Consider the following 57671-nt stretch of genomic DNA (forward strand, 5'->3'; position numbering starts at 1 on the left):
AGCGAATTTGGAGCTGAGAGATCCAAATTGGCACTCTCAGCGCGCAAATCGAGCGTTTCGGCAGCTGAGAGAGCGTATACGAGTCTCTCGCGAAGCACGCGAGGCCGAACGCTCGCGAAACCGTTCCGGCTCCGCGAGCCGCCCTGCGCCTCGCGCCTAGCCATAAAGGAAAGGGAGAGCCCCTAACTAAACAAGGCTCTCCCTTTCCTTATGCGCCTATGCTTACAGCCGCGCCGCCTTGCTGCAGCTGGTACATGGCGAAGTACTTGCCGCCATGCGCCATCAGCTCGTCGTGGTTGCCGCGTTCCACGATGCGGCCGCGGTCGAGCACGAGGATTTGGTCCGCCGCGCGGATCGTCGACAGCCGGTGCGCGATGACGAATGTCGTGCGTCCGCGCTTGAGCACGTCAAGCGCTTGCTGGATGATCGCTTCGGTCTCGGTATCGATGCTGGCCGTCGCTTCGTCCAGAATGAGAATCGCCGGATCGAAGGCGAGCGCCCTTGCAAAAGAAATCAGCTGCCGCTGCCCCGCGGACAGCGTGCTGCCTTTCTCGATCACCGGCTCATCGAGCCCGTGCGGCAGCTGCATGAACATGTCGTACGCGCCGACATCGCGGAGCGCCTGCTCGATCTTCTCCCGCGTAATCGCCGGATCGTCCAAGCTAATGTTCGAGGCGATTGTGCCGGTGAAGAGGAACGGCTCCTGCAGCACGATGCCCATATGCTGGCGAAGCTGCTGCTTCGACCAGTCGCGTACATTGACGCCGTCGATCGAGATGGCGCCGCGGTCAATGTCGTAGAAGCGGAAGAGCAGGTTCAGAATCGAGCTTTTGCCTGAACCGGTGTGGCCGACAAGCGCGACGGTCTCGCCCTGCTTCGCGCTGAAGCTGATGTTCTTCAGCACATCTTCGCCTTCCTTGTAGCCGAACGAGACATCCTCGAAGGCAACATTGCCTTTGTAACGCGGCAGCCGCTCGGAAGACACCGGTGTACCCACCTCATCCAGGAGCGCGAACATGCGCTCCGCCGATACCCGTGCCACTTCCAGATTGGACAGTTGGTTCACCATCCCGGTAATCGGAGTCATCATGCGGTTCATGTAATCGATGAATGCGTACAGGACGCCGACCGATACCGCTGTTCCGAACCAGCCGCCCGCGAACATCCAGACAACCGACAGGAAGATGACATTCCGAATCACATTCAGCAAATTGTGGCTCGTCACCGAATTCAGGCGAAGCATTTTGTTCTGGAATTTGAAATACTCGTCGTTCATGACGCCGAACTCGGACATCGTTTCCTTTTGCCGGCGGAACACTTGGATGATCGGCATCCCTTGAATCGATTCATTGATCATGCCGTTAATGTCGCTCAGCCGCGAGCGAATGACATGGTTGAAGCTGGATGCGTATTTGCGGTAAATGACGATCCAGAAATACAGAATCGGCGCAAGCGGCAGAGCAATCAGCGCAAGCCGCGCATCGAGCACGAACAAGGCGCCCATGATCGCAGTCATGTAGATGATGCCGGAGAAGAAGTTCGCCAGTACCGATACATAGAGCTCGCGAATCGCTTCCGTGTCATTCGTGACCCGGGAGACGACCTTTCCCGCCGGGAGGTTATCAAAATATTGCACCGGCAGCTCCTGAATATGCCGGAACACGTCGTTGCGCATCTTGCGCACGATTCGGTTCGCCGACACTTGGAGCAGAAACTTCTGCCCGTATGCGAGTACGGCTCCGATCAGCAGCATGACGACGTAGCCTGCCGCGAGGGTAATCATGCTCTTCAGCTCTGGCTGGTAGAAGCGGTACGTCGCGTCTCGGCTCAGCAGCGCAGCAGGGAACTGCTGTTTGCTGCCATCCTCTGAAGTAACCGTCAGCTTGTCGCCCGAGAAGGAACGCTGCCCCGTATTCGGTACGCCAGCCGCATCGACAAAATAATACGTAAGCCCCGTCTGCAGCACGCGCACCTCGCGGCCTTTCTGTTCGCCGTCTTCCCAGTGATCGGCGCGTTTATAGAACTTTCCGTTGTACGGGACATCGAAGCGCCCATCCTGCTTGCTCTCGTACCACGGCTTCTCAATGCCCATAATATTCGTATCGATCATTCGCTTGGCGAGGAATGGTCCGACCAGCTCTGCGGAGATCGCGAATGCGAGCAGCAGCAGCGCCAGCAGAATCGGCTTCTTGTAATGCCATGCATATTGGAATAATCGTTTTCCGTTATTGCCCATTGGAGGTTTCACCTTCATTTCCTTTTATCTCATCGAAATTCATCTTAATCATCGTTGTTTTTATCATAATCATCGACTTCAGCCTTATTCTTCCGCTAGGGAAGCGAGCTGCTGCCGGTCGTATTGCTCTTTATACCAGCCTTCATTCAGAAGAAGCTGCTCATGCGTGCCTTCTTCGGCAATGCGTCCTTCGTCCAGCACGATGATCCAATCGGCGTGCTGCACAGCCGACAACCGGTGCGTCGTGATGAGCGTCGTTTTGCCTGCCCGTTCTTTGCGAAGCCGTTCCAAAATCTCCGTCTCCGTCTTGGCATCCACTGCCGAGAGGGCATCGTCCAGCATCAGAATTTCCGGGTTCGCGATAACTGCGCGCGCAATGCTGACCCGCTGCTTCTGTCCGCCGGAGAGGGCAACGCCTTTCTCCCCAACGAGCGTTTCCAACCCGTCAGGCAGGAAATGGACATCCTTGCGGAACGCCGCCAGCTCCAGCGCTTGGTTCAGCAGCTCGTCGTCCATTGTGCCGCCGGATACGCCGTACGCAATATTTTCACGAATCGTCTTGCTGAACAGAACGGGCTGCTGCGGTACATAGCCGACCCAGCTGCGAATCTGATCGAGCTCGATGCTGGCAATGGAGACATCGCCGGCTTTCAAGCTGCCTTGACCCATCGGGTATTCACGGAGCAGCTGGCGAAGGAGCGTCGTTTTGCCGCTGCCCGTTCTGCCGACGATACCGAGCGTCTGGCCGCGCTTCAGCTCGAAGGAGATATCGACCAAGTTATCGATTGATGAAGACGGATAACGGAAGGTGAGCCCTTGAGCTGCAATCGAATCCGGTACAGGCACTGCCACTGGCGCGTCTGCGTCCGTTACGTTCGGCTTCACGCCGAGCGTTTCATTGATCCGGTCGAGCGATGCATTGCCGCGCTGCATAATGTTGATCAGCTCGCCGATCGCGAACATCGGCCAGATGAGCATACCGAGGAACATGTTGAACGAAACCATATCCCCGAGGGAAATTTCACCCCGGAACACGAGCCAGCCGCCGAAGCAGAGGCCGATCAGATAACTGATGCCGACGAGGATCTTAAGCGATGGCTCGAACAGCGCATCGATCTTGGTCACTTCGATATTTTTGCGGAATACCTCATCCGTCATATCGCTGAAGCGTTTGCGGTCCGCCTCTTCCTGCACGAACGCGCGAATGACCCGAACGCCGGAGACGGACTCCAGCACCTGGTCATTCAGCTTGCCGAAGGCATCCTGCTGAATCGTGAACCGTTCATGAATTTTCTTGCCAAAATGCTGCATGACTAGCGCGAGTATCGGCAGTGGCAGCATCGCCGCAAGCGTCAGCTTCCAGCTGATGAAGCCGGCCATCATCACGAGAATGGTTGCCATCCAGATGGTGGAATCCATCATCGTCAGAATGCCGAAGCCTGCCGTCTGCGACACGGAGCCGATATCGTTCGTCGCCCGGGCCATCAGGTCGCCGGTGCGGTTGCGTTCGTAGAAGGTCGGGGTCATCTTCAGCAGATGCTTCATCAGCCGCTTGCGAAGCGTACGCTCCAGCATGAAGGAGGAGCCGAACAGCTGCGACCACCAGACATAAGTAATGAGATACACGACGACTGTGAGGCCTGCCCAGGAGAGCAGCAGCTCCGTCAGCTTCTGATGCGTCATCGTGCCTTGGCCGATGCTGTCGATGGCATAGCCGATCAGCTTCGGAGGAATAACCTCGAATATGCCGCAGATGGTAAGCAGCACGAGCGCAAGCGTGTACCGCTTCCATTGCATTTTGAAAAACCAGCTTAATTTACGTAAAACGTCAAACACGTTGATCAACAACCTTTCTTGAATTGAACAGATAAAAAAGAAAAGAGGCCTACCGCCGTAAGCGATACGCCTCATCCCGTGTGCCCCTTGTGTCAGCATGAGAGCTGCACCAGTCAGGCCGGATGTAATAAAAAAGGCGCACGATTACGTTGCCGCAACCATGCACCTACTGTCGTTATCAAGCGGAACTGCTCCGCCTAATCCCGCCCGTTTGCGCGAGGGTTACGTCCAATTGCGATGCTTGCATGGCTTGCATTGCGAGCAAAATGAGTCATTTGTGCTGTCCGTCGATCCATGAGCTTCATCATTGCCGTAACCCTCCTTTCCGTTCATCAAAGTATATGTGCCAATGTATCATTAGCCCCCAAACATTGTCAACGGGGGAAATTTTAAATATTTAGCTTCCTGACGGGATTCCCTCTAACTTCCTCTATTTCCGTAAATAGTTGTAAATGTGTCTATAATATGTCTTTTGTCATTATTTTAGCAACTAATGGGGCAGTTACTGCGTCAAAGGATCTGTATCGGTTGTAAATATCCGGAAGACGAGGCGTTACACGCATTCGGATATGATTAGCGAGCAGAGGAGACGGAGCATGAAATCTTTGAAATGGATATTGATCTTATCCACCTTAATATTGCCTTTATCGACGGCAGTACCGAAGGATACTTTTGCAGCGGGCACAGCAAGCACGACGACAACCACGGGCACGACGCTTAATCCGTGCACACCGACAGACCCTGGCACAACTACGCCGGACCCAGGCACAACGACAGACCCTGGCACAACTACGCCGGACCCAGGCACAACGCCGGTCGTTCCGTGCACACCAACGACGGGCACTGACGTGCCAGTGCAGACAGACCGATTGGATTTGACGATCGGAAGCGCGGCGATGCTGCACAACGGCAGCACATATCAATCCGCGCAGCCGGTAGCGAGCGTGAACGGCAGAACGTTCCTGCCCTTCAGCTCGATCGCAGCCCGCTACGGATACAAAATCTCGTACAATGCCAAGACGAAGGAGTCCATCGCAGCAGGCAAGCAGCACACGCTCGTGTTCAAGGTTGGCAGTGACGTAGCGGTTCGGGATGGCGTTACGACGAAGCTCGCCGGTGCGACTTTTGCATCGAATGGTTATTTGATGGTCCCGCTTCGCTCTTGGGGCGAAATGTCGGACAGCACAATTGCGGTTGTAGGCAAGCAAATTACGCTGAAATGGTCGTCTATCGTCATTCCGCCGAAGCCGACGGCGGATTTCGAAGTGCAGCCAACGGAGATTTACGCCGGGCAAACGCAAGTTACTTATATTGATCACGCGACCAATGCAACAGGTCAGCCTTTCGTGAACGAGCTGTGGGATGGCCGGATGGATGTCTTCCCTCAAGCTGGCACATACACGATCACCAGACAAGTTGAAGACAGCAACGGCACCTGGAGCGATCCGTACAGCGTCACCATTACGGTTAAGGCACCGAACATGCCGCCAGTTGCGGACTTCACAACAGATCAGACATCGTACCGCATCGGCGAAAATATTACGTATACCGATATCAGCTCCGACGATGAGAATGCGATTGTTCGCAGAACCTTCGCAGGCAATGATAAAGTATTTTTCGAGCCGGGAGACAAGAGCGTTACGCTGGAAGTTGAAGACAGCCATGGCTTGAAATCGACGATTACGAAGACCGTTACCGTTACGAACGAAGTGCTGTACACGAAGGATGAATACGGACGTCTGTTCACGGCGCCAGGAGATATCTATTCCATCGATGGTGCATCCGTTCTGAATTTCGCTACGAACAAGTACACGATTCAATCGGAGCCTTCCCAGCTGGTACGGGCGAACAGTCCCGAGACTCTTGTTCAAGAAGGCATTGAGTACCACGCTCAAATGACGGGCAAGACACGGTTCATGTTCCATAATGTGAACAAAATCGGCTACCCGGTTACGATTCATCTGCTCGCTACGAACATGGGAAGCAGCACGGTGAAATGGAATAAATCGACAATCGGGATGGGCGGACCGACAGCGTCTCCGGAATTGGCTGGCAAGCTGTCCACATCGCGTTATCTGGCATCGCTCGCGAGCAATCCTCAGCCTGTATGGTCGACGATTGCGCCAGGCGAGACGAAGGAGATTTTGCCGGAGATTGCGAAGGTGCCGCTGAAACCGAGTGAAGCTTTCAGCTCGTACGCCGACGTCTACTCCGACAAAGAGCTGCAATTTACGGTAGTCGTAACTGCAGTGGGCAAGGACCCTGTCGCAGAGCTGCCGAATCTGCCGGTTATGCCGCGGGACGGCGTTCACGTTAGAGGTACCTTCTTCAACTCGGACCGTTACATTGAAATTTCCAGCGTGCTTGGAAATGCGCCGGAAATGATCAAGATCGGCGATGCGGTCATCGATCCGAACCTCGATGGCATCGACGAGACAACGGGGAACCTCGAGTATAACAAAGGCAATTACGGGGTGCTGTACCAAATGCATCTCTCGCATGTCGCGCCGAATACGCTCATTTCGTTGAATCCGCGTGCGGGCTTGTACACGGGCGCGTTCCTGATCAACGGCGAGCTCGTAACGGTGTCATCGCTGAGATATAACAACCAGGCTACCGTTCTATACCGGACTGGCAATCAAGAAGAAGCGGTCGATATTACGTTCACCGTCGCTTCGGGCGGCTACTTGCCGGTCGCGATGATATTCACGCAGCTGCCGCCGCTTCGCTCATAGCGCAATACCGCAAAAGAAAAGAGAGTCGCCTATTTTGGCGACTCTCTTTTTGCGCTTACGAGCGCGAGCGCTTAGTTCTTCAGCCCGTTCGCTTCGCGAATCAGCGAGAAGTACTGGTCTGCACGCACGACCTGATACTCAGGGCCGAGCGCTGCCGTCATGTTAACCACATCCGTAGGCGTCATGCTCCATGCCAGCAGGCCGAGCGAGACGAAGAGCGGCGACTTGCCGTCCCATTTCGCTTTTGCATCTGCGAGAATGTTCTTGCCGTCTTGCGCCGTGCTGATGCCTTGGATCGTCGAGACAGGCAGCTTGCCCTGCTCAATCTCGACGCCATAATGGCCTTCCCAGCTTTGGAACACGCCCGGTACATGCAGGTCGTTCACATAGGAATTGGCTTTCGATTCGCTAAGCGGCACGTTCTGGCCGTCGATCCGGTTCAGAACGTAAGGAATCGTCATGCCGGTCTTCTTCAAATACGAATACGATTGCTTCATGAACGAAGAGAACGTGCTCTCCGGCCATGCATTCGGGTAGAAGTAGCCTGCGCCGGATGGGCCTGCAATGATCTGATCGTTCGCCGTTGCCGTGCGCTTGTAATAGTCCAGCATCGCAGGCGCGCCGTCGACCAGAAGCGGGCTTGATGTCCAGTTGATCGGCACTTTGCCGCGGTTCGGGTCATCCCAGAGAATGCGCAGACGGTGCTGGTTGTACTGGAAGTTGTCGCCTTCGCTGAACGTATAGGTGACATAGATCTTGTTCTCGAGATTCGGTGTTGGAGCCGGTTTCGCGTTACCAGCGACACTCTTCGCGCCGGAGAAGACGGTCATGTTGCTGAACCAGTCCGCGGCAAGAACGTAAACACTGTGATTCGAGGTCACTTCAGTGCCGTTGAACTCGCCGTCAACGTCGTTGCTGAACCAGCCGAGGTAAGGCGAGCCTGGCTCAACATCGGACAGATAGCGCTCGAACAGTTCTTTCTGCGCAGGCACGTTAGAATCGAGCCAAACGACCATCGCTTTGTTTGCGACCGCGTAATCGCGCAGGTAGCCGTACGGCTCACGCTGCTGCGAGGATGCCGGCTGCTCGCTGCCTGCAGTCACTTTGTATTGGTTCCACATATCGACCGATGCAGTCAGCTGCTTCGTGCCGGCAGGAGGCGTGAACTTGTAGACAAAATAGCGGCCGTTGTCCGCGAAGCGATGGCCGCCGCTGCCGGAGGAGAGCTGCGAGCTTTGCGGATCGTACAGGAACGGTGTCTCGTCGTCCGTACCCGGAATGAAGTGCGCGATCGTCTGGCCATCAGCCTGAACCGTCACTTCATGGACAGCCGTGCCCCAGCCATCCTGCGGGAAAGCATCGTCGAAGCGCAGGTACACATCGGATCCGCCAAGGAAGCTTGTCAGATCGAGATCGTACACCTTGCGGTTCTTCGCGTCACGCTCCTGCGTCGTTTCTTGCGCAATCGTCTTGAACGAAGGCGGCAGCGTATCCGGCAGCTTCACGGAAGTGTCCGGGCTTAGGCCGACCAGCATCCGGTGAGAAGTCTGGCTCCACAGATTCTCGTACGCCCAAGTGTAGGCGTCGACGCGGTCCTTGAATTTGCCTTGAAGGTCATCCAGCACCGTCAAGTTGTAAGGAGCAGCGGTCAATTTTGCCGCGAGCTCAGGGCTTGCCACAACCGCGCCTTTGATCCCGGCCAGCGTTGTTGCGACGTTGATGGAATCGGATACTTTCGGATCGTAGACGATGATGCCTTTTGCTTCATTCGCAAATTTCTTGACGATATCCCAGTAGTTGTCGCGCACCTTGTATGGGACGTCGAGGTCGTTCAGCCATGTGAACTTGCCCTCTTCTTTATTTTCGAGCAAATAAATCCGAGGCTCCGTGCGGTTTACAATCCCCTGCAGCGTAGCCAGCAAGAGCTTGATATCTCCAGGCGCATCGTATACATCAGCCACTTCCAGCTGCTTCACCTTGGCGAAGGTAGGCAGCTCTTGCTGCTGCGGCCATGAGATCGTGGAATTAATCGGCTTTGCGCTAGTTGCCTGCTCCTGCGCATTGTCGGGAGCGGCGGCTGAAATGCCGACCGATAAGGATACCGTACAAAGTAATGCGAGACTGATAGAAGCGATTCTTCGGATCAAAGTGCACACCTCGTCTTAGCAAAATTTTAGCGCTTCATCGCTCTGGCCTCGTTCGTTCACCTCCTATACGGCGGAGCGTTAGTGCCATAGTGCATATTTAATATAATCTATATAATTCGCACAATAGATTCGACAAAGGTTATCAAGAAACTACAGCGAATGAGCAAGCAGAACTAGGTGGGATAAAATAAAACATGTGCAAATCTGTTCATTTTAGTGATTTTAATATATATTGAATATATACTAACTAGATGAACGGAAATGGAGCCAATACGACGATGATCTAGGGAGGAATGAGGCAATTGAAGAAGGCAAGAAGCGAATGGACCGGCTTTCAGGAGTCGCGTCCATATGGGCCGAAGTACGATCTGCGGACAGATTTTGTAATGGTGTACGGCATCTCGAAGGATCTGGAAGGCCGTATTGAAGGCTGGAAGAAAGCCGGCTATACGATTCATCTGATGACTGGCGTTTCATGGGGCGAATATCAGGACTATCTGTACGGCAAATTCGACGGGCGCGACCATTGGGACGAAGCGCAGAAGGACCGCGCCGGCAACCATCTGCTTCATGGCAAAGACGTGCCTTACATGGTGCCGACGATTTCTTTTGCCGAATATCTGGCGACGTTCATCAAGAAGGCGATTGACGCTGGCGTAGAAGCGATCCATATGGAAGAGCCGGAGTTCTGGGCGGCAGCAGGCTATTCGGACGCGTTCAAGCGCGAGTGGCTGAACTTCTACGGCGAAGAGTGGATCGCGCCGCATTCCTCCCCTGACGCGCAATATCGCGCATCGAAGCTGAAAGCGCAAATGTACTACCGGGCGCTGGACCGGCTGTGCAGCCAGATGAAGGAGTACGCGCTCGTGACGTATGGCCGCACTGTTCGTTTCTATGTGCCGACGCACAGCTTGATCAACTATACGCAGTGGCGGATTATTAGCCCGGAGGCGCTGCTCGTTTCGATGCCGTCGTGCGATGGTTTCATTGCACAGATTTGGACCGGCACGTCGCGGACGCCGAACGTGTATCAAGGCGTTCGCCGCGAGCGGACTTTTGAGACCGCTTACTTGGAATACGGCAATATGCAGGAGCTTACCCGCGGAACGGGGCGGGAAATGTGGTACCTGCACGATCCGATCGAGGATAACCCGCGCTACTCCTGGGGCGATTACCGCAAAAACTATTTCTCCACCGTCGTCGCCTCCCTGCTGCACCCTGAGGTGAAGCAGTATGAGGTTTGTCCGTGGCCATGGCGCGTGTTCTCGTTGGAATACCCGCGGGGAGCTGCAGACAGAGAGACGATCCCTGGCGATTATGCGACGACGCTCCTGACAATCATGGAAGTGCTGCGGGATATGCATAATCATGAAGAGGAGAAGGCTGGCGAGCACTATACGTCCGGCATCGGACTTTGCTTCGCGAACTCCGCCATGTATCAGCGGGGCGATGTAATTCCTGAAGGGGAGAAGGATACGGCGGAGTACAAATACGACGGCACGACGACGTCCGATCTGCTCTCGCCTCCGCAGAGGGAGCTGCTCGACTTCTCGGCTTTCTACGGCATTGCGCTGCCGCTCGTGAAGACCGGCATTCCGCTTCGCACGGTGCAGCTCGATAATATCCTTACTTTCCCGGGCTATCTGGATGGATACCGCGTTCTGCTGCTGACTTATGAGTTCATGAAGCCGGAGCATCCGGGCATTCATCAGTCGATCAGCCAGTGGGTACGGGAAGGCGGCGTGCTCATCTACATCGGCGACGGATCGGATCCGTTCCATACGGTGAACGAGTGGTGGAACCGCAGCGGGGCGCGCCGGACGTATGAGCGGCCGGAAGAGCATCTGTTCGAATCGCTCGGACTCGGACGCAATCCGGTAGAGGGCGAGCACGCGGTTGGCGATGGTTCTGTGCTGTTCTTGCGCAAGCATCCGGCCGAGCTGTCCCGTTCTGCTGATGGTGCGAAGGTGGTGCAGGAGCATGTGCGCCGTGCGCTTGCAATCCGCGGCGAGGAGAGCGACTACAAGGAGCAGCAGGTGCTGCAAATTAAACGCGGTCCTTATCTGATTACGCACGTGCTGGATGAAGCCCGGGCGAACGCTAAGAGTGAGAATGTTGTGCTGCAAGGCTCGTTCATCAATCTGTTCGAGGCTGAGCTTCCGGTTATTAAGACGGTGGAGCTGGCACCGGGCGACGACAGCTTGCTGTATGACCTCAGCGATTTGAAGACGACGGCAGGTACTCCGCAAATCTTAATCAGCTCCTCGAAGATTCGCGACGAGCAGCTGGAGGGTGCGCGCTTCTCCTTCGTGTCCGAGTCCCCGTCGGATATGACGATCAGCACGCGGATCGCAGTAGCGAGCGAGCCGGTTCGTGCAGGTGCAGGAGGCGCGGCAATAGAGTGCAAGTATGACGCGGAATCGGGTACAGTGCTGCTTCGTTACCCAGGCGTGCCGGAGGGCATTGCGGTCAGCTTGGAATGGTAAGCTTATTAGCTTGGTAGTTGCTCGATACTCGAGATTAGCCGTCTTCTGGCCATTTGGTCAGGGGGCGGCTTTTTCATTTTATTTGGGGATCGCAGGCAGGGAGGAGTTCAGCTGTTCTTTCGCGAAAATGGTTGTAAGTATATATGAGGAGGAGCAGCAGATGTGGAATCCAGACGAGTATTTGGAGTCTTTCTATAATCGGGTTCAGCTAAGTGAAAGCTTTGCGGCAGAGACGCAGGAAGAATGGCAGGCATGGAGGGAGCGGCTTCGCGGCCGGTTCGTGGAGCTGCTCGGCGGTTTCCCTTCGGAAGCAGCGGAGCTTCAGCCGGAGCTGCTGGAATCCGTCGATTGCGGGAGCTATACGCGGCAGCGGATTCAGATCCAAACGTACAGCGGGCTGTTCATGCCGGTGTACGTGTTAATTCCGAAGTCGTACCGGGCAGACGACGGTGCGGTAATTGCGCTGCATGGCCATGGCTACGGCAGCAAAGATATCGTTGGGTTGAATGAGGATGGCACGACGCGGACGGGCGACCCGGGGTATGAGAAGGATTTTGCCGTGCAGCTGGTTGAGCGGGGGTTCCTGACGGTTGCTCCCGAGCTGTTCGGCTTCGGTGACCGCAGGCTTGCCGAGGACTCGGACAAAGGGAACTCCTGCCACCGCCTGTCGACGTTTCTGCTCGCGATGGGGCAGACGATGTCCGGTTACCGGGTGTATGAGACGCTGCGGTGCGTCGATTATTTGCTGACGCGCGATGATGTCGACGCGGAGCGGATCGGCGCGATGGGCATCTCGGGCGGCGGTCTCGTCGCTTCCTTCGCGGCAGCGGTCGATGATCGTATCTCCGCCGTCGTTGTGAGCGGCTATGCGAATACGTTTCAGGCGAGCATTCTCACGATTCCGCACTGCGTGGACAACTTCGTCCCGGGGCTGTCGCTCGTGGCGGAGATGCCGGATTTGCTCGCTTTGATCGCGCCGAAGCCGATGCTGCTGGAGTCGGGCACTCGCGATCCGATTTTCCCGGAGCATGCCGTTCGAGCAGCATATGAGAAGCTTCGTGGTGTGTACGGGCTGCTCGGCGTGGAGGAACGTATCGTGCTCGACCTGTTCGAGGGCGAACATGAAATATCGGGTAAACAGGCATTGGCGTGGCTGCAGCAGGTATGGGGAACATTTTCGGGAGAGGAGTCTGTGCGATGAAAGCCGTAAAGTTAAGACCTTTCATTCCGTCGGGCAAGGATTATGAGCTGGCGATTCGATTCTTCGAGGAGCTGGGCTTTGAGAAAAGGTACTCGGACAGCGGGCTGACCGTCTTCCGAAGCGGTGAGCAGGAGTTTTACCTGCAAAATTACCACAACCAGGAGATGCAGGACAATTTGATGGTGGAGCTGGAAGTGGAGGATTTGGATAGCTGCTGGCAGCTGATTGAGGGTATTGTGCGGTCCGAGGCTTATCCGATTCGGGCAAAAGAGCCGATGGATTACCCATGGGGGAAGCGGGAAGTTCATCTCGTTGATCCTTCCGGCGTGTGCTGGCATTTATCGCAGACGAAATAGCATCTAGAGAGAGGAATGGACGGGATGGTAATGGACGTAAAACCTGTTGTACTAACTGGCCGACGCGTGGAGCTTGTGCCAATGGGGCGCGAGCATGTGGAAGGTTTATATGAAGCCGGGCGTTACCCGGAAATTTGGGAGATTACGCAGGGAACGATCGCTACGCTAGATGATGCAAAATCGTACGTGGAGAAAGCGCTCAGCCAGCAGGGAGATATGCGGTTTGTGATCAAGGACCGGGAATCCGGGATTATTCTCGGCAGCACGCGGCTGTTCGATATCTCCGTCGCCAACCGAGGGCTCGAGATCGGCTCGACATGGCTGACCCCTTCGGTATGGCGTACGAGCGTGAATACGGAGTGCAAGTATTTGCTGCTGCGGCACTGCTTCGAGACGCTCGGTACGATCCGCGTCCAGCTGAAGACCGACATGCGCAACACAAGATCGCAGCGGGCGATCGAACGGCTCGGCGCGGTGAAGGAAGGCGTGCTGCGCAATCATATGATTTTGCCGAACGGGATGATTCGCGATTCGGTCTACTTCAGCATCCTCGACCGCGAATGGCCGTCGGTCAAGGAGCGGCTGGAGAGTTTGATGAACCCGCAGTAGGGCTGCGGGTGCGCGAACGTCGCGCTGCAGTGATGAGCTGAGAGTCGGAATTTCCGACTCTCATGCTCGAGTTGACGGGCTTTTTCTGCTGAGAGTCGGGTTTTCCGACTCTCAGCTCTCCAAACGCGCCGAAAGACGGCTGAGAGAACGGATATGTGCTCTCAGCACGCCCTCGCACCACACTAACCCATTCTCTACAGCTGAGAGAACGCATATGTGCTCTCAACTCCACTGCCCAAGTATCATGATAGTTTAAGCCCAGAGAGATCCCATGCGAGCTTTCCCTCTACGTCCGCACTGATGGCACAATTGGAGCCGAACTTGCGGGCGAGAGAGGGAAAAAGCCTCTCTCGCGGTGGCAATGCGACCGATTCTCTGCTTGAGAGAGGGAAAAGCCTCACTCAGCTGGCGATTTGCCGCACAATTCATCACCGTCGCGCTGCCGTGATGAGCCGAGAGTCGGATTTTCCGACTCTCGGCTTTAAAGCAGCTAATTTTGCCGCTGAGAGCTGGAATTTCCGACTCTCAGCTCCATCTATGGTGCGTTTGCCCGCCATTCTCGCATTGAGAGTCGGATTTTCCTACTCTCATGCTCGAGCTGGCGGGCTTTTTCTGCTGAGAGTCGGTTTTTCCGACTCTCAGCTCTCCAAACGCGCCGAAATTCTGCTGAGGGAACGCATGCGTGCTCTCAGCTCTTAGCCCCACACCCACCCGAAATTTTGCGCCACGATGTAAAAAATGAGACCTTATATTGTCCTCCCCCGCCAGCTTACAATGAACACACAGCAATGAAAGTGCTTACATGCATCTGCGTCTCTGTTTTGCTTTCTAGATTAAGGTTTGGAGGTTTGCCAGCATGAGTGCCGATATGAGCTATGAACTGTCTGCCAAGACTGAGCAGCAGCTGCCCGTACGCCGGAAGGACAAGGCGCTGAAGCTGGCCCGCAAGCTAGCCGGCCAGAAATATCTACAGATTATGGCGCTGCTCGGCGTCGCGTGGATGATTATTTTCAACTACATCCCGATGTATAGCGTCATTATCGCGTTCAAGGAATTTAACATTATCCACTCGGTGCACGATGCGCCGTGGGTCGGGCTCGAGCATTTCCGCGAGTTCCTCGACGACGATGAACTGCCCGGCGTCATCTGGAACACGGTCGGCATGAGCGTGCTCAAGTTGATCATCGCGTTCCCGCTGCCGATCATTTTCGCGCTGTTCCTCAACGAATTGCGATCGCTCAAGCTCAAGAAGTTCGTGCAAACCATTTCGTACCTGCCGCACTTCCTGTCCTGGGTTATCCTCGGCGGCATCCTGACGACTTGGCTCGCCGATGTCGGCTTTGTCAACCACCTGCTCATGGCGCTCGGCATCATCGATGAGCCGATCAGCTATTTAGCAGAACCGAGCTACTTCTGGTCGATCGTCATTACCTCGGATATATGGAAAGAGCTTGGCTGGTCCGCGATCATCTACCTCGCCGCTATCGCGGGCGTATCGCCGGAGATGTACGAGGCTGCGACGATTGACGGTGCAGGACGCTTTCAGAAAATGTGGTTCGTCACCCTGCCGAGCATCAGAAGCACAATCGCGATTCTGTTCATCCTCGCGGTGAGCGGCATCCTGAACTCGAATTTCGATCAAATTCTCGTGCTGCGCAACTCGCTCAATGAAAGTGCCAGCAACGTTATCGACGTCTACGTTTACCAGACCGGTATCATAAGCAGCCGCTACTCCTACTCCGCGGCAGTCGGGCTGTTCAAATCCATAATCGCGCTCATCCTGCTGCTCGGCGCGAACCAAGTGTCGAAGAAGCTGAACGACACGTCGCTATTTTAACTTTCGCACGTCGCCATTCTAACTCTCACACATCGCTATTTTAAAGGAGGCCTTGCGAACTAACGATGCTCCTACTCAAAAGAAGAACTCCCGGCGAAGCGATCTTCGATGCCGGCAACGTCCTCGGCATGCTGATTGTATGCTTCATTACGATCTATCCGATCTGGTACGTGCTCGTCAACGCCTTCAATGAAGGGCAGGATGCGATGCGCGGCGGCATCTACTGGTGGCCTCGCGTGTTCAGTCTCGACAGCTTCCAGGCGGTATTCAATAACCCTGGCATTATGAAGGCGATGGGCGTTACAGTGGCCAAAACCGTCTTCGGCACGGCGCTGCACGTCTTCTTCACCGCAATGGTCGCCTACGCTTTCTCGAGACAGGAGCTCGCGTTCCGCAAGCTGTACATGCTGATCGGCATCATCACGATGATCTTCAGCGGCGGCCTCATTCCGTACTACCTGCTCATTCGCGATCTGCATCTGCTGGACAGTTTTCTCGTCTATATCATTCCGGCGATGTTCAATTTCTTCGATCTGATTATCTTCCTGGCGTTCTTTCGGGAGATTCCGCATGGCCTGGTGGAAGCGGCGAAGATTGACGGTGCCAACGATTTCTCCATCTTCGTGCGAGTCATCATCCCAGTCTCGATGCCGGTTATTGCAACGATCGCGCTATTCCACGGCGTGTGGCAGTGGAACGATTATTTTACAGGGATGATCTACATCAACAACATGGACCTGCAGCCGATTCAGACGTTCCTGTACCGCGTTATTGCCCAATCCAGCTCCAACCTGATGATGGCGGCGATGCCAGGGGGCATCACGAAGAGCGTTACCTCGCAGTCAATTAAGCTTGCAACGATGGTTATAACGACGCTGCCGATCGTGCTCGTGTACCCGTTCTTGCAGAAGTATTTTGTCAAAGGACTCATGATCGGGTCTATTAAGGGCTAAGCATCTGCTCCAAAAGTCGGTTTTTCGTCGGAACTGGTGGCGCTACACCGGGGATGACCTTATAATAAGCGAAGCAAAGGGGAAGAGCACATGAGAAAAGGTAAGTTTCATCGCGTCATCGCCATCATGTCAGTACTTGCTTTAGTCTTCACGATGGCCGCATGTGGAGGCAATAATAACGGCAACAATGCGAGCAGCGGCGGCAATAGCAGCAGCGGCAACAGCGGCAAAGAAGCCAACGCGTCGACAGACGGAGGCAATGCAACGGCAACGAACGATGCCGAGCCGGAGAACACGGCAGCTGCGGCGAACCCAGACGAGCCGGGCTGGAAATCCGACACGTCGCCGATTACGTTCGACTGGTATCTCAACTTCTCCTGGTTCCCGAACAAATGGGGCGTAGACCCGACTTCCCAATACATTACGAAGAAAACAGGCGTTAACATCAACTTCATCGTGCCGGCAGGCAACGAGAACGAGAAGCTGAACACGATGATCGCTTCCGGCTCGCTGCCAGATTTCATCACGCTTGGCTGGTACGAGGACGGCGTGAAGAAAATGATCGAAGGCGGAATGGTCGAGCCGCTGAACAAGCTGGCGGATCAGTACGATCCGTACTTCTTCAAAGTAGCTGACCCAGCGAAGACATCGTGGTACACGCAGCCGGACGGCAATTTCTACGGTTATCCGAACGCATCGTCGTCTCCGAAGGATTTTGAGAAGTTCTCCGGCGATTACACGTCGAACCAAACCTTCCTCGTTCGCAAAGATATGTACGAAGCGCTCGGCAAGCCTGACATGCGCACGAAGGATGGCTTCCTGAACGCACTCAAGATGGCCAAAGAGAAGTTCCCGGAAGTAAACGGCCAGCCGCTCATTCCGCTCGGCTTGCATGAATTTACCGAGACAGGCAACTACTCGCTGCAAGACTATCTGCAGAACTTCCTTGCTGTTCCGTATGAGAAGGATGGCAAGCTGTATGACCGCCGGACCGATGCGGAATACATCAGCTGGCTGAAGACGTTCCGCAAAGCGAACGAAATGGGCTTGCTGGCGAAGGACATCTTCATTGATAAACGTCCGCAAATGGAAGAGAAGATCGCACAAGGCCGTTATTTCGCGATGCTGTATCAACGCAGTGATTTTGCCGCTCAAGAGAACGCGCTGTTTGCCAAAGATCCGAACTCGGTTTATATCGCGGTTGACGGACCGGCCGATGAAGCGCAAGACCCGCCTACATTGGCAGGGCCTGGTATCTCCGGCTGGACGGTAACGCTCATCTCGAAGAACGTGAAGGACAAAGCAAGAGCGATCAAGTTCCTGAGCTACCTCATCAGTGAAGAAGGCAACAAAGACCTGTACATGGGTATTCCTGGCGAGACGTACGATGAAGTTGACGGCAAGGCTACATTCAAGCCTGAAGTGCTTGATCTCATGAACAAAGACCGTTCCGCGTTCGATAAGAAATACGGCGCATCGTTCACATTCTGGATGCTGATGGATACGAACATGAACCTGCAATGGGCGCCTCCGAGCGTTGAGCCATCGAAGCAAATGGAAGATTGGACGAAGGGCAAGACGAAGAGCTTCTCGCAATTCGACCAGATCGACCCGACGGGCAACTCCGAGGAAGGCATTGCGCATACGAAGATCGACCAGACTTGGGGCAAAACGCTGCCGAAGCTCATCCTGAGCAAATCCGATGCGGACTTCGACAAGCTGTGGAACGAATTCCTCGACAAGCGCAAAGATGCTGGCGACGAGAAGGTTCAAGCATACCGTCAGCAGAAGTATGAGGAAAATGTAGCGAAGCTGAAAGAGTTTCTGAAATAATTAATAGCATTCAAGGGTTCCCTCATAGAAACAGCCGGTGGTCTATCCGCCGGCTGTTTATGCCCGTTTCAAGCGTTCATAAGCGTTCATAAGCGTTCATTTCTTCTGAAGGTGGTTGCGATTGCATGATAAGCCGGTTGCGAACGACAAGTCGAGAAATGCTATTCAAACTGGAGCAGCTGTCCCTTCAGAAGAGACTGTTCTTCTCGTATATTTTGATCCTCCTTCTGCCGAGTCTGTTCATCTCGTTCTTCATCTTCAAGGAGCTGAAGGACAACTATATGAAAGACATCGTCAAGAAGTACGAGAATACGCTCGAGATCGAACGCGTTAACATGAACAACAACGTCGAGACGATGGAACGCGCTGCGCAGCTGTCGATCTCGGATAAAGAGGTGCTCTACTACTTGGAGCGGACGAACGAGCCGAATGCGTCGGAGCTCATTCAGTTCGACACGACAGCCGTCTCGAATATCCTGCGCTTGCAGTTCAACAATCCGAATATCGAGCATATTCGTCTGTTCTCGAACAATCAGCGGATTAACGAGATTTGGCCGGTCATTCTGCTGGAGAAACGCATGTCGGCAGAGCCGTGGTATAAGAAAGTGAACGAGCTGAACGGCACGGAGCTGTGGTACTTCGACCGAATGGACCGGGAGCCGATTCGACCGGTTGTCGCGAGTGCAACGGAGTCGAGACCTAAGATATCGCTGCTGCGCGAGATTGAATATCCGGCAGGCAAGCATGTCGGCATTATGCAGGTCGATATGCTGCTGACCAACTTCTTCACCAATGTGTACCATAGCCCGGGCGAAGGCCAGTCACAGATGTTCGTTATTGACCGCGAGGGCAAAATGTTCCGTAATGCCAGCAATCCCTTCCTCAGCAGCGTCGGCTTAACCGAGAGCGACATTATGACGGAGCTGAATGCGCATCGATCAGGTGTAGGCAGCGGCCATTTCTTGTTTGAGCAGAAGGGCACGCCTTTCCTCGGCAACTATATTCATGTCGAGAAGCTGGACGCTTACGTGCTTAACGTCGTGTCGTTGAAGAACGCTTTTGCAGATATTAACAAATCGCGGAACAAAATCATTTTCGTCAACATGCTGCTCCTTGTCATTCTGGCGATTTCGACGTACTTCATGAACGCGATCATTCTGAAGAAGCTGCATACGCTGTCGGACTTCATGAAGCGGGTGCGCCAAGGCGACTTTAACTTTGACTTCACGATCCGCGGAGGCGGCGAGGTCGGAGAGCTGGCCCATCATTTTCGCAAAATGCTGAAGAAGATCAATGAGCTCATCGCCGATGCGGTCACGAAGCAGGCGGCTTCCAAGGAGGCGGAGCTGCGGACGCTGAAGAATCAGATCGATTCCCATTTCCTCTACAACACGCTCGAGAACATTAAGATGCTTGCGGAGATCGAGAATCAGCCGGTCATCTCGGATGCGCTCACTTCGCTTGGCGGCATGATGCGCTACAACCTCAAATGGACGAGTGAGTATGTGCGGCTGAAGGATGAGCTTGGCCATATTACCAACTACATCGCCATTATGAATGTGCGGTTCGATCATACGGTGGATCTGCAAATTGATGTTTCATCGGATTACCTAGAGCAGGAGTTGCTCAAAATGTCGCTGCAGCCCATCGTCGAAAACTCCGTCAAGCACGGCATGAAGTGGAAAGCTTCGGAGGAGCGGAACCTCGTCATTACGATCACGGCGGTCGTGACGGATACGCATATGGTCATTGAAATTGCCGACAATGGCATCGGGATGACGCCGGAGCAGACGGCGGAGCTGAATGCGAAGATCAGCCGGGAGGAAGCCGGGCTAGCCGGCGGTGCAGGCCGGGGCGTTCGCGCGGAGGTGGCTGCGGCGTCCGAGAATCAGACCGAGGGCAGCGGCATCGGGCTGCGCAATGTGCATCAGCGGATTCAGCTGTTCTATGGCAAGGAGTACGGCTTGCGGGTGGAAAGCAGCGAGGGCGCGTATACGCGCGTGGTGATGCGAATTCCTTATTTTATATGGAACGGGGGCTTGAGCTAGACATGCGGAGCTTATTAATTGTCGACGATGAGAAGAACATTCGGCTAGGGCTGCGGGCGATTATCGAACGCGGACTTCCAGGCAGCTACCAGGTGCAGCTTGCGGCTGAGGGCGAGGAAGCTCTAACGCTCATTCGCGAGGGCGGGATTGAGCTCGTCATTACCGATATTCGGATGCCGGGCATGGACGGACTGGCGCTTATCCGCGAAGTGCAGTCCCTCTCGCTTGAGACGAAGCCGGTGATGATGATTCTGAGCGGCCACGATGACTTTCAGTATGCAAAAGAAGCGATGCTGTACGATGTGAAGGAGTATCTGCTCAAGCCAATCGTGAGGGATGAGCTGTTTGCGTCGCTTGCGCGGGTGGAGCAGGAGCTCGCGCGGCGAGCGGCGCTGACGGAGCGGCTCGAAGAGGTCCATCACTACCGGGATGAGCTGCTGGCGAGCCAGCTGAATTATATCTTCCTGCATCCGGATATGGCGGAGGCGGAGATTGCGGAGCGGTGCGAGAAGGCGGGCTGGGGCGCGGTTGTGGCAGAAAATTATTACGTCGCCCTGCTGAAGCTGGCGGGCGGAGCGGCTGGCGGGAGCAGGGCCGCGCAGCTGGAAGCGCTGGTCGCGGGGGAGCTTGGCAAGGGCATCCGGTTTTATTTCAAGGACAAGGATGAACGGTTCGTGCTGCTGTGCGAGTCGCCGGAGCCGCTCGCGCGACTGGTTGCTTTTATGCAAAAGCATAAGATGGCGGGGCAGATAGGCATCAGCGGGCAGGTGTCTGGAGCTGGCCGAGTGAAAGAGGCATACGCCGAGGCGCGCGAAGCGCTGGGGTATGGGTTCCTGCAGACATGTGGGGAGCCGCTGCTGCTTCATTACGACCGGACGAAAGGGCATTTAGATGAGGGAGGTCAGGTGCCGGTTGAAGAGATCCGCAAGCTTGCGAACATGCTCGGCACCGACCGCGATAGAGAGATGAAGGCAATATTGACCGAGCTGCTCGATGCGAAGAAGCTGGCGGCCTTCGATATGGCGTATATGGAGGAGATCAGCAAGCAGCTGAATGAGCTTGTGATCGACAGCGTCTTTAACCGGTACGGCGAGGAGTCGGTGGAGATTCTGCGTATCTACAAGAAGGTCGGCAGCATCTACAATTTCGAGACGATCCATGATTATTTTCACGGCGTGGAGGATCTGCTGATGCGGCTTAGCGACTACGTGCGCAGCCTGCGCTCGGTGCATGCGGAGCACAAAGAGATGAAGAAGGCGGTCAGCTACATTCACGAGAACTATCACCGCGACCTGAACATGGCGATGGTGTCCAATCACGTCTCGCTGAACTACTCGTATTTCAGCCAGTCGTTCAAGGAGTTCACGGGCGAAAGCTTCGTCACGTACTTGAAGAAGGTGCGGATCGAGAAGGCGAAGGCGCTGCTGCTGGAAGAAGCCGACTGCAAAATCTACGAAGTCAGCGAGCGCGTCGGCTTCGAGAACGCGAAGCAGTTCAACCGCGTCTTCCGCGAGATGGAAGGCATCTCGGCGATGGAGTATCGGACGAAGGCTGCGGTGGAGCGGGTTTGAACGAAGTGCGCCCGTCCGAAACGGGACCTCGAACGCTATGATGGATTTTTCCCACTCATTTTGCTCCAAAATGCGTCTTTCCGGCATCTATATTGGATATATCCACTCATTATTAGCCAAGTTAGGCCCAAACGGGCTATTTCTAACAAAATGGATGGAAAAATCCAATATAGGTGGCAGAAATGGCGAAAATGAGCTTTGTATGTTGGGAAAATCCAATATAGGAGAGCGCCGCTTATGAGCTTCTATAATCAAAGAATCCTCTCGCAATAGGAAGCGTTCCGGCACGAATCCATTCAATAGCTTGGATAACCAGGGGAGAAGAATTGGCAGAAGTTACTTCATCAAACGATAGCCAAATCGCCCCGTTAGAATCCTGTCCCTCGAACGATTCAACGATGCTAACAACCTCTTCGATGTCAATTGCTGCGTCATACAAAATGGCAATATGGTGCAAATGTTCAACTGTTTCATCGTGCAGCGACCACATTACGGAAAAATCACAGACGCCAATATTCCGAAGGCTTCGAACGGTATGCCCGGTTTCTTCCCGGATTTCTCTTGTTATTCCTTGCTCTAAGGCTTCCAGCGGTTCCAAACGTCCGCCGGGCAAATCATATCTGCCGGTGTATGGACCTAGAATCTTTCGAATAACGAGTAGGCGGCTATCGGTGGTTACACAAACCCCGTAAACGCCCATATGTCGATGAAACTTGCCGCTATCGTCAGCCATTTAACGTCTCCCCTAACTTTTATTGAGAATGAAGTAAACATTTTATAGTGAAAAAAGGAAGGCATCTCTATATGATTAATTTTATTTCGATCTAAAGGAGGGATTCCTGTGATTGCCTACAAAGTGAATGAGCCGCTGCAAGCGGAAGAAGTGTCTGCTGTGTTCAAGAGCTCCGGAATAAAGCGTCCTGCTGACGATCTCGAACGCATTCAAACGATGATCGATAACGCGGATGTGAATATTTCGGCTTGGAATGGAACGAAGTTGGTGGCGATAGCCAGAGCGCTAACGGACTTCTCCTACTGCTGTTACTTGTCCGATCTGGCCGTGTGCAAGGAATATCAGAAGCAGGGGATTGGCACAGAGCTTATCCGGATACTGCAGGAGCATCTGGGAGAGCAGGTTTCTCTTGTTCTGCTATCCGCCCCGAGTGCGATGGAGTACTATCCGCGAATCGGCTTTGAGAAGAATGAGCGAGCTTTTGTCGTACCGAGAGTCAGATAGAGTGAAGCTGTACTTCCCCGTGAGAATCAGTTCTCGCGGGGATTTTTTGTCCTTCCGGCGATGTTGCTGACGATTAATGCATCCCGTGCAGCGGAGTAGCTGCTTGCGACAACGGCTGCGGCGTCGGCTGTTCAGACTACCCCTGCCGCCCCGACTTCCGGAACCCGAGCGGCGTCATCCCGCTCACCTTCTTGAATATCCGGTCGAAGTGCCCGGTATTCTCGAAGCCGGTCAGCTCCGCGATCGCGATTACCTTGAGCTCGGTCTCCCTGAGCAGACGCTGCGCCTCGCGCACCCGCGTCAGATGGATGTATTCCACCAACGTAAAGCCGGTGATCACCTTGAAGCTGCGGCTGAGATAATACGGGCTCATGAAGAACCGCTTCGCCAGGTCGGCGAGCACGAGCTTGGTGTCGTAGTGCTCGTTGATGTGCTGGACGACCTCGGAGATTTTGTGTTGGAGCGGACTCCCTGCCGCAACCGCAGACTGCAGCTCCGAGCTGCCGTCTCGCTCCTCCTGCATGACCGGCTGCCTCGCCGCAAACAGCAGCAGCTCCGTGAGCAGCACGCGCAGATAGGTCTCGAAGCCGAGGCGGCACTCCACGGTTTCTTTGACCATTTTGCCGAGAAGCTCCCCTATGAACTGCTGCTCCTGAGCGCCGAGCCGCAGCAAGCGAGCATTCCCCTCGAACAGCCCGAAGAGCGCCGGATGGTGCAGCGGATGGCCCTCGCCCAGAAAAGCGTCGCTGAAGTTGATGACGATGCGCTCATGCTCCAGCGGCCCGAACGGGGCGGAGTTGTGCACGACATGCTTGCTCACGAACACGAGGTCGCCGGCTTCAATCGTATAGGAGCGGTCGTCGATGAAGTGATACCGCTGTCCCGACATCTGATAGTAAATTTCATACGTGCGGTGAAAATGGTTCTCCCGTTCGAACGGTTTCGTCCGGTGAACCTGCTGGATAAAGAAATCGCCTTCCTCATCCCCATAGGAAAGCGGTTCATCTGCTATAAGCCTCACTGTACACACCTCTTCTGCATCGCCTGCTGATTCCTTCTATTTTAGCGCAAGATTAGTTAATTTTGAAAGAGATATAGCAAGATCGGTTATGAAACTTCGCAAATATTGCGCTATGCTGGAGAGAAGATGGACTCTATTAAAGGGAAGGTGCATGCCGCAATGAAAGCTTTTATGGACGATGATTTTCTATTAAATAGCGAGACCGCACAGAAGTTATACCATGAGTACGCGAAGTCGATGCCGATCATTGACTACCACTGCCATCTAAGCCAGCAGGACATCTACGAGAACAAGTCGTACAACAACCTGACCGAGGTATGGCTGTACGGCGATCACTATAAATGGCGCGCGATGCGTGCGAATGGCATAGAGGAACGCTATATTACAGGCGGCGAAGGAGTCAGCGATTACGACAGATTCCTGGCTTACGCCCGCACGGTGCCGATGACGCTCGGCAATCCGCTCTATCATTGGTCGCATCTGGAGCTGCGCCGTTTGTTCGGCATCGAAGAGATCATAAATGAGAAGAACGCGCCGATCATTTGGGAGAAAGCGAATGCCAAGCTTCAAGGCGGCGGCTTCGCGGTGCGCGACTTCATTCGGGACGCAGGCGTAGAGGTGGTCTGCACAACGGACGATCCTGCCGACTCGCTCGAGCATCACGCACTGCTGGCGCAGGAGAAGGATCTCGGCTTCCAAGTGCTGCCTTCATTCCGCCCGGACAAAGCGCTCGAAATTAACCGCGCGACGTTCGTCCCATACATCGACAAATTAAGTGCTGCCGCCGGCATCGAGATTGCCAGCTATGACGACTTGCTGCAAGCGCTGGAGAAGCGGGTTCGTTACTTCCACGAAGTCGGCAGCCGCGTGTCCGATCACGGGCTCGACTATATGCCTTGGGCGGAGACGACGCGCGAAGAAACGGCGGAGATTTTTGCACGGGGGCTTCGGGGCGAGGGCGTAACGCTGGAGGAAGAGCGGAAGTACAAGGCGAGCACGCTCGTATTCCTGGGCGAGCTGTATGCGGAGCTGGGCTGGTCGATGCAGCTGCATATGAACGCGCACCGCAACAACAATGCGCGCAAGTTCGCGCAGCTCGGTCCGGACACGGGCTTCGATTCAATCAGTGACAGCCCGGTCGCGGTGCCGGTTGTTCGTTTCCTCAGCCGCTTGGATGAGAACGACAAGCTGCCGCGCACGATCGTCTACTCGCTTAATCCGTCGGATAACAATGTGCTCGCTTCGCTCATCGGCAGCTTCCAAGGCGGGGGCATTCCGGGCAAAATCCAGCTCGGCTCCGCATGGTGGTTCAACGATACGAAGGACGGCATGCTGGAGCAGCTGAAGTCGCTCGCGAACATGGGATTGCTGAGCCGTTTTGTCGGCATGCTGACGGACTCGCGCAGCTTCCTCTCCTATACGCGGCACGAGTATTTCCGCCGGATCTTCTGCAACCTGATTGGTGAATGGGTGGAGAACGGCGAGGCGCCGAACGACATCCAGACGCTCGGCGAAATGGTGCAGGCGGTGTGCTATAACAATGCGAAAGCTTACTTCCGTTTCTAGTTCGGCGGAGTGGAGAAGAGGAGAATACTCGTATGAATGCGAATGAAGTAGGGGCACTTAGCCGTTCTTCTTTGACACGCGAGCAGCAGGAGCAGTACGACTTGATGATGGATTCGCCTGTCACGATCGTGCAAATTGGCGAAGGGAATTTCCTGCGCGGGTTCTTCGATTGGATGGTTCACGTGATGCGGCAGCAAGGCTTGTACAGCGGCAGCATCGCGCTCTGCCAGCCGCGGCCGAGCGGTCGTGCGAAGCTGGAGAGGCTGCGGGGTCAGCATGGCATCTATAATCTGGTCACGCGCGGCTTCGAATCTGGTGAACAGGTCGAGCGCCGAGACACGATTTCTGTGTTCTCGAAGCTGATCGATCCCTACACGGAGTGGGCGGAGTTTCTGGCGCTTGGCGAGGAGCCGCAGCTGCAGGTTGTTGTATCGAACACGACCGAAGCGGGGCTCGTGTACACGCCGGAAGCGGTTGAGGAAGGGAAGCCGGTGCTGTCGTATCCGGGCAAGCTGACGTTGCTGCTTTATCGGCGGTTTGTGAAGTTCAAAGGCGAGCCGGAAAAAGGTCTTCTGCTCCTTCCATGCGAGCTGCTCGAAGGCAACGGGGATCTGCTGCGCGAGTGCGTGCTGCGTTATGCGCGGGACTGGGGACTGCCGGAGGAATTCCTGGCATGGGTGTCCTCGCATAACCGATTCCTGAACACGCTGGTCGACCGGATCGTTACCGGTTATCCGGAGCGCGAAGCAGACGGCTGGTTCGCCGAGTGGGGCTATTCGGATACAGCGCTCGTGACGGCTGAGCCCTATCATCTCTTCGCCATCGAAGGCGAGCCGGAGCTGGACCATTTGCTGCCGCTCGTCAAAGCGGGGCTTGAAGTGAAGTGGACCCCGGACTTGGCGGCGTACCGAATTCGCAAGGTGCGTCTTCTGAACGGGGCGCACACGCTGATGACGCCGCTGTCCATTCTGCGCGGGCTCACGCATGTGCGCGAAGTGATGGAGCATGAAGAGCTTGGCGCATTCGTGCGGAGCACGGTGATGAATGAGATCATCCCGGCCGTGGCGCTGCCTGCGAAGGAGGAGCTGACCAGCTATGCGGAGTCTGTGCTGGAGCGGTTCCTCAATCCGTTTATCGAGCACAAGCTCGAAGCGATCGCGATGAACAGCGTCAGCAAGTTCAAGGCGCGGCTGCTGCCTTCGCTGCTGCATGATCCGTCGCAACAGGGGTTGGTGTGCGGTTTCGCAGCGCTGCTGCGTTATTACCAATCGTCTGCGGATGCGGACGGCCGCTACTGGGGCCGGACATTCGAAGGCAAGCGGTACGAGCTGAAGGATGACCAGGCTGTTCTTGAAGCACTCGCAGCATGCTGGTCGCGACAAGAGGAGCTCGTGTCGCCGGTTGAGCTGGCTTCCGCATTGCTAGGTTTGCATGCGGTTTGGGGCACGGACTTGACTCAGGTAGTCGGTTTAGCCGAGGCCATTGCGGCGGCGTGGGACGAAATCGGGGCGATGGAGCAAGTACAATAGCTGAGTTGCGGAAGGTCGGAGGAAAGCAGCTGTGAAGAAGTTTTTAGTGATTACGCAAATTATTTATGCACTAAGTTTTTTGGCTTGGATATTCATCTGGTTGATGTCGTTCATGGTATTTGACCAGGGCATCGCATTATGGAACTCGTTGTTTTTCCTTGTGATCACGATCTATCCGATCGTTGTTGTCGTATGCAGCGCACTCGGATGGTTTCAGCGAAATCGCAGGCGGAAGCTGGCAGCCGTACTTAATCTCGTTCCTATGCTTTGGATTATTCCTTTCGTCGTGTTTCTGCTGACAAGCTGGTAATTGAAGTCGGTTTATTCGGGAGGCGACCGGTCACATGGGTCATGGTACTAGTGAAGTGAGAACGCCGCAGGAGATTAACGTCGAACTGTATCCGCAAAATAACATCTGCGACACGGTGCTCCAAGAGGCGGATGTGCAGGCAGAGCAAGTCCAGTTTTACCGGCAGCAAGGCTACATTGGTGTTAGCAGCATACTGTCCGAGGCTGAGATCGCAAGTGCGCTGGACGCGATCGTGGAGCACATCTTCGATGATGAGACGAAGGTGAAGGTGCAGTTCGTGAAGCCGAGGGCGGAGCTGCACAGCGATGAAGAACGCGAGCTTGCCGTCCGCAAGCTGTCGGAGTTCGCGGATGTCGATGCTCGGCTTCGAGCCATTGCCTATCATCCAGTGCTGTTGTCGCTTGTAGAGCGGCTGCTCGGCACAAAGCCGAAGCTGGTGCAGGACCAAGCGCTGCTCAAGCCGCCGAAGGGCGGCGGGGAGAAGCCGTGGCATCAGGATATGGCCTACGGCAATCTCGCGTATGACCAGCCCGTTATCGGCGTATGGATTGCACTCGATGAAGCGGGTCTGCATAACGGCTGCATGCAGCTCATCCCGCGCTCCCATATGGACGGCGGCACGCCGCACTATGCCGTTCGCGACTGGCAGCTGTGCGATGCGGCCGTTCCGGTCGAGCGCAATGTCGCGGTGCCGCTAGCGCCGGGCAGCGCGCTGTTCTTTCACGGATTGCTGGCACATGGCACCGCGTTCAATATCTCTGAGCACCGCCGCCGCGCGCTGCAGTTTCACTATGCGCCGGAGACTGCCGAGAAGATCGGCCCGAAGGAGTATAAGCGCATGTTCACGAGCGAGATGACCGGAGCGGATTGTTGATTAGAGGAGGCACTACACGACATGCTGAATAGCGATCAGATCAAAGCGCTAATCCCGCATCGCTATCCGTTTCTGCTCGTCGACCGGATTGTGGAGCTTGATGAAGGGAAGCGGGCAGTCGGCATCAAGAATGTAACGGAGAACGAGCCGTACGGTAACGGCGGCCACTTTCCGGGCGTCTTGATCGTCGAAGCGTTGGCACAGGTTGGCGGAGTCATAATGGCAGGCGGCGAGCGGAGCAAGGATCAAATCGGCCTGCTGACCGGCATCGACAATTGCCAGTTCGGGCAGCCGGTTGGCGCAGGCGATCAGCTTGTCCTTACGTTCGAGGTCACTCGCCATAAGGGGCAGATCGTAAAGGGCCGCGGCGTCGCTAAGGTGGGAGACGAGATCGTGTGCGAGGCGGAGATTATGTTTGCTTTTAGCGCAATCTCGTAGTGTTTGAGCCAACAGCGTTGTTGGACTAGTATTACTTATTCACTCATTTTTACATCCATATATCTTGGCATTCACCCAAGGCTATCTCGTCATCATCAAGATGTCCGAGACAGCCTTTTTTGCTGTCCGTTTCCTTCCCCAATGACATAAAAAATCAAAAACGGATTGAATATGACAAATGCGGATAGATTTACGGCGTGCAGATGCGCATACAAAGATAGGATTTGCCATCCTCCCTCAGTACCGAGTGACCTCATCCTGTTCTAAACTGAAAGCGTACTCAGTTTATAGGAGTGTCGAGATATGGCAATCAGCAAAGTGTTTGTTGGCATTGATGGCGGTGGCACCCATTCGACCGCGGTTGCTGTCGATTTGGAAGGCAATGTGCTGGCTCAAGCAGTCGGCGGTTCAATCAACTACTATTCGGTTGGAATGGAGCGAGCTCGCAATTATCTGAAGGAAATCATCGATCTGCTAATCATGAAGGTAAAAGTTAACGAGTTTGAAAGCGTATACATCGGAAATTCGGCATTAAGCGCGGAAGCGACGCCTGAGGTATTGAAGCGATTTACCGAAGGCATCGTCGCAAGCAGAAGTATCTATATGCACAGCGATTCCTATATCGCATTAATAGCGATGACGGCAGGTCAGCCTGGTATCCTGATCATCAGCGGAACCGGTTCCATGGGCATTGCGAAGGGAATGACAGACGAGCTGTTGACCATAGGCGGTTATGGCTATCTGCTTGGGGATCAGGGTAGCGCGTATCCGATCGCGCTTCAAGGGATTCAAGCAGCTGTCGCTGCAGAGGAAGGAATGGCTGCGCCGACGACATTGCAGGAAGCGGTAAAAGAGCACTACGCGATTCGGCAGATGAGCGAGCTTATTGATATGTTCTATAACCCGCCGCTCGAGCGGCATGTCATTGCCAGGTTCGCCGCAGAGGTGGCAAGATGCGCCGAACAAGGCGACGAGGTCGCGCTGAAGCTGCTTGAGAAGGCAGCCAGGGAGTTAGCCGCGCATGCGATCGAGCTCGAGAAGAAGCTGGGCATTCCCGGCGTTCCAATCGGCGTAAGCGGCAGTGTATTTATGAAGAATCGCTGCATCTATGGCGAGTTCAAGCAGCTGCTCGAGCAAGCGTGCCCGTTTTCGGCGGTCAGCTTGATCGATAATCCGCCGGAGCTTGGCGCAATCTTTGCTAGCTTCCACGAGAGCGGACTGCTGCTGAAGCCGGAAGTAAAGCGGCGGATGAAATCAACCTACGAAGTACTGAAGGAGGAGCAAGCGTGAACGCAGGAGCGCAATATATCGACGGCATTGCGACACTTGTCGGGGAGCTGAAAGCGAAAGAAAGCGGCAATTTGAGCCAGGCTGCGCTGCTGATTGTAGATGCGATAGAAGCTGGACGGACGCTGCATGTGTTTGGAACCGGGCACTCGCACATGCTCGCGGAGGAGCTCTTTTACCGGGCTGGAGGCCTCGCTTGCGTCAATCCGATTCTCGAGGAAGGCTTAATGCTGCACCGGAATGCCGTGCAAAGCACAGAGCTGGAGCGGCTGGAAGGTCTCGCTTCTGTACTGTTGAAGCAGCAATCCCCGAAGGTGGGCGATGTCATCATCATTGCGTCGAATTCAGGACGAAATGCGGCCAACATCGAAATGGCGCTCTCCGCGAAAGCGAGCGGGCTGAAGGTAATCGCCATTACGAGCCTCAATCACGCCAATGCGTCTTCGTCCAGACATAGCAGCGGCAAGCGGCTGCACGAAGTGAGCGACGTCGTCATCGACAATCAAGGCTGCATCGGTGACGCAGCGGTTGAAATTGCCGGTCTCCCTATTAAAGTATCGCCAACCTCCACGGTGCTCGGAGCATGCATCGTTAACGCGATTGTAGCGGAAGTCGTTGAACTGCTGCTGCACCGTGGAATGATGCCTGATCTGTTCGCGAGCAGCAACATGGATGGCGGAGATGCACACAATCGTCGTCTCATCGACAGATATAAAGGAGTTGTTCGAAGCTTATGACCACTCGCGAAGCTTTGCCCTCCATCTCTTCACTGGGCATGGACAGCCCGATTGTGCAAAGTTGGTGCGAGCGTAACGGTTATTCCTATCTCTCCGGAGAGCGTGGGGATATCCGAATCAGCGCTGTAAAGTCCATGGATGCCAGATTTGCCTATATCGATGAAACATCTACCGTCTCCGATGAAATTTATGAGCTCTCTATTCAAGGCGAACCGCCTCTCTGCGAGGTTCGGATTACTTTTGCGGGAGAACGAGGCCTCAGATATGCCCTGAACGCCATCGGACGAATGATCAAGCGCGGGATGTGGCAGGACGGTACTCATTACGACTATCCGCGCTTCCCGGTTCGCGGCATTATTGAAGGCTTTTATGGGCAACCATGGAGCCAAGAGCAGCGTCTCAAGATGCTCGGCTTCATCGCTAGGCACAACATGAATTCGTACGTTTACGGACCAAAGGACGACATCTATCATCGCGAACGCTGGCAGGACCTGTACGATGAGGAAGCCTACGCTAGACTGCGCAACGCATTCACTGAAACGACTGCGCTGGGGCTTGATTTCTACTACAGCATTGCTCCGGGACTGTCCATGCGTTACTCCAGCGAGGCTGATTTTGCCGCACTCATTCGTAAAGTCGAACAAATCCATAAGCTCGGCGTAACAGACTTCTGCTTGCTGCTCGATGATATTCCGGAAGAGCTTCAGCACCAGGAGGATAAAGATGCTTACAGCGATTTGGTAGAAGCGCATATTCGTTTAGTGAATCGCTTCTACGCGGAAATCATGAAGTGGAATGACAGTATTCGGCTCATCGTATGCCCGACGCAATATTGGGGCAAAGGAGACGAACGGTATATCTCACAGCTTGGCAGCCGCATACATCCGAGCATCGATCTGTTCTGGACCGGACGAAATATATGTGCGCCGGAAATTACACTGAGCGAAGCGGCCGTGTTCACGCAAAGCACGCATCGAAAACCGCTCTACTGGGATAACTATCCAGTAAATGATGTTGAAATGACGGATGAAATGCATATCGGTCCGTACCGAGGGCGCGATCGGCACCTATACCGCTTCTCCCGTGGCGTTATCGCGAACGGAATGGAATACGCCGAAAGCTCCAAAATCGCTTATGCAACGATCGCGGATTACTTATGGAATCCCGAGAAGTATGATCCGGAAGCGAGCTGGCAAGGCGCGCTTGAAGAGATTGTCGGACAAGCGAACTTCGCGGATATGCTCCAATTTGCAGATAACTTGCGCTACTCCTGCTTGTATTTGACGGACTCGCCGAAGCTTGCTGCTGAATTAACGAAGTTTAACTTCGCCTACTTCTACGGTGACCGCGAACAAGCCATCGATCATCTGGAGCAGTTTTTCGAGCAAATGATCGAAGCCGGCTCCCGTTTATCGAAGGGAATGGAGAATGGAGATCTGCATGCCGAACTGCAGCGTTGGCTGCATAAGTATGCGGCAGGATGTGCGCTGATGCAGGAATGCGTTCGCTACATTCGAAGCCAGAATCCGGATGAGCTCGAGCAAATTCGCACGAAATACGAGCTGTATCGCAAAGACCTTACGTATGTTTTTGCCGATGTGCTCATGTCATTCATGAACAAAGTACTCGATCAATATTTTACAAACCAATAACGAATTAAAAGGGGCGATCATCAGATGAAAAAAGCAATCATCGGTCTTGCAGTATTGAGTTCAGTTGCAGCACTTACGACGGGATGCGGAAGTTCAAATTCAAATGAAAATGCAGCTTCCGGCAATACAGCGAGCACGAATGCAGGAGCGACGAACGGCAGCGACGAGAAGTTCACGATCCGTCTGGCTGACGGTTCCCCGGGCGATGAAGTTCTTAGTGTATGGAATAAAGTGAAAGACATGTATGAGAAAGCACATCCGAATGTCACGGTTGAATTCGTTCTTCAAGATCCGCAATTGTATCAAACGATGGGTCTTCCAAGCTTGCTGAACGGCGAAAACGCGCCTGACATCTACTTTGAATGGGCTGGCGATCGTCTGAAGACGAGAGTGCATGACGGTTTCGCGGCAGACCTGACTTCCTATCTGGAGCAGGATGGCCTGAAAGGGAAGTTCTCTGAAGGCAACTTCGTTGGCATGGTATACGATAACAAGAAGTATATGATTCCAACGGACAGCCAAGTAACGAACGTCATCTGGTACAACAAGAAGATCTTTAGCAAAGTAGGCATCACGCAGCCGCCGACAACCTGGGATGAGTTTATGGCAGATTGCGAGAAGCTGAAAGCGGCGAACTACATTCCGATTACGACAGGCAACAAGGATCTGTGGACGGCGGGCAACTGGAACGCGCATCTGATCTCCCGTGTCGTGGGCGAGCAAGCGTATGCGGATGCAATGGAGCTCAAGTCTCCGTTCAACACGCCGGAATTCGCGAAAGCCATGAGCTACATGAAGCAGCTTTGGGATAACAAATACATCAATGACAGCGTGAACGGCATCAACGATGACGAAGGCGCAGCATTGTTCTTTAACGAAAGAGCGGCTATGTATCCGTCCGGCGGCTGGTTTGTTTCCGGAGCGAAGGATAAAGCGCCGGATATGGAATACGACTACTTCAACCTGCCGACGATGCCGGATGGCAAGGGCGATCAAGGAAGCGTAATCGGCGTTCTCGAAGGCTATGTCGTGAACAAGAATTCCAAGCATATTGGGGCGGCTGTTGATTACTTGAAGGTTCTGGAGTCGCCTGAAGTCGTTACCATGCTCAGCCAAGCAGGCTCTTCAATGATTGCGCCAGGATCGGAGCCAGAGACAGATCCAACGATTCTGAAGCTGAAGGATATGATGGATAACACGAAGTCTGTCGTTTCTCCTCCGGATACAGGCTACAACCTTGAAGTTGCGGATGCCCTTAACTCCGCGACAGCTGAAGTTCTTGGCGGCGTAAGCACGCCGGAACAAGCACTTGCAAAGCTTGATGCTAAAGTTGCTCCTCTCAAAAAATAATGTTTTGCTCGAAAAGCCGGCGTCTGCAAGTAAGCCGCCGGCTTTTCATTTGTAAAATCAGGAGGTTTGGAAGTCGTGCATAAATTTCGTTTATCCCCTTACTTGTTTACAGCGCCGGCGGTCCTGTTGTTCTCGTTCACGATCCTGCTTCCGATTGTCATGACGTTCTTCTTCAGCTTCTACGATTGGAACGGCTTCGGAACGATGAAGTTCATTGGATTCGATAACTACGTTCGTGCTTTCCACGATCATATTTACCTGCTCTCGTATTGGCATATTCTCATCTACATCATACTGACTATTTTCCTTGAAGTATTTGCAGGACTATTCCTTGCCGGACTGATCACAGTGAAATTGAAAGGAACAAGCTTGTTCCGTGTCGCATTCTTCACGCCGGTGATGCTGCCAATGCTCGTTACCTCCTTTATGTGGAGGTTCGTATATAACTCCGATTTCGGTTTGCTCAATGCTGTACTCAAGTTTCTGCATCTGGACAGCTGGACGAATGTCTGGCTGGGTAATCCGCACACGGCGCTCTACGCGCTTTGTATCGTTTCGGGATGGTCGTACGCCGGCTTCTATATGACGATCTTCTATGCGGGCATCCAGCGTATTCCGAACGATATCTATGAATCCGCTTATCTGGATGGCGCAACGGAGCGAGACATTTTCTTCAAAATCAAAATTCCGATGATCAAAAACCTGGTGGAAGTCGCGCTTACGCTTTGTATTCTTGGCGGCTTCCAAGGCTTCGACCTGTTCTATGTTATGACCAATGGCGGTCCGTACAATGCAACGGAGATCGTAACGACTTACCTGGTTAAGGTTGTATTCACGAACGGAAGTATCGGATATGGCTCCGCGCTGGCGGTCGTCATGACGCTTGTAGTGGTTGGCGTCGGCGTCGTATTGAACATGTTGAAGCGTAATGGGAATGAGACGCTGGAGTATTAATTGCAGTCGATGGAATGAAAGAGGGGCTAGGGCATGGAAATGTCAATGCGCAAAAGCAGCAACAGTGCAGCTTTTCGTCTGTTCTATTATGTGTTCATGAGTGTATTTTCACTGGTTTACTTCTATCCGATGATCTGGATGCTATTCTCCTCCTTCCGGGGAAATAGCGAGATCTTCAATAAGCCGTTCTCGCTGCCGGCCAAGGTTGATTTCCATAACTGGTCCAAGGCTTGGCAAATCGGCAAAATGAGCACGTACGTCATGAACAGCGTTATCGTGACGTCCTTGACGGTCGTGTTCATCCTATTGTTTGCAAGCTTGGCTTCGTTTGCGTTCAGCAAGCTGAAGTTCAAGGGCAGCAAGCTCATGCTGCTGATGTTTGTGTTCGGTCTGTTCATGCCGATGCAGTCGTTCTTTATCGCGCAGAATTATATTTTTGATCATCTGCACATCAAGAACACGTACTGGGCGCTTATTCTGCCTTATGTCGGTATGGGCCTTCCGCTTGCAATCTTCCTTCTTAAAGCTTATCTGGATTCGATCCCGAAAGAGATGATGGAAGCGGCGAACATCGATGGCTGCGGGAATCTGCGGTTGTTCTGGAGCATCATCATGCCGCTCTTGATTCCAAGCTTGGCGACGGTTGCGATCTTCTCCTCGCTGAACTCATGGAACGAATTGCTGCTCGCGCTGCTCTACGTGCAAAGCGATAGCCTGAAGACGATCCCCGTCGGTCTGCTTGCATTCTCGAGCAAGCACGTAACGGATTATAAGCTGCTGTTCTCGGCGCTTACGATTATTACAATTCCGATGATCCTGATCTATATCTTCTTCCACAAGCATATCGTAAGCGGACTGACAGAAGGATCCTTAAAATAAGGGAGCTAATGATAGCATGAAAACAGCGGTTATTCTGGCAGCCGGACTCGGTACGAAAATGTGGCCTTTCGCGGAGGTGAGACCGAAGGCGATGATCCCTGTCGGGACGAAGCCGATCATCGCTCATCAGGTGGATTCGCTGATTGAGCTTGGGTTTGCGAGGATTGTCATTGTCGGCGGCAAGCTGCACGGACAAATTCGCAATTACTTCCGCGAGAACGGACTGCATTCAGGCGCTGAGCAGGACGCCGAAATTATTGTAGTCGCTGATGAGAAAGGACAAGGAACGGCGATTTCGCTTACAGCCGCGCGCAGCGCGGTTGGCGGCGAAGGCGCCTTCCTCGTTTTATACGGCGACACGCTTATTGAAACAGCGGACATTAAGCTGCTGATGTCGGCATTCGAAGGACGGTCGGAGCACGAGCTTGCTGCTGCGCTCGTCAATCCGCTGGAGCAGCAGTCCCCTTCGGATTGGATCTGCTGCAAGCTATCGGAAGACGGACGGAAAATTCGGTATATTATGGGACATCCGCGCGGCGACTATACGCACCGATTCTGCGGTTATGCGTTCGACGAGAAGTTCTGGTCCTATGCCAGCAGCAACTCCGGCCTGTTTACAAGTGTGCAGGTGGGCATGATGCCGCCGCTCGAAGCGCATCTGGAGATGTCATTGCTCGATTCCATGCATGACGGCTATGCGGTACGGGCGGTTGAGACGACAGGAGGCTTCGTCGATCTGGATAAGCCATGGCATATTTTGCTTGCGAATGAGCTTGTTTCGCGCAGGAACTGTGCGAAGCTTACCGAGCATGTGCTAGCCGAAGGTGCCTCGATTGATCCGAGTGCATCGATCGATGGCTTCGTGCAGTTAGGCGCTCGCAGCCGAATTGGCCGCAATGTCATTATTGAGGGTAACATCATTGTTGGCGACGACACCGTGATTGAGAACGGTGCGATCTTAAAGGGCAATCATATCATCGGCAATGACACGTATATCGGCAATTACTGCTTCCTCTCCGAGGGGACAACGGTGGGCAATAAGTGCGTCATCAACCACTGTGCGGAGCTGGAAGGCGTTATTTTCGATACCGTTTATTTGTACCACTATATGGAGTTTTACGGCGTCATCGGCACGGCGACAGATCTTGGCGCTGCAACTGTCTGCGGAACGCTGCGGTTCGACGATGGCCAAACGGCGCATCGCATCAAGGGACGCAAGGAGACACCTCGCGAGCACAGCGATGCGATCTACTTGGGCGACTTCGTGCGCACGGGCGTTAATGCCATTCTGATGCCCGGCGTGAAGGTCGGCGTCTACAGCGTCGTTGGATCGGGCGTCATTCTCGAAGAAGATGTGCCCAACCGGACGATGCTCTATGTGAAGCAGGACCTCGTCCGCAAGGAATGGGGGCCGTCCAGGTACGGCTGGTAAATAAGAATAAGCAGGTGGATGGAGAGAGTGCGGAACGCAGGAAACATGAAGCGGGCGCTCTCTTCCTTTTCATTCATCATGGGAGGCGGCGTAATGGAAGAGTTTAGGTTCGTGCGTGAGGAAGAGCTGGAGGAGGCGGTCAAGCTTGCGGATGAGGTTTTCCTCGCTCCGAATCAAGCATCGATGGGCGAGGCATTCCCGACTGTTTTCTCCGCCAGCTTGGGTCAGTCCTATGGCTGTTATATCGATGGTCGCCTCGTCAGCTTTATCGGCTTCGTGCCTTCGGTGATCCGAATTCATGCAGCTGAGCTCGCCGTATATTCGGTGGGAGCGGTATGCACCGATCCGGCTTATCGCGGAAGAGGGTATGCCGGCAAGCTTCTCGGCTTGCTGGCCGAACATGGCCGCCTGTCAGGCGCCTCGCTTATGCTCGTGTCGGGCGAGGGCGGCTTGTATGAGAAATTCGGCTGCCGAAAGTTCGGCAGCGTCGAAACGTTTCGGCTCGAAGCAGCCGCCGCGGATCAGATGCTCAGGAGCAGCCGCTCGGCGGGCTATCGGTATCGAACCATGAAACCGACGGATTGGTTCGACATCCGGAGGCTGGCTCATTCCCGCGGCGTCCGGTTCGAGCAGAGCCTCTGGGATATCGCAGCGCTGCTGAAAGCCGCGCCAACGGCAAGAATAGGCAGGCTTCAGCCTGAGATATGGGTCGCAGAGAACGAGCGGGGACCAATCGCATTTGCCGTGCTGGCCGTTCCGGGCGATGAGCCGAACGAGTCGAACCATGACGAGCCTTCCCTCATCGAATGGGCAGGGGAGCCGGAAGCAGTATTGATGCTGGCGGCTTGCGGCGTACTGGCCGCCCGCTGCAGAATGCTGAACCTAACGGTTGAAGCGCATGAAGAAGCGCTCCTCGCCTGTTTGCGGCCGCTGGAGCTGGAATCCAAGAAGGAGCATAACGACGGGACGGCGCTCATCCTGGACTCAGCCGCTTTGCTTGCGCAGCTGGGGCCGCTGTTCGGCGACGAGCGACCGGCAGCTTATACGGAATCCGACGGTGGCGTCCGATTGGAATGGCAGGGTCAAGTTTATAGGATGACAGCTGCCGAATTGCTGTCTCTTCTGTTCGACGCGCAGCCGACGGAGCAGCTTCCGGCTTTACTGAAAAAGGCATCGGATGCGATCGTTCCCATTCCGTTCCCGAAGCCGAATGGATTGAACTTCGTCTAGGTTCGGCCGGGATCAAATAACATATAGAGGAGCATGACCAATGAAAGTAGTCGTTTTAGGCTGCGGTTCCATGGGCAGCGTGCATGCCAACGCGTACAGCCGGATGCCGGACGTTACATTGGCGGGAGTTTGCGATACGAACGCCTCGCTAGCCCAGCGTTTAGCGCTGCAAGCAGGAACGGAGCATTATGAATCGTTTGAACACATGATGGATACGGTGCAGCCAGATGTCATATCCGTGGCGCTCCCTACCCCCTACCATAAGGAATATGTTCTGAAGGCTGCCGAACGCGGCTGCCACGTGATCTGCGAGAAGCCGATCGCGCCGACGGCGGAGGATGCGGAGGAGATGATTCAAGCATGCCGCAAGCATGGCGTTCGCTTGTTTATCGGACATGTGGTTCGCTTCTTCCCCGAATATTCGGATGCAGCCAAGCGGGCAAGGAGCGGCGCGATCGGCAATGTTGGCGTTGTTCACGCCAAGCGCATCGGCTCTCACCCCGGCGATGTCATTCCATGGTATGCCGATCGCGCGGCTTCAGGCGGCGTCATCATGGATCTGATGATTCATGACATTGATTACATGCGCGGATTGTTCGGCGACGTGAAATCGGTTTACGCCCTAAACCGGACAGGGCCTTCCATCGATTACGCCCTTGTCACGCTTAGGTTCCGCGATCACCCTGCCATCGTGCATTTGGAGGGACACTGGGGCTATCCGGGGCCGTTCACGACAGCGGTAGAAATGGCCGGCAGCTCAGGCGTGGTCCGCTTCGACAGCAGTCTCTCCCGTTCGCTGCATGTTCAGCAAAGCGCTGCCGCAGCGGCGTTGAAAGCGGTGGAAGTGCCGCGCAGCCCATCCTATCGCAATCCGTATGAGGTGGAATTATCGCATTTCATCGCGTGCATCCGGAGCGGCGAAGAGGCTGCCGTTACGGCTGAGGATGCCAAGAAAGCCGTAGAGATCGCGATTGCCGCGAAGAAGTCCGCTTCGATCGGACAGCCGGTGCTGCTGGAGCGCGAACACGGGGAGGAGCAATGAAAATGAAAATGAAAATGAAAATGAACAAGGAACAGGTGACGGTTGGCTTAATCAGCTTCGCCCACGGTCATGCATACAGTTACGCGAAAGCAATTAGCGGACGATCGGACGTTGTCATCGCCGGATTTTGGGATGATCACGCAGAACGTTCGCGAGGAGTAGAAGAACAATTGGGAATGCGGGGGTTTGATTCTCTTCAGGCCCTGCTTGCGGAGGATATCGATGCCGTAATCGTCTGCTCGGAGAACGCGAAGCACGCTTCGTTCACGCGTGCGGCTGCAGCAGCTGGCAAGCATGTGCTGTGCGAGAAGCCGCTAGGACTCTCGATCTCGGAGATGGAGGGAATGATCCGTGTTTGCGAGGACAATGGCGTACAGCTGATGACAGCTTTTCCTTGCAGGTATATTCCTGCCGTGGAGGAGGCGAAGAAGGCGATCGACCGGGGGGATATTGGAGAGATCCTTGCTATTAGAGGCACGAACCGGGGCACCATGCCAGGCGGATGGTTTGTCGATCCCGCGCTATCCGGAGGCGGTGCAGTGCTCGATCATACCGTTCACGTGATGGACCTGATGAATTGGTTCGTGCAGTCGGAAGTGAAGGATGTCTATGCCGAGGCAGGGACGCTGTTCCATCCGGAGCTTGAGGTGGAGGATGCGGGGATGGTGCATGTCCGCTTCGCGAACGGCGTCGTTGCTTCGCTTGATCCGAGCTGGTCGCGTCCGCGTTCCTTCCCGACTTGGGGGGACGTTACGATGGAGATCATCGGCACGGATGGCATCATTAGCATTGACGCGTTCAATCAGAAGAGCGAAGTCTATGCAGATCCTGCCACGAAGGCGCAATGGTTCTATTGGGGCGATGATATGGATGCGGGGCTCCTGGATGCATTCATTACGGCAATCCGTTCCGGCGCAGCAGTGCCGATTACGGGCACAGACGGCCTGAAATCGGCTGCCGTTGCGCTTGCAGCGCTTGAATCAGCAAGAAAAGGAACTCCGATTCGCCTAGAAGGCAATTAGAGAAGGCAGTCAAACATCAACGAGGGAGGTCGTGCAATGTCTTACCAACCGCTCCGTCTCGCCATCGTCGGAGGCAACCGGGGGGCACGGTTCGAGCAAGCGCTTCATGCGCTGGCCGACCGTCTCCAACTGGCTGCCATTTGCGATATTAGCGATGAAGTGACTCAAGCATGGAAAGAGAAGTTTCCATGGATTCGAACCTATCGCAGCTATGAGCTCATGCTGCTGGATCTGGATATCGACGCCGTCTTCCTGGCAAGTCCGATGCTGCTGCATGCGAAGCAAGCTATCGCTGCCCTTGATGCAGGGAAGCACGTACTATCCGAGGTGATTGCGGCGCATACGCTGGAGGATTGCTGGGAGCTTGTCGAGAAGGTGGAGAAGACCGGCTTGACCTACATGATGGCCGAGAATTATTGCTTCTCTCGCTCGAATCTGGCTGTTAAATATATGGCCGAGCAAGGGATGTTCGGCGAGATTACGTATTTGGAAGGCGGCTATTTCCATGAATTGCGGACCAGCGTTCATAAGCCGGACGGTTCGCTGACATGGCGCGGCGAGCTTCATCATACGTATAACGGACTGAACTATCCGACACATTCCATTGGCCCGATTTCCCACTGGCTTGGACTGAACAGGGACGGCGGGGACCGTATGAAGACCATGTCGACGTTCGCATCTAACTCGCGTTCCTTGCAGGCTTACTTTCAGGAAAGGTTCGGGAAGGATCACCTCGGTTCGCAGCCAGGCTACTGGAAGCAGGGAGATTCGGCTGTCACGAACATAGTCACCGAGAAAGGCGTCCTGATCACGTTGCGCGTGGACTGGACATCTGTCCGTCCGCACAATATGCGCCATTACGTTGTACAAGGAACAGAAGGGGCATATTTGTCCAGACGCCATGAACAAGAGGACGATCTGGTCTGGTTTAACGGACGTTCCAAGCAAGGCGAGGTCGAGGAACAGTGGGAGCCTCTCGCCAAGTATCAGCCGGAATTCGACCATCCTACTTGGAAGAAGTGGGAAGATAAAGCGCAGAGCTTCAGGCACGGCGGCGGGGATTTCTTCATTCTGGAGGAGTTCGTTTCTGCCATTGAGGAACGGAGACAGCCGCTTGTCGATGTGTACGATGCCGTGACGTGGAGCAGCATCTTCCCGTTGTCGATGCAATCGCAAGCCAGCGGCGGACAGCCCGTAGCCTTTCCGGAATTCCGCAGGAATGGGGCGGAGTGATCATGACCGATGAGAGAAAGCTGCCTCAGCTCGTGATGCGACTCGCAAACTTGGCTTCGTTGCCTGCGCTGGAGCTGCCAGCGGGCTATCATTTACGGCATTTCGAGCCTGGCGACGAGCTGCATTGGGAGGCGATCGTGGAGAAATCCTTCGGCTGGAGCCGCGATTTCGGGCGCCGAATCGCTTCGCATCCCTACTATCAGCCGGAGCGTGTCCTGTTCATCTGCGACCAGGAGAAGCCGGTCGCAACGGCATGCGCGTGGGAGGAGCCGCAATGGGAAGCGGATTGCGGCTATCTCCATATGGTAGGCGTAGACCCTGCCTATGGCGGCCGCGGTCTTGGATATTCCGTCAGCCTTGCGGCGCTGCATCGCATGAGGGAAGAGGGCAAGCGGCATGCCGTGCTGGAGACGGATGATTTTCGCTTATCCGCCATTCATATCTATCTGAAGCTGGGCTATGTGCCTGCGTATGAGGGATCCGAGCTGGAAGAAAGATGGCGGCAGGTGCATGATAAGCTGAATATCCCGTTCATCCCGCGTCCGGGTGTCCAAGCTGCCACGAAGCCGGGCAAGCCGGACAAACCGAATGAGGACGCGCTCGTTCTGAACGAGCGGCATCGGATATACGGTGTCATCGACGGGGTTTCTTCGATGACCGGCTACTGCGATGCAGATGGCAGTACCGGCGGTTGGATTGCCGCGCAGCTGCTTGCTCGGGAGCTTGGAGCGGACACGCCGCAGCTTGAACTGAGAGAGGCTGTGCTGAGGGCGAATTCGCAGCTGATGCAGCGCATGGATGAGGTTGGCGTCGATACATCCGAGAAATGGAAACGCTGGGGCGCGGTATTCGCTGTCGTGAAGGTTCATGCCAGCTACTTCGAGTATGTGCAGAGCGGCGATTGCATGCTGTTCGCGCGTTACCGCGACGGTAGCATCCGGGTAATGAGCCGCAATCAGGTTGCAGGCTTCGATCACCAATCGTTGACGGCTCTACGGGAATTGAAGGAATCGGGAACGCTGACGGAGGAAGAAATCAGCCTCCGCATGAAGCCGATCGCAATCGGCAACCGCAATCTGGCCAATATGCCTGGTGGGTACTCTGTCATGAACGGAGATCCCGCGCTTGCTTCGCTCATGGAGTACGGCCATATCTCGCTTGCAAACGTGCAGCGGATTTACGCTGTCTCCGACGGCATGTTCCATTTCATCGAGAATGACGAGGATCCCCGCAAGTGGGAGAAGTTTCTGAATGAGCTGGACGTGCAGGGAATTAAAGCCTACATGGAGCGGCTCGTTGAAGAGGAAGAGCTTGATCCGCTCTGCGAGAAGTATCCGCGCCATAAGAAATCGGATGACAAGTCCGCGGTTATCGTCGAGCTCGCGCGAATCAACTCGTCTGTATAGCTGCAATCAATCAAGTATTCTAGAAAATATTCTTGCTCGGCGATGACCTTATAGGTTTTCGTCCGGGCATTCTTTATAGAGAGAGGGGAATGGCGTGTCAGGTATTTGGCATATATCGCACATGGAGATGGTGCTGCGCCTTCTATGCGCAACGGGACTTGGCGGTTTAATCGGCTTGGAGCGGGAGTGGAGCAATCATGCGGCTGGATTCCGGACGCATATTCTCGTATGCATCGGGTCAACGGTTATTATGCTGCTGTCCATCTACGGCTTCTCTGAATTCGTTCTTGAGGGCAACGTTAGATTGGATCCCGCGCGGCTTGCCGCGCAAGTCATCAGCGGCATCGGCTTTCTTGGGGCTGGCGCCATCATGCGCAATGGCTCGTCGGTAAGCGGACTGACGACCGCCGCTTCCATCTGGGTGGTGGCTGCGATCGGTCTGTGCGTGGGAGCGGGATTCTATTTTGTAGCTGCGGTCGCGACGGTGTTCGTGCTCGTCAGCTTATTCGCCCTGAATAAGCTGGAGAAGCACTGGCTTCACGCGAAGCGCGTGCAGGAAATGCTCGTGAAGGTGAATATGCAGTGGGGGAGCGTTGCAAGTATCGTATCGGCGATCGAAGGAAGCGGTTTGTCCATCTATAAGCTTCAAACCAAGCTGGATGAACACTCGGATCGCGGCGGTGAAACGGGGCATGTGATCGTGCTTCAGTTGCTCTTCAAACAGCCAAGCCGCGAGAAGCTCCTGCTTGCGATTGATCTTATCTCCACGCTGGCTGGTGTTATCTCGGTGCACGTGCTCCAGCAGCCCGGTACGAAACGAATGAAAGAGCGGCAAGCGCAGCTGCAGCCTTAACGATAGCAGAATTAACCCAAAGAAGACGCTGACCGGATAAGGGTCAGCGTCTTTTGGCGTACGTATGTTCATGGTTCGGGAGCTGCAACAACGACAAAACCTTAGCCAGGCGGTCGCCTGGCTAAGGTTTTGTTCTTGGGTGGAGCAGCTAACGCTAAAGATTGATTAAGGCTGCTGCGGTTGTTGTACCGGACAGACAAATGTCAGGATGTGACCATCAGTCTCAAACATAGGCTCCCCGTTCAAGGTCATGCCGCTGTAAGTTACAGTAGCAATGACGTTGAACGATTTGGAAGTCAGATAGGTCACAGCCCCTGTTACAGGATCTACAGTACCGTCAGCAGTGGAGCTGGAAGAGTATTCGACCGAAGCCCATACATTGCCGTCTGTATTCTTGTCTGGATTAGCAAATGCGTCCGTTAACCAATCAGGAAGCTTGAAGTTTGCAAGACTAACCTGATTCAGATTAGCAGCTATTGCGGAAGAATTTAGATCAACCACAGTAATGTTGAAGGTGACTTGACGCGGAGCAGCGCTGCCGCCGTCAACTGTCCATGCCGTTACTGTAGCTGTACCCGCTTTCTTGCCGGTAACCACAGAGCCGTATGTCTTGCCTTCAAAGTTAGTTGCGGACTCGCCCGTACGCAAATCAATAAATGCCCAATCATCCGTATTCCAAGAGATATTCGGAATGTAAGAGTTCTCTTGTCCGGTTACGAATAGATCCTTCTGTTCGCCTACGGCAATCGTGATGTCTTGCGTCAGGCCAGGCGCAATCGCAATATCGCCTGTCGTTCGATCGGAAACAACCGTGATTGCGCTGCCCAAGGAATGAATGAGCGCTTTACTCTGCGGATCTACCGACAGCCAGTATGGAAGTGAAATGCCAGTCGGCGCTTCCATTGTATAATTGTTTCGAGTCGTGTCCGGATTCAACCAATTCGTATTGTACTTCGCGCTTCTGACTTCATCTCTAGGCAGCAGCTGATCGTAGCTGTCGAAAGGCAGAAGGTTTGTTAGATCAGCTCGCGCAGAGTTATTAACCGTTACGTTCATGAAATTGCTCGGCATACGGTGCAGTTGCCAATCAGCGCCAGCAAGGTCTACTTGGCTGCCGGACACATCTACGCCAAGCGCTTTCAATCCGCCGAGATTCATCGCGTAGAAGTAGGAAAGGAACGGATTGTTCGTTCTCTTCTCGTTGTACCACCATTGATTGAGAGCCTTCAAATACGCTTGCTTCACTGCATCCGTTGTATTGGAATTTGCGGAAGCAATTAGTCCTGCCATGCCAAGCGCGGCCATTTCCTCGTCCGAGTAATTCAAGTAATCTTCAAAGGATGTACCGTCTTCTTCAATTCCGTCGCCGTTATGCTCCGAGATACCGAAGTATCTATTGTGATATTGCGCAGCAACCTCAGCGAGCGTGTTGGAATTGCGGACTTTTGGGAATCTTGCTTTGTAGAGCTCTGGAGTTGTCAGCATATCGAATTCAGCCGTGTAATCGATAATGCCGAGCTTAGCTGTTTTATAGCCATCATCTGCACCCGCATATAACGGAATGCTGGAATCAGCTACGTAGTTCTGGCTTTCTTGCAGCATCGTAAGGTCAAGCATTGCGCCAAGCGATGCATCTTCATAATCGGAAAGACCCCATGGATTCACATTTCCATCCATGTACTCCGGGTTGTAGTACGACCATCTTGTAGGCGTCGAAGGCACATTCAAACCATTGCCGGAGTTTACGTATCCAACAGAGTACTTTGCGCCCGGATTTCCAGCGCCGTCAGCATTTTTTCTGTACTCCGGCAGCAATGGAACAACTGGGTTTCCATTTTTGATTTGAGGAGCTACACCTACAAAGTAGTAGTTATTGATAATAATATGGTTGGTTACATTGGTAATTGCTGTTTTGGCTAGAGACGCTAGCTCCGGATCTATATTCTTGAAAGTGTCATAAGCCAAGTTCAAGAAATAGAGATGGCCGATCATTTCATCCGTAGATGTAGTATCTTTGTAAAAGATATGCTTGCCGGCAATATGAAAGGTATCGGACAGTCTCTTCGGTACCGGTACAGTTGCATATGCTTTCAGAGAATCGTAGTCAAAATTGCTGGCATCGAAAGCACTTACGTTTGACGGCTTGGAGTATTTAACTTCGGTTCCATTTACATCCGTAGTCGTATCGTTCGTAATCTCCATCCATCTTTCTTTATCGTTCAATTTGGTGGCTAAGTAACTTGCATTAGCATACTCTTGATCGTCAAATGCATAATAGGAACGCGAGACGAAGCCGTCAGGAGCAGGAGTACCCGTGTTCGTCAGCGTAAAGGTTCCGTCGGCATTGAGATAAACCGGTTTGCCTTCGTCAGAGCCATCCGGGTTAGCGCCAAGCAACGTATAAATATCTGGATTATTAACGTTAGCAGCAGCAGGGACCTTCAGTTGTCTCTGGGAAATGAATGCCAGCATCAAATCCGATTCGACAGCCCGCGTTGCTGATTTCAAAGCATCCTTTGTACGAGCATCATCAGCGCCATAAGCATCTTTCATGTAATTATAGCGGTAGATCTCGCCAGCTCCATACATCGTTGTCCAAAGGCCATCGTTATCCGTGCTGCTTAAGGAACGCGCGATATTAGATTGGTCTTTCGATCCCATAAGGGCCGCATACATATCTGCTTTGGTGTTAAAGGCAGCCGTGCCCGATTGGAAGCCCATTCTGTCATTCAGGTTTCTTCCGACCTCATCAAGCAGCAGCGTCTTGGCTGTCAGCGACATCTGTTTTCTTACGATGTGAGTCGCATCGCCTGAAGTGCCGAGAATCCACAGACCGCCATTATGATCGGACATGATCGATGCGATCGGCTCCGCGTTCTGCGGGCTTGATGTTGGAATGTATCTTGAGACTTGCAGGTATTGGACTTGATCAGCTGCAACCGCGTTATTCGGATCATACAGCGTAATACTGAGCTTATCTGCAGCTAACATCCATTTTGCGCCTTGTGTTCCGTTGACATAGCCCGCATAGGATGCGGATGGCCATGTAAGACCGTTTGGCGCAGCAGGCACGATTGTATCTGTCAGTTGAGCGGCCGCAAGGCTGCTAGGGATGGCAGAATCGTCCTTCGCATAGTAATACACGAGTTTTTCAAGATTCGTATCAGTTGCTTCTGTCACATTAACCAGATACGAAGCGGTAAGAGCGCCTTGTACAGCTGTAATTTTAGCTGATCCATTAGAAACGCCCAGAACTTTACCGTCATATTGGCCAGCATCGTTTCCTACGGTATCGACATAAGCTACATACGGATCGGACGTTGTCCAACTGATAGGTTGACCCAGCTCAAATCCTTCAGGCTGCAAGCGAGTAAGAGCTGTGCTTTGCAGGCTCACAATCGGTAAATTCGTAACCACAGGAGTTACATACGTCATGACATGGCTTTTCTCGAACATAGGATCTCCATTTATTGTCATATCACTGTAGGTTACAGTAGCGATGATATCGAATGGAGTATGAGACAAGTAAGTAATAGCACCGGTTTCTGGGTCAACCGAACCAGCTGACTCGTTAGAAGATGCATATGCAATCGAAACATTCCGGTGTCCATTGGTATTCAGTTTTTGATCCGCCAAGGCTTCTTTCAGCCAGATCGGATATGCAAAATCAGAATCAGTAACTTGAGTGAGATTCTCTTTTGCCGTTGCGTTCGAGTTAGGGTATGCGACTGTAATGTTATAAACAACCGTCTTTGGCGCAGGGGAGAATCCATCAGCGGTAAGAGCCGTTACCGTGGCCGTGCCTGGCTGTACGGCAGTTACCTGTGCCGGGAAGAATTGCTTCTGCTCCAGGGCATCATAAGAATACAAGTTCTTCAAATCAATAATTTGCGTATCCTGGGTCCATGAGCTTGTGTTCCAGATGATGTTTTTCACATAAGCATTTTCGGTGCCCGTAACATTCAATGTCTTTTGCTCACCAACATTCAAAGTCAGGTTAACCGTAGTCGAATTTGTAACGGCATCTTTGATCACGGGAGCAGGACCGTTATTCGGCTTTGCTTTTGAGCCTAAGGAATCGATCATTTGAACATTTTCAGGGAGAACCGACATCCAAACAGGCAGGATGAATGCAACTTGATTGTACAACGACAATTTGCCGCCTTGGTTCGGGTCGAATAAGTCTTCTCCGACTGTATAGCTGCGCATTTCATCTCTTGGCAATGCCTGGTCAAGCCATCCCGTCGAATCTCCATAAATCAGAGACGTAACATCTGTCCGGGTTGTATTATCCACATCCCAGTGTCCGCCATTCGATGGGAAACGGCTCAAGCTGTGGTTAGCTCCCTTGATATCAACCTCATCATGGGATACATCCACACCTAATTGTTTGAATTTCGCCAGAATAAGCGCATGATAGTAGGTCGCCCAGGCGTCTCTGTAACGCTTGACGTTATACCACCACTGATCGAATGTCGTTTTATAAGCATTAAGAACAGCAGTGTCCGGCTGATTAGGCATCGTATTTACAAGCGAGTACATGATGTTAATCATCTTGTGTTCGTCGCCTGTATTTAAGTAAGCCTCGAAGCTGGTTCCAGGTTCACCGAAATCATCCCCGTTATGCTCCGCAATGCTGAAATATCGCGTCATGTACTGCTGCATCGTATCGAGAGCGGAAGTCGAATTAATGGCCCGCGGATATCTCGCTTTGTATTTAGCAGGTTCGATTAACGTACTATACTCTTCCTGGAAGTCAATAGGCTTCGGCGTATAGAAACCGTTTCCGTTGTAGTACGGGATGGCAGTATCTTCATCCACCATCATAGCGAGCTGCAGGATCTCAAGCCCGATGGCCATATTCAGAGGGCCATCCTCATAATCGGAACCGCCGATCGGATCGTTAGCGCCGTCCATAAACTCAGGCTCGAAATTACCCCATCTCGTGTGATAGTTAGGCACGTTCAAGCCGTTTCCTGAATTGACGAAGCCTGGACTTGATTTGGCACCGCCGGTTTGATAATCAGGATAGAGATCGCGGCTCTTGTTTGCGCTTATCCCAGCAATGTGGTAATTGTTGATGATTGTATGGTTCGCAATCGTGACAATAGCTGTTTTAAGCAGAGAAGCAAGCTGTGGATCTGCATTACGGAATGTCTGATAAGCCAGCGTATAGAAGGAGAAATCATTGTTTAATTCGTCAGAGCTTGTAGAATCTTTGTAATAAATGGTGTTCTCAGGAACGGCTCCATTCGGCTCATAGAGCTTGGCCAATCTTTGCGGAACAGGAACGCTATCGTAAGCTTTGAGCGCGCTATACTGATTTTTTTGTTCTTTATCCGCCGAGACGCTTACATTGATAAGCTTAGAATAGGCCACATCCTTGCCATTAATATCCTTCGTTGTGCCTGCCCCTTTTTGGAAGTAGGCGTTGTCCTTCAAATAAGAAGTATCCTGTCCTTGCGGAATGACGGTAAACGTACGAGGCAAGAATCCGTCTGGAGCAGGCTTGCCTGTATCGGTTAATGTGTACTTTCCGTTCTCGTCCAAGTAAACCGGTTTGCCTTCATCGGAACCGTCGGCTTTTGCGCCAAGGAGTTCAAGAATGTAAGGCTTTGCCTCTTCCTTCGCTGGAACCTTCATTTGCCTGCCGGAAATATAAGGCAATAATGCAACGGCCTCGGTTGTACGAGTAGCAGCTTTCAGCGCATCTTTGGTTCGTTCATCATTCGCACCGTATTTGCTTAACATATCCTTGTAGTAGAAGATCTGGCTTCTGCCGAAGGTTGCCGTAATCGAACCGTCATTATCACCAACCTCAACCTTGAAGTCGAGATCGCGTGCATCTTTGCTGCCCATAATGGCGGCAATCTTGTTCGCGTGCGATGAGGTGTTGGTGTCATTGCTTGTCATGCCAAAGCGATCATCAAAGTTTTTCATGATCTCTTGCTCCAGCATTGCCTTGCTCTCGAGCGAAACGTTCTTTCTTACGATGTGAGTCGCATCTCCGGCTGCGTCTTTGATCCAAAGCCCGCCAGAGCCGTCTGTCATGATCTTGCTGATTGCTTGAGTAGAGCCGGCTGCATCCTGAGGAATATATCTTCCGCCTTGCAAGTATTGAATACGGTCATCTGGATTGCTCAAGTTCGGATCATACAGCGTTACTGACTTCATGTCCGATGCGAGCATCCATTTTACGCCATTCGTGCCTTCAAGATATCCGGCATAGCTCTCTGACGGCCAGGATCTCCCAGTCGGTACAGAGACACTTCCATGAATAAGCTCCGGGGCATTAGAAAAGCTTGGAATATGACTATCATGCGCTTCGTAGTAGTAAACAAGTTTATCTAGAACTGTCGTAAGATTTGGATCATTGGTTACATGAACCGTAATCGTGATTGAAGTATCGCCTTGTTTACCGATTATTGCTGCTGTTCCAGTTGAAACACCAATGACTTTACCGGCGTAATTGCCAGAATCGTTGCCAACTGTGTCTACATAAGCGATATAAGGATCTGAGGTTGTCCATTTAATAGGCTGTCCTAGATTCAATCCGGTTGGCTGCAAATGAGTAATCTGTGTGCTGTACATATTCACAGTAGTTCCCGTAGAGATAGCAGGAACAACAGGTGTGGTGAGGTTAGACGTACCGCCGCCAGTATTACCGCCAGTACCGCCGCCGGAGGTTACCGTCTTGCCGCCGACAGTGGAAGTAACCCCGTTAGCGACCGTAACTTGAGCAGGCTGCTGGGCGATCGTGCTTCCGTTGGCATTAATGACTGCCGTTATAATGCTGCCTTCGCCGGATACAGCCGCGGTTGAATTCAGAACCAGCCTGTTTAGCGAGGAGCCAGCGTCCAGATTCAGCGCGGTAGCCGCTTTCGTATCCTTTACAAGGGTTGTGCCGGATACCGTTGAGCCGATCAGATTGACGCTTTTTGCAGAAACGACGCTGAGATCGCCAGTTACTTTCACGTTGTTCAATACGACGGGCTCAGTTGCCGCAGCATCAATAACATAAATATCGCCTGCAATCACAAGATTCTTCAGAACAGCTCCTGGAAGAGCAATTGTGACATTGCCCGTAACCGGAGAAGCAAGCTTCGCCAGATCTTCAGGCGTTTTGATGATCGTACCCATGACCCGATCCGTCATGACGAAGGATTCGGCACGAGTGATGTTCGCATGAGGCGCAAATTCGTTATTGCCTCTACCGTTCAAATAGCCTTTGGAAGCTAGGGAAGAAACAGCGTCGCTAGCCCAGCTTGCAATCTGCGAGGAATCGCCGAAACGAGCGTCAGCAGTCCCGGAAACAACCTGGAAGCCTCTTGCGATAAGCGCAGCCGCTTCTTGGCGGGTAATCGGGGCTTTCGGATTTGCATGGCTGTTCGCATCTCCGTTTAGCAACCCGGCTGCAGAAGCCTTCTGAAGCTCCTCATAGTACCAATCGCCAGGATGAGCGTCGGCAAAGCTTCTGGCGCCGGACGTGCTTTGAAGATTGAATATACGATTAAGAATTGTGATGAATTCCGCGCGGGTAATGGCTTCGTTCGGGTTTAAATTACCATGGCTATCGCCCTTCAATAGACCAATGTCTGTCCATTTCTGAAGTTCTTTCGCAGCCCAGTGGTTAGAGGTATCTTGGTTAGAGATCTCTTGGTTTGGGCTTGCCATGGCCGTTGTGCTCGTTAACAGCATACTGCCGATAACGAGCGATGAAACGACCTGCGAAGCTGCCCGCGAAGTTTTCCTCGAAGTTTTTTTCGACATTCTGTGCGCTCCCCTTTAGTAGAATTGCAAACAATGAATCCGCTTTCAATTATGATCATCTTGTGACCACATTCCTAGTTAGTTGATTTAACAAATTCAATCATCTCTTGGCGGCTTAATCATTTCCAATTGCGCGAAGTTGTTATTTTCTATCGTTATTTGATGTTTACTATCATTTTTGTGCAACTTACAGCGGCTGCTTTACCATTCGAAGGGGAAAATGAATGCGATGGCAGGTAATGCCGATTGATCCAGCCAGTTGAATCTCCGTAAATTTGATAGGTGACATCTGTACGGATCTGAGCGATCGGAAGGACTTTATAGCTTTATTTAGGTGGATTTCTATAAATGGTGATTGATTTGCTCTCTGATGTGGATTTTACAACGTCCTTTATTGCGCCACAGACCTTCAGCAGCACAAGCGGCCTGCTCACGATCAGCCTGACGCCTTCAAAGATCCAAGCGCTCTCGATCAACGGAACGAAGCCGCTGAAACCTGAAGGTGGTTCTCGGAGGCGCAAGCGGAGTGACAGGAACTGTCGTCTTAAACTATTAATACCGCTTGAATCTATTACTGGGCAGAGGAGTAATCTAGCATGCGAGAAAGGGCAGCCGGTCATCGGCTGTCCTTTTCGTTATGTACGCCCAGCATGGCGTGGTGACCCCGAACGAGACTCACAAGCACCGGAACACAAACAATGCCCTTCCGGCTTCCTGCTGGGAAGCGAAAGGGCTTATGTGCGGTGGTGTATGAGAATGGAGGCTAGCTGCCTCCTCCTACTCGAGTAACCATTGCATCTAAGTGTTACTGTTGAACTCCAAGCTGTTTCCGTGCCGGGAACATAAGCTGAATGGACGTTCCCCGGTTTGGCTTGCTTAAGATCCGGATGCTGTACGCTTCGCCATACGTAATCGTGAGCCGCTTATGCGTGTTATGCAGGCCAATATGCTGTCCGCCTTCGATGTCGGAAGTCAGCTTGGCAAGTACTTCCTGCCGCCGCGCTTTGTCCATCCCGACGCCGGTGTCCGTGACAGTCAGCTGAATACGGTCTTGGATCAGCAACGCCTTGATCCGAATAATGCTCTTGATGGGCTTCATTCGGATGCCGTGATAGATGCAGTTCTCGATTAGCGGCTGCAGGATAAGCTTCATGACGTCGCAATCCGCTGCCTCGTCATCAATCTGCCAGATGACATCGAATTTCGCTTTATACCTGATATTCTGAATGTCCACATAGCGCATCGTATACTTCATTTCTTCCCGCAGAGGCACGAAGTGCACGGAGCTGTCCAAGGAATATCTCAGCACGCCGGATAGATTCTCGATCATTTCATTGGCTTCGTTCGGCTTGCCGGTATAGCTGGCTACCTTCCAATAGATCGTTTCCAAAGTGTTATAGAGGAAGTGCGGATTAAGCTGGGCGTGAAGGGCGATATACTCCATTACCTGGAGCTTGTACTTCCGCTCGGACAGCTGAACCGTCAGGAACTCGTTCTCAACGAACTTCTTCACGACATTCTCGGTAATATAGCCGTACATGTCATTCTTTCTTCCGGGAAGCACCTTCGGCAGAGGGGTTCCGCGTTCGGCGGCATGGAGAATGGAATTCACCATCTGCAGCGTCATATACTTCTTCTTTGACAACGAATATGCCAAAATCAGCCCGATTATCGTGGAAAAGAGCAGCAGCAAGCCAGTCAATAATCTGAGCTTATCAGGAAGCGAGTACAATGCGGACTTGGGAACGATGGATACGAACTTCCAGCCAAAACGCGCAGAGGTCAGAATATCGATCCGGTACGTACGGCCGTCCGCCTTCACGATCTGCGAGAGCGACTCATTCGTATCCAGCACGTTCTTATGGAACAACGGCAAATAATTAAGATCCGAGTTTCTGGCAATGATATGGTTGTATTTATCCATCAGCAGAATGCTCTGACCATTATTGGCTGGCAGATCGCGGAGCAGCGACTCGATATACTCGGCTTTAATATTCATGACGACAACGCCGCCGCCGTTCTCCAAATGCAGCCGATTATAGATGGAGATGACTCCTGTTCCCGCATCTGAAGTCCGTCTCTTCAGGATGCGCTTCTCCGTCCAGACACGCTCGTTGACATTGTTGTGGTTCTTATACAGCGCATACCACGCATTGTCGGTAAATTTGTCGACGGTATTAAGGCCCGTTACGGAAGATAAGAACCGCTTGTCCTCGTTATCGAAATAAATATAGATCGAATAAATGAACGGATTCGCATAAACAGTCGAGTCGACGAAATTTCGAATGACCTTGAGCACGTCGAAGTTGCTGTTCGTAAACCGGCCCGTATCCAAAATATCTTTCATCGTCACGCTAAGCCCGGGATTTGCCGAGAAGTTCGCACTTAGGGAGTCCATCTCCCGAAAGGACAGCTCCATGTACGATTTGGTCTGGGACAGCAGTGCTTCATTCTTCGTATCAATCTGATCCTGAATATAGAGCTTGATTAAGAAGGTAGAGAGCGAGCCCAAGATCAGCAATGGGACCAGCATTGGAATTAATAATGTAATCAGGTGCCGCAGCGTGGAGCGGTGAACCGTTTTGAGTCTTTTAGCCATTGCGGTATTCCCGAGGGCTCTTACCGTAGATTCGTTTGAAGGAGCGGGTGAAATTATGCGGATTCGTATATCCCAGCAATTCGCTGATTTCGTACGTTTTATAGGTCGGATCGGCCAGCAGCTCGGCTGCCTTCTGCATTTTTACTTGAATGACATAGTCCATGAACGTCATGCCGGTCTGCTGCTTGAACAGCTTGCTTGTATAGGAGTGGTTCAAGTGCACATAATTGGATGCGCTTTCAAGGGTGACGTTGGTATAGCTCTCGTCAATGAATTTTTTAATGGCTGCAATATAACGATTTTCTTGCTTCGGGTCGGCCGCTTCCATACGCGGCTCTGCCTTGCTGCGCTCTTTATCGAGCTCGGTCTTCAGGCTCTGGAACACTTCAACCAGCTCTTTGTAGACGGTCGGTTTCACGAGATAATTCTTCACGCTGTAGATCATCGCCTGCTTGGCATATTGAAAGTCCGAGTACCCGCTTAAGAACACCAGCTTGATCGGCGATTCGTTTCCATGCAGCTCCTTGGCAAGCTCAAGTCCTGTCATGACAGGCATCATAATGTCGCTTAGAATAACATCGACATGCTGCTCCTTTAACAGCTCAAGCGCTTGTTTGCCGTTCTCCGCTTCGCATACAACCTCGTAGCCAATCTCATTCCATGGAAAATAATTTTTTAAGCCGGTCCGAATTTCGATTTCGTCGTCGACAATCATTAAGTTGTACATCAGGGGGCTGCCTCCTCAACACTTCTCCAAGGATCTTAAAGCTATGAGAAAGTATACAACAATCTGCGCAGTTAAAATAGAAATACCAAAATAACAAGCCATTTATGGATTACTTTAACAAAAGGTGATAGGTTCTAGCTTGCGGATGCGCAAATAAAGATAGGTAATTGCAAATTCCCCCTAGTACCGCCGACCAGAAGCCTGTACTAAAATATAGGAATAGTTTGCCGGCCGTAAACGGTAAACTGCAAGCGTTGCCATATCAGGATAGTTCAGGAGGCATGCGATGAGTAACAAGAAAAAGTATGTCATTGTGGGTGCCGGAGGAAGAGCAGAGTTCTTCTACGGTGCAATTGCAACGGATTACAAGCATACGTCCGAGCTGCTTGCCTTCTGTGACGTGAATCAAACCCGGATGAATTATGCCAATAAGCTGTTGGGGGAAAAATACGGCTCGACGGCTGTCCGTACCTACAAGTCAGATCAATTCGATCAGATGATTGAAGCCGAGAAGCCGGATGCAGTCATCGTAACAAGCATCGACCGAACGCATCATCTCTATATCATTCGTGCGATGGAGCTGGCCTGCGATGTCATAACGGAGAAGCCGATGACGGTGGACGAGAACAAGTGCCAGGATATCCTGGATGCTGTCGAGCGTACCGGCCGGCAAGTACGAGTCGCATTCAATTATCGCTATGCACCGCATCATACGAAGGCGCGCGAGCTGATTGAGGACGGCGCAATCGGCAAGATCATCTCGGTTCACTTCGAATGGATGCTGGACACGCGCCACGGGGCAGACTACTTCCGCAGATGGCATCGCGATAAGCGTAACAGCGGCGGGCTGCTGGTCCACAAGTCGACGCATCACTTCGACCTGGTGAACTTCTGGATCGGTGCGCAGCCGGAGACGGTATTCGCATTCGGGAATCTGGCCTTCTATGGAAGGGAGAATGCGGAAGGGCGCGGCGTTACGGGCTTCTACGACCGCGGCACGGGCAATCCGGCCGCGAAGGAAGATCCGTTCTCGCTGCAGCTAGATGAGAATGAACACTTGAAGCACATGTACTTGGATGCCGAGCATGAGGATGGCTATAAGCGGGATCAGAGCGTATTCGGGGATGGCATCAGCATCGAGGATTCGATGGGGGTTATAGTCCGCTACGACAATCATGCGATTCTGACCTATTCCTTGAATGCGTTCCTGCCCTATGAAGGCTACCGGATTGCTTTCAATGGAAGTAAAGGACGCATCGAGATGGAGATTCTGGAGAAGACTTACATCAACTCCGGCGGTAATAAAGCGGATGAAGGCGCATTGGAAACACAGTCGATTAAAGTATTCCCGATGTTTAAGATGCCATACGAGGTGCAAGTGGAGGACGGCGACGGCGGTCATGGCGGCGGCGATCCGGTGCTGCTTCGCGACCTGTTCGGCGAGCCTGCGGAGGACCGCTTTAAACGGGCGGCCAACCACATCGACGGAGCACGTTCGATTCTAACCGGCATCGCAGCGAATCAATCGATCCGCACGGGTCAGCCGGTACGCGTGAAAGATTTGGTCACGTTCAAATGATGAAGGGCCGCGCGGTTATTTTCGATATGGACGGAACGTTGTTTCAAACCAATACTGTATTGGAGCTGGCGCTCGAAGATACGTTTGGTGATTTAAGCACTATTGGCGAATGGGCGGGAGAGACGCCGACTGAAACCTACCGTGAAATAATGGGAGTTCCTCTGCAGGTCGTATGGGAGACACTGCTTCCGGATCGTTCGGACGCGGTGAGGCAGCGCGCCAACGAGGTTTTCCATGAAAGTCTGATTGCTTACATTGGGAAGGGCAGGGGAGCTCTATATCCGCATGCGCGCGAGGCTCTCGAATTTCTGGCAGAGGCTGGCTGCTCGATCTTCATTGCAAGCAATGGAGCACTTGATTATTTGAATGCAATCGTGAGCTATTACAGGCTGGATCGGTGGATAACAGAGACGTTCAGCATTCAGCAGATTGAATCGGATGAGAAGGCGGACCTAGTCAGCCTTATATTGAAGAAATTCCCGCATGAGGCCGCTGTTGTTGTGGGCGATCGAATTATCGATATTCATGCCGCGAGAGCCAATGGCTTGCCGGCCATCGGCTGCCGGTTCGACTTTTCCCAAGAGGAAGAGCTGGCACTGGCGGATATCGTTATTGATGATTTGCTGGAATTGAAGCTGATTACACAGGTGTTAGCCTAGAAGCCTTGAGAAGCCTAGAGATAAGTAAAGGGAGGTCCCTCGGGACCTCCCTTTACTATTTCGGATTCGTAATATCGAAGATCTTGCCGATCATCCCGGCGGAGCCTAGCGCGTTCACGGCGTCGGTCGGAATAAAGATCGTCGTTGCCCGGCCTTCCGCCATCTGCCCGAGCGCTTCAAAAGATTTATAAGCCAAGATTTGCGCATCCAGCCCAGCCGCCTTGATGGCTTCGATCCGCGCGCGCTCCGCTTCGGCGACATGCTTGATCGCTTCCGCTTTGCCTCGCGCCTCCAGCTCCTGCGCTCTCTGCTTCGCTTCCGCATCGAGAATTTGCCGCTGCTTCTCGGCTTCAGCAGCAAGAACAACCGCTTGCCGCTGCGCTTCCGCGCGCAGGACGGTCGATTGCTTATCGCCCTCCGCCTGCAGAATAATGGCG

Annotated in this window: 40 protein-coding genes (1 of these 40 running past the window's edge); 31 read left to right on the forward strand and 9 right to left on the reverse strand. The window is 53.2% G+C overall.

The window, feature by feature from the left end:
• Window positions 1-208 precede the first annotated feature (208 nt).
• Together A8990_RS11960 and A8990_RS11965 are read right to left on the reverse strand one after the other, a co-directional pair.
• Window positions 209-2236, reverse strand: coding sequence for an ABC transporter ATP-binding protein (locus A8990_RS11960; RefSeq protein WP_116189270.1), 2028 nt, complete (start codon window positions 2234-2236; stop codon window positions 209-211).
• Window positions 2237-2320: 84 nt separating this feature from the next.
• Window positions 2321-4072: an ABC transporter ATP-binding protein gene (locus A8990_RS11965; RefSeq protein ID WP_116189383.1), complete on the reverse strand. Its 1752-nt coding sequence runs from the start codon at window positions 4070-4072 to the stop codon at window positions 2321-2323.
• Between the two features lie 596 nt (window positions 4073-4668).
• Here A8990_RS11965 and A8990_RS11970 point away from each other — a divergent pair.
• Window positions 4669-6807 (forward strand): copper amine oxidase N-terminal domain-containing protein, encoded by a 2139-nt coding sequence (locus A8990_RS11970; protein ID WP_181909533.1) that lies wholly within the window; start codon window positions 4669-4671, stop codon window positions 6805-6807.
• A 71-nt stretch (window positions 6808-6878) separates the two neighbouring features.
• On the opposite strand, the gene A8990_RS11975 is transcribed toward A8990_RS11970, so the two are convergent.
• On the reverse strand, window positions 6879-8954 hold the full coding sequence (locus tag A8990_RS11975) for a GxGYxYP domain-containing protein (protein WP_116189272.1): 2076 nt from the start codon (window positions 8952-8954) through the stop codon (window positions 6879-6881).
• Between the two features lie 302 nt (window positions 8955-9256).
• Here A8990_RS11975 and A8990_RS11980 point away from each other — a divergent pair, with 302 nt between their 5' ends.
• From A8990_RS11980 to A8990_RS12025, 9 genes are all read left to right on the forward strand, one after another.
• On the forward strand, window positions 9257-11440 hold the full coding sequence (locus tag A8990_RS11980) for a hypothetical protein (RefSeq protein WP_425463903.1): 2184 nt from the start codon (window positions 9257-9259) through the stop codon (window positions 11438-11440).
• 160 nt (window positions 11441-11600) lie between these two features.
• Window positions 11601-12641, forward strand: a complete 1041-nt coding sequence (locus tag A8990_RS11985) for a dienelactone hydrolase family protein (protein WP_116189274.1) — start codon at window positions 11601-11603, stop codon at window positions 12639-12641.
• Window positions 12638-12997, forward strand: coding sequence for a VOC family protein (locus A8990_RS11990; RefSeq protein ID WP_116189275.1), 360 nt, complete (start codon window positions 12638-12640; stop codon window positions 12995-12997). The genes A8990_RS11985 and A8990_RS11990 overlap by 4 nt, the downstream gene beginning before the upstream one ends.
• A gap of 30 nt (window positions 12998-13027) precedes the next feature.
• Entirely contained in the window at window positions 13028-13606 is a 579-nt protein-coding gene (locus A8990_RS11995; protein ID WP_116189384.1) for a GNAT family N-acetyltransferase, read from the forward strand.
• Between the two features lie 868 nt (window positions 13607-14474).
• Window positions 14475-15443 carry an ABC transporter permease gene (locus A8990_RS12005; protein WP_116189385.1) on the forward strand — a complete coding sequence of 323 codons (969 nt, stop codon included), beginning with the start codon at window positions 14475-14477 and terminating at the stop codon, window positions 15441-15443.
• 65 nt (window positions 15444-15508) lie between these two features.
• The gene (locus tag A8990_RS12010) at window positions 15509-16396 is read left to right on the forward strand and encodes a carbohydrate ABC transporter permease (RefSeq protein WP_116189277.1); all 888 of its coding nucleotides are present in this window, start codon (window positions 15509-15511) and stop codon (window positions 16394-16396) included.
• A gap of 90 nt (window positions 16397-16486) precedes the next feature.
• Window positions 16487-18229 (forward strand): type 2 periplasmic-binding domain-containing protein, encoded by a 1743-nt coding sequence (locus tag A8990_RS12015; protein WP_245995974.1) that lies wholly within the window; start codon window positions 16487-16489, stop codon window positions 18227-18229.
• Between the two features lie 125 nt (window positions 18230-18354).
• The gene (locus A8990_RS12020) at window positions 18355-20277 is read left to right on the forward strand and encodes a cache domain-containing sensor histidine kinase (RefSeq protein WP_116189278.1); all 1923 of its coding nucleotides are present in this window, start codon (window positions 18355-18357) and stop codon (window positions 20275-20277) included.
• A gap of 2 nt (window positions 20278-20279) precedes the next feature.
• Window positions 20280-21848, forward strand: a complete 1569-nt coding sequence (locus tag A8990_RS12025; protein ID WP_116189279.1) for a response regulator — start codon at window positions 20280-20282, stop codon at window positions 21846-21848.
• Window positions 21849-22083: 235 nt separating this feature from the next.
• Here the strand turns inward: A8990_RS12025 and A8990_RS12030 are convergent, their stop codons facing one another.
• On the reverse strand, window positions 22084-22581 hold the full coding sequence (locus tag A8990_RS12030) for an NUDIX hydrolase (RefSeq protein WP_116189280.1): 498 nt from the start codon (window positions 22579-22581) through the stop codon (window positions 22084-22086).
• 108 nt (window positions 22582-22689) lie between these two features.
• On the opposite strand from A8990_RS12030, the gene A8990_RS12035 reads away from it, so the two are divergent.
• Window positions 22690-23085, forward strand: coding sequence for a GNAT family N-acetyltransferase (locus A8990_RS12035; RefSeq protein WP_116189281.1), 396 nt, complete (start codon window positions 22690-22692; stop codon window positions 23083-23085).
• 136 nt (window positions 23086-23221) lie between these two features.
• Here the strand turns inward: A8990_RS12035 and A8990_RS12040 are convergent, their stop codons facing one another.
• A complete protein-coding gene (locus A8990_RS12040) occupies window positions 23222-24106 on the reverse strand; it encodes a helix-turn-helix domain-containing protein (RefSeq protein ID WP_245995975.1) in 885 nt (294 codons plus the stop codon).
• 159 nt (window positions 24107-24265) lie between these two features.
• Between A8990_RS12040 and uxaC the strand changes: the two genes are divergently transcribed.
• The 18 genes from uxaC to A8990_RS12130 all read left to right on the forward strand — a co-directional run bounded on the left by uxaC (window position 24266) and on the right by A8990_RS12130 (window position 43900).
• A complete protein-coding gene (uxaC, locus tag A8990_RS12045; RefSeq protein ID WP_116189388.1) occupies window positions 24266-25672 on the forward strand; it encodes a glucuronate isomerase in 1407 nt (468 codons plus the stop codon).
• 32 nt (window positions 25673-25704) lie between these two features.
• The gene (locus A8990_RS12050) at window positions 25705-27201 is read left to right on the forward strand and encodes a tagaturonate reductase (RefSeq protein ID WP_116189282.1); all 1497 of its coding nucleotides are present in this window, start codon (window positions 25705-25707) and stop codon (window positions 27199-27201) included.
• A 31-nt stretch (window positions 27202-27232) separates the two neighbouring features.
• Entirely contained in the window at window positions 27233-27511 is a 279-nt protein-coding gene (locus A8990_RS12055) for a hypothetical protein (RefSeq protein ID WP_116189283.1), read from the forward strand.
• 34 nt (window positions 27512-27545) lie between these two features.
• Window positions 27546-28385 carry a phytanoyl-CoA dioxygenase family protein gene (locus A8990_RS12060; protein WP_116189284.1) on the forward strand — a complete coding sequence of 280 codons (840 nt, stop codon included), beginning with the start codon at window positions 27546-27548 and terminating at the stop codon, window positions 28383-28385.
• Window positions 28386-28406: 21 nt separating this feature from the next.
• A complete protein-coding gene (gene fabZ / locus A8990_RS12065; protein WP_116189285.1) occupies window positions 28407-28823 on the forward strand; it encodes a 3-hydroxyacyl-ACP dehydratase FabZ in 417 nt (138 codons plus the stop codon).
• A gap of 303 nt (window positions 28824-29126) precedes the next feature.
• Window positions 29127-30113, forward strand: a complete 987-nt coding sequence (locus tag A8990_RS12070) for a BadF/BadG/BcrA/BcrD ATPase family protein (protein ID WP_116189286.1) — start codon at window positions 29127-29129, stop codon at window positions 30111-30113.
• On the forward strand, window positions 30110-30847 hold the full coding sequence (locus A8990_RS12075) for a sugar isomerase domain-containing protein (RefSeq protein ID WP_181909534.1): 738 nt from the start codon (window positions 30110-30112) through the stop codon (window positions 30845-30847). Before A8990_RS12070 ends, A8990_RS12075 begins: the two co-directional genes overlap by 4 nt.
• Window positions 30844-32499, forward strand: a complete 1656-nt coding sequence (locus tag A8990_RS12080; protein WP_116189288.1) for a protein O-GlcNAcase — start codon at window positions 30844-30846, stop codon at window positions 32497-32499. Before A8990_RS12075 ends, A8990_RS12080 begins: the two co-directional genes overlap by 4 nt.
• A gap of 24 nt (window positions 32500-32523) precedes the next feature.
• Entirely contained in the window at window positions 32524-33849 is a 1326-nt protein-coding gene (locus tag A8990_RS12085; RefSeq protein WP_116189289.1) for an ABC transporter substrate-binding protein, read from the forward strand.
• Between the two features lie 75 nt (window positions 33850-33924).
• Window positions 33925-34803: a carbohydrate ABC transporter permease gene (locus A8990_RS12090; RefSeq protein ID WP_220376804.1), complete on the forward strand. Its 879-nt coding sequence runs from the start codon at window positions 33925-33927 to the stop codon at window positions 34801-34803.
• A 33-nt stretch (window positions 34804-34836) separates the two neighbouring features.
• Window positions 34837-35682 (forward strand): carbohydrate ABC transporter permease, encoded by an 846-nt coding sequence (locus A8990_RS12095; protein WP_116189290.1) that lies wholly within the window; start codon window positions 34837-34839, stop codon window positions 35680-35682.
• A 16-nt stretch (window positions 35683-35698) separates the two neighbouring features.
• Window positions 35699-37114 carry an NTP transferase domain-containing protein gene (locus tag A8990_RS12100; RefSeq protein WP_116189291.1) on the forward strand — a complete coding sequence of 472 codons (1416 nt, stop codon included), beginning with the start codon at window positions 35699-35701 and terminating at the stop codon, window positions 37112-37114.
• 93 nt (window positions 37115-37207) lie between these two features.
• On the forward strand, window positions 37208-38344 hold the full coding sequence (locus A8990_RS12105; RefSeq protein WP_181909535.1) for a GNAT family N-acetyltransferase: 1137 nt from the start codon (window positions 37208-37210) through the stop codon (window positions 38342-38344).
• A gap of 40 nt (window positions 38345-38384) precedes the next feature.
• On the forward strand, window positions 38385-39386 hold the full coding sequence (locus A8990_RS12110) for a Gfo/Idh/MocA family protein (RefSeq protein WP_116189293.1): 1002 nt from the start codon (window positions 38385-38387) through the stop codon (window positions 39384-39386).
• Window positions 39387-39388: 2 nt separating this feature from the next.
• Window positions 39389-40408, forward strand: a complete 1020-nt coding sequence (locus tag A8990_RS12115) for a Gfo/Idh/MocA family protein (RefSeq protein WP_245995976.1) — start codon at window positions 39389-39391, stop codon at window positions 40406-40408.
• A 36-nt stretch (window positions 40409-40444) separates the two neighbouring features.
• Window positions 40445-41641, forward strand: a complete 1197-nt coding sequence (locus tag A8990_RS12120) for a Gfo/Idh/MocA family protein (protein WP_116189294.1) — start codon at window positions 40445-40447, stop codon at window positions 41639-41641.
• A gap of 2 nt (window positions 41642-41643) precedes the next feature.
• Window positions 41644-43047, forward strand: a complete 1404-nt coding sequence (locus tag A8990_RS12125) for a GNAT family N-acetyltransferase (protein WP_116189295.1) — start codon at window positions 41644-41646, stop codon at window positions 43045-43047.
• A 121-nt stretch (window positions 43048-43168) separates the two neighbouring features.
• Window positions 43169-43900, forward strand: coding sequence for an MgtC/SapB family protein (locus A8990_RS12130; protein ID WP_116189296.1), 732 nt, complete (start codon window positions 43169-43171; stop codon window positions 43898-43900).
• A gap of 165 nt (window positions 43901-44065) precedes the next feature.
• On the opposite strand, the gene A8990_RS12135 is transcribed toward A8990_RS12130, so the two are convergent.
• The 3 genes from A8990_RS12135 to A8990_RS12150 all read right to left on the reverse strand — a co-directional run bounded on the left by A8990_RS12135 (window position 44066) and on the right by A8990_RS12150 (window position 54996).
• A complete protein-coding gene (locus A8990_RS12135) occupies window positions 44066-51670 on the reverse strand; it encodes an S-layer homology domain-containing protein (RefSeq protein ID WP_116189297.1) in 7605 nt (2534 codons plus the stop codon).
• Window positions 51671-52475: 805 nt separating this feature from the next.
• Window positions 52476-54269 (reverse strand): sensor histidine kinase, encoded by a 1794-nt coding sequence (locus tag A8990_RS12145; RefSeq protein ID WP_116189299.1) that lies wholly within the window; start codon window positions 54267-54269, stop codon window positions 52476-52478.
• Entirely contained in the window at window positions 54262-54996 is a 735-nt protein-coding gene (locus A8990_RS12150; protein WP_116189300.1) for a response regulator transcription factor, read from the reverse strand. The genes A8990_RS12145 and A8990_RS12150 overlap by 8 nt, the downstream gene beginning before the upstream one ends.
• Window positions 54997-55282: 286 nt before the next feature.
• On the opposite strand from A8990_RS12150, the gene A8990_RS12155 reads away from it, so the two are divergent.
• Complete coding sequence (locus A8990_RS12155) at window positions 55283-56575, forward strand: Gfo/Idh/MocA family oxidoreductase (protein WP_116189301.1); 1293 nt, start codon at window positions 55283-55285, stop codon at window positions 56573-56575.
• Window positions 56572-57234: an HAD family hydrolase gene (locus A8990_RS12160; protein ID WP_116189302.1), complete on the forward strand. Its 663-nt coding sequence runs from the start codon at window positions 56572-56574 to the stop codon at window positions 57232-57234. The genes A8990_RS12155 and A8990_RS12160 overlap by 4 nt, the downstream gene beginning before the upstream one ends.
• Window positions 57235-57289: 55 nt before the next feature.
• Here A8990_RS12160 and A8990_RS12165 read toward each other — a convergent pair whose 3' ends face one another.
• On the reverse strand, window positions 57290-57671 hold the 3' end of the coding sequence (locus tag A8990_RS12165) for an SPFH domain-containing protein (protein ID WP_116189391.1). It continues 554 nt past the right edge of the window; the window shows 382 of its 936 coding nt (coding positions 555-936); its start codon lies off the right edge, out of view; the stop codon is at window positions 57290-57292.

This window comes from Paenibacillus taihuensis, assembly GCF_003386535.1.
GTDB classification, from domain to species: Bacteria; Bacillota; Bacilli; order Paenibacillales; family Paenibacillaceae; genus Paenibacillus_Z; species Paenibacillus_Z taihuensis.

Bases quoted from the DNA above. Each gene is read 5' to 3' on its own strand.
- A8990_RS12060 (WP_116189284.1), top strand. From the start codon at position 27,546: ATGGGTCATGGTACTAGTGAAGTGAGAACGCCGCAGGAGATTAACGTC.
- A8990_RS11970 (WP_181909533.1), top strand. From the start codon at position 4,669: ATGAAATCTTTGAAATGGATATTGATCTTATCCACCTTAATATTGCCT.
- uxaC (WP_116189388.1), top strand. From the start codon at position 24,266: ATGAAAGCTTTTATGGACGATGATTTTCTATTAAATAGCGAGACCGCA.
- A8990_RS12025 (WP_116189279.1), top strand. From the start codon at position 20,280: ATGCGGAGCTTATTAATTGTCGACGATGAGAAGAACATTCGGCTAGGG.
- A8990_RS12015 (WP_245995974.1), top strand. From the start codon at position 16,487: ATGAGAAAAGGTAAGTTTCATCGCGTCATCGCCATCATGTCAGTACTT.
- A8990_RS12050 (WP_116189282.1), top strand. From the start codon at position 25,705: ATGAATGCGAATGAAGTAGGGGCACTTAGCCGTTCTTCTTTGACACGC.
- A8990_RS12145 (WP_116189299.1), bottom strand. From the start codon at position 54,269: ATGGCTAAAAGACTCAAAACGGTTCACCGCTCCACGCTGCGGCACCTG.
- A8990_RS12070 (WP_116189286.1), top strand. From the start codon at position 29,127: ATGGCAATCAGCAAAGTGTTTGTTGGCATTGATGGCGGTGGCACCCAT.
- A8990_RS12130 (WP_116189296.1), top strand. From the start codon at position 43,169: ATGGAGATGGTGCTGCGCCTTCTATGCGCAACGGGACTTGGCGGTTTA.
- A8990_RS12030 (WP_116189280.1), bottom strand. From the start codon at position 22,581: ATGGCTGACGATAGCGGCAAGTTTCATCGACATATGGGCGTTTACGGG.
- A8990_RS12010 (WP_116189277.1), top strand. From the start codon at position 15,509: ATGCTCCTACTCAAAAGAAGAACTCCCGGCGAAGCGATCTTCGATGCC.
- A8990_RS12080 (WP_116189288.1), top strand. From the start codon at position 30,844: ATGACCACTCGCGAAGCTTTGCCCTCCATCTCTTCACTGGGCATGGAC.
- A8990_RS11990 (WP_116189275.1), top strand. From the start codon at position 12,638: ATGAAAGCCGTAAAGTTAAGACCTTTCATTCCGTCGGGCAAGGATTAT.
- A8990_RS12120 (WP_116189294.1), top strand. From the start codon at position 40,445: ATGTCTTACCAACCGCTCCGTCTCGCCATCGTCGGAGGCAACCGGGGG.
- A8990_RS12110 (WP_116189293.1), top strand. From the start codon at position 38,385: ATGAAAGTAGTCGTTTTAGGCTGCGGTTCCATGGGCAGCGTGCATGCC.
- A8990_RS12160 (WP_116189302.1), top strand. From the start codon at position 56,572: ATGATGAAGGGCCGCGCGGTTATTTTCGATATGGACGGAACGTTGTTT.
- A8990_RS12005 (WP_116189385.1), top strand. From the start codon at position 14,475: ATGAGCTATGAACTGTCTGCCAAGACTGAGCAGCAGCTGCCCGTACGC.
- A8990_RS11995 (WP_116189384.1), top strand. From the start codon at position 13,028: ATGGACGTAAAACCTGTTGTACTAACTGGCCGACGCGTGGAGCTTGTG.
- A8990_RS11985 (WP_116189274.1), top strand. From the start codon at position 11,601: ATGTGGAATCCAGACGAGTATTTGGAGTCTTTCTATAATCGGGTTCAG.
- A8990_RS12020 (WP_116189278.1), top strand. From the start codon at position 18,355: ATGATAAGCCGGTTGCGAACGACAAGTCGAGAAATGCTATTCAAACTG.
- A8990_RS11960 (WP_116189270.1), bottom strand. From the start codon at position 2,236: ATGGGCAATAACGGAAAACGATTATTCCAATATGCATGGCATTACAAG.
- A8990_RS12135 (WP_116189297.1), bottom strand. From the start codon at position 51,670: ATGTCGAAAAAAACTTCGAGGAAAACTTCGCGGGCAGCTTCGCAGGTC.
- A8990_RS12155 (WP_116189301.1), top strand. From the start codon at position 55,283: ATGAGTAACAAGAAAAAGTATGTCATTGTGGGTGCCGGAGGAAGAGCA.
- A8990_RS12115 (WP_245995976.1), top strand. From the start codon at position 39,389: ATGAAAATGAAAATGAAAATGAACAAGGAACAGGTGACGGTTGGCTTA.
- A8990_RS12100 (WP_116189291.1), top strand. From the start codon at position 35,699: ATGAAAACAGCGGTTATTCTGGCAGCCGGACTCGGTACGAAAATGTGG.
- A8990_RS12085 (WP_116189289.1), top strand. From the start codon at position 32,524: ATGAAAAAAGCAATCATCGGTCTTGCAGTATTGAGTTCAGTTGCAGCA.
- A8990_RS12095 (WP_116189290.1), top strand. From the start codon at position 34,837: ATGGAAATGTCAATGCGCAAAAGCAGCAACAGTGCAGCTTTTCGTCTG.
- fabZ (WP_116189285.1), top strand. From the start codon at position 28,407: ATGCTGAATAGCGATCAGATCAAAGCGCTAATCCCGCATCGCTATCCG.
- A8990_RS12105 (WP_181909535.1), top strand. From the start codon at position 37,208: ATGGAAGAGTTTAGGTTCGTGCGTGAGGAAGAGCTGGAGGAGGCGGTC.
- A8990_RS12125 (WP_116189295.1), top strand. From the start codon at position 41,644: ATGACCGATGAGAGAAAGCTGCCTCAGCTCGTGATGCGACTCGCAAAC.
- A8990_RS12150 (WP_116189300.1), bottom strand. From the start codon at position 54,996: ATGTACAACTTAATGATTGTCGACGACGAAATCGAAATTCGGACCGGC.